Below are 57526 nucleotides of genomic sequence, written 5' to 3' on the forward strand. Positions count from 1 at the left end.
TTCTCGGCTTCGCCTGGGCGGGCATGGTGGTGATCGCCACCTGGCCGCTGCTGCTCAAACTGCAAAAACTGCTGTGGGGCCGCCGTTCGCTGGCGGTGTTGGTCATGACCCTGCTGCTGATCCTGCTGTTCATTCTGCCAATATCCCTGCTGATCAGCAGCGTGGTGGATAACAGCGCGCCGCTGATCGCCTGGGCCAGTTCACCGGGCAAGCTGCACATTCCCGACCTCGCCTGGCTGCAGTCCGTGCCGATGATCGGCGACAGGCTCTACACCAGCTACCACACGCTGGTTAACGCCGGCGGCGCCGCGCTGCTGGCGAAGGTGCAGCCGTACTTCGGCCAGACCGCCACCTGGTTCGTGGCGCAGGCGGCGCATATCGGCCGTCTGCTGCTGCACTGCGCGCTGATGTTGCTGTTCAGCGCATTGCTGTATGCACGCGGCGAGCAGGTGGCACTGGGTATCCGCCACTTTGCGGTGCGCCTCGGTTCTGCGCGCGGCGATGCGGCGGTGCTGTTAGGCGGCCAGGCGATCCGCGCTGTCGCGCTGGGCGTGGTGGTGACGGCGCTGGTACAGTCGGTGCTGGGCGGTATCGGTCTGGCGGTGAGCGGCATTCCGGCCGCCACCCTGTTGACGATGCTGATCTTTATCTGCTGCGTGGCGCAATTGGGGCCGCTGTTGGTGCTGGTGCCGGCCATCATCTGGCTGTACTGGCATGGCGATACCACCTGGGGCACCGTGCTGCTGGTCTGGAGCTGCGTGGTAGCCACGCTGGATAACGTGCTGCGCCCGGTGCTGATCCGCATGGGTGCCGATCTGCCGCTGCTGTTGATCCTGTCCGGCGTTATCGGCGGTTTGCTGGCCTTCGGCATGATTGGCCTGTTCATCGGCCCGGTGGTGTTGGCGGTGTCTTATCGCCTGCTGACCGCCTGGATGGATGAAGCGCCGGAGCCGACCACCACGCCGGAGCAAGTCATCGAAGATCTGGAAAAACGCTAATCCCACTTCCGCCCGCATCGTCGGGCGGAATATTTCGCCCCATCATTATTCCTACCTCATTCGAGTAATATCTTCGTCAAATATAATGCCGCCCTATATTGATTGGGGCTCGGCGAATGAAAGGTGCAATGTAAAGCCCTGTTTGTTGTAAGCGATAAAAAGAGATAACGCCCGCAAATAAAATGTGATGCCGCTATCGATTAGGATGATTCTTAATGACTAGTCGCGTTCAAAAATCTAGTATTATGGCCATCTATTGCTTCAAATCACTGATTTTAAAGCAACCTTTCTGAACAATGTAATGCCATACATGTGAATTGCTGTGTGTAGTCTTTGCCCATCTCCTACGGTGGGCTTTTTTTTATTCTTTTTTCGCCAAATTGATTATTTTACGCGCCGTTATTTACATTCAGAAATAAAAAGGCCGCAGCGTAAACTGCGGCCTGGCGTTAATGCCTTAGCGATGCCGAGACAGTATTTCTTTTTCGACAAATTGATCCAGGTCTGCACCACGGTGTCCGGATTGAGCGACAGGCTGTCGATGCCCTGCTCCATCAGCCACTCGGCGAAGTCTTCGTGGTCGGACGGGCCCTGGCCGCAGATGCCGACGTATTTGCCGTGGCGCTTGGCCGCCTGAATCGCCATCGACAGCAGCGCTTTCACCGCCTCGTTGCGTTCGTCGAACAGCTCCGACACCACGCCGGAATCGCGATCCAGCCCCAGCGCCAGCTGGGTCATGTCGTTGGAACCGATAGAGAAGCCGTCGAAGTGCTCGAGGAACTGATCCGCCAACAGCGCATTGGACGGGATCTCGCACATCATGATCACTTTCAGCCCGTTTTCGCCGCGCTTCAGCCCCTGACGCGCCAGCTCGGCCACCACCGCTTCCGCCTGCGCCACGGTGCGCACGAACGGCACCATGATTTCGACGTTGGTCAGCCCCATTTCGTTACGCACGCGTTTCACCGCCTCGCACTCCAGCGCGAAGCAATCGCGGAAGCTGTCGGCCACGTAACGGCCGGCGCCGCGGAAGCCCAGCATCGGGTTCTCTTCGTGCGGTTCATACTTGTCACCGCCCACCAGGTTGGCGTACTCGTTGGATTTGAAGTCGGACAGCCGCACGATCACGCGCTTCGGCCAGAAGGCGGCGCCCAGCGTCGCGATGCCCTCGGTCAGGCGGCCGACGTAGAACTCGACCGGATGATCGTAACCCTGCATCAGCGCGCGAATTTCGTTTTGCAGCGCCGGCGTCTGCTGGTCAAACTCCAGCAGCGCACGCGGGTGCACGCCGATCATGCGGTTGATGATAAATTCCAGCCGCGCCAGGCCCACGCCTTCATTCGGCAAACGCGCAAAGTCGAAGGCGCGATCCGGGTTGCCGACGTTCATCATGATCTTCAGCGGCAGATCCGGCAGCTCGGTCACTTCGGAACTCTGCACGCTAAAGTCCAGCATATCGCTGTAAACGAAGCCGGTGTCGCCTTCCGCGCAGGAGACGGTGACTTTCTGGCCGTCTTTCAGCACGTCGGTGGCGTGGCCACAGCCCACCACCGCCGGAATGCCCAGCTCACGGGCGATGATCGCCGCGTGGCAGGTGCGCCCGCCGCGGTTGGTGACGATCGCGGCGGCTTTCTTCATGATCGGTTCCCAATCCGGGTCGGTCATGTCGGTGACCAACACGTCGCCCGGCTGGATGCGATCCATTTCGCTGATGTCGTGGATCACTTTCACCGGGCCGGCGCCGATGCGGTGGCCGATGGCGCGGCCTTCCACCAGCACCGGGCTGGAGCCGTTCAGCTGGTAGCGCTCCATGGTCTGCTCGTTGGAGCGTACGGTCTCCGGGCGTGCCTGCACGATCAGCAGCTTGCCGGTATGGCCGTCTTTCGCCCACTCGATATCCATCGGGCGACCGTAATGTTTTTCGATCAGGATCGCCTGCTGCGCCAGCGCCTGCACTTCTTCATCCGTCAGCGAGAAACGGCTGCGCTGCGCTTCCGGCACGTCTTCGATGCGCACCTGCTTGCCGTGATCCTGCGACGGTGCGTACACCATGCGGATCTTTTTCGAGCCCAGGTTGCGGCGCACGATCGCCGGCTTGCCGTTTTGCAGCGTCGGTTTGTGCACGTAGAACTCATCCGGGTTCACCGCGCCCTGCACCACCATTTCGCCCAGGTCGAAGGCGGAGGTGATGAATACCACCTGATCAAAGCCGGACTCAGTGTCGATGGTGAACATCACGCCCGAGGAGGCCAGATCGGAGCGCACCATCCGCTGTACACCCGCCGACAGCGCCACGCCGCGGTGGTCATAGCCCTGATGCACGCGATACGAGATGGCGCGGTCGTTGAACAGCGACGCGAACACGTGCTTGATCGCCACCATCACGGCGTCGATGCCCTGCACGTTGAGGAAGGTTTCCTGCTGGCCGGCAAAGGACGCGTCCGGCATGTCTTCCGCCGTGGCGGAGGAGCGCACCGCAAAAGAGGCTTCCGGTTCGCCATCGGCGAGCTGTTGGTAAGCCTGATGAATTTCACGTTCGAACTCGGCGTGGAACGGCGTGTCGATCACCCATTGGCGGATCTGGGCGCCGGCCTTGGCCAGTTGTGCAACGTCGTCAACGTCGGTCTGATCCAGTAGCTGATAGATGCGCTGGTTAACACCGCTTTGTTCGAGGAAATCGTTAAACGCCTGTGCGGTGGTGGCAAAACCGTTTGGCACGGCCACGCCCAAATCGGAAAGATTGGTGATCATTTCACCGAGGGAGGCGTTTTTGCCGCCGACACGGTCAACGTCGTGCATGCCAAGCTGGTTGTACCAAAGCACATTACGCAAGTCTGGGCCATTGTTGGACATCGAGACAATCCTTATTGCTATCAGTAGGGTAAAGACGGATTTAATTCGCTTGCTTTACGGCGCCGCTAACACGGAGCCGAATCAGACTAGCACACTGATCTGGGGAAAATGGAAAGGTGAATCGATCAACCCACTGAAGAAAGTGGTTTTTAAGAGAATGTCCTAACCGGCTGATTTGCCTGGGAACCGTTCCCAATCGCACGAAAAGCTTAGTTCTCAACAAATTACGTTCTTTTTAAACTTCTGTTTTAATGACCACGCAAACGCTACCGTTTTTGGTGAAAATAGCGGCAAATTTGCGTTTCGGATCGAAAAGCGTCGCTGCGCCACGATTTTTACCGTCGTCAAAATGCACTTTTCTTCACGCGCCGCCGCAAGGCGGTTTACCGCCCCGCCGTCACAATTTTTTCCCTCGCCCCTTTACCGGCGAATCGTCTGCGGCTCATGATATTGGCAGTGATGACAGCAGGAACACCGTTCTCAGGTAAGGAGCCTCGGGTGGAAAGAAGCGTTTTTTATATTTCGGATGGTACGGCGATCACCGCCGAAGTGCTGGGGCACGCGGTGCTGTCGCAGTTCCCGGTCACAGCGACCACGTACACCTTGCCGTTTGTCGAAACCGAGGCCCGCGCACGCGCAGTTCGCCAACAAATCGATGATATCTATAATGAAACCGGCGTGCGGCCGCTGGTGTTTTACTCCATCATCTCGCCGGAAGTGCGAGATGTGATCGTCCAGAGCCAGGGCTTTTGCCAGGATATCGTGCAGGCGCTGGTCGGCCCGCTGCAGGGCGAGCTGGACGTAGAACCGACGCCGGTGCCGAACCGCACCCACGGCCTGACCGCCAGCAACCTCGGCAAGTATGATGCGCGCATCGCCGCCATCGACTATACCCTGGCGCACGATGACGGCATTTCGCTGCGCAACCTCGATCAGGCGCAGGTGATCCTGCTCGGCGTGTCGCGCTGCGGCAAAACCCCCACTAGCCTCTATCTGGCGATGCAGTTCGGCATCCGCGCCGCCAACTATCCGTTTATCGCCGACGATATGGACAATTTGCACCTGCCGGCTTCGCTGAAACCGTTTCAGCATAAATTATTCGGCCTGACCATCGATCCGGAGCGCCTGGCGGCGATCCGCGAAGAGCGGCGCGAAAACAGCCGCTACGCCTCATTGCGCCAGTGCCGCATGGAGATCGCCGAGGTCGAGGCGCTGTTCCGCAAAAACCAGATCCGCTATCTCAATACCACCAACTATTCGGTCGAAGAGATCTCCACCAAAATCCTCGATATCCTCGGCATGAGCCGCCGCATGTTCTGATCTTTTCCTCGCGGGGCCGTCGCGCCCCGCCGCCTGCCGTTTATTTCAGCAGCAGCTGATTTTTTTGTGCTTTTTTTCGCGGCTTTGATCAACAGAACGCAATCTCTACGGTTGAATTCAGCGCTTTTTGCGTTATTGTGATCGCCATCACTTCCCGGCACTCCTGCCGCAGAGAAGAACAGTTTCCAGGGAACAACATGTACAAAACAGATGAACTGCGGACCGCGCGCATCGACAGCCTCGTCACGCCGCAAGCGTTGGCAGACAAGCTGCCGATCTCGGCGGCCGTCGCTGATAACGTGACAGCGTCACGAAAACGCATTGAAAAAATCCTCACCGGTGAAGACCGCCGCCTGTTGGTGGTGATCGGCCCCTGCTCCATCCACGATCTCGACGCCGCCGTCGATTACGCCGGCCGGCTGAACGCCCTGCGCGAACGCTACCAGGATCGTCTGGAAATCGTGATGCGCACCTACTTCGAAAAACCGCGCACCGTCGTCGGCTGGAAAGGCCTGATCTCCGATCCGGCGCTGGACGGCACCTTCCAGGTCAACCGCGGCATCGAAATGGCGCGCCGCCTGCTGCTGGAAGTGAACCAGCTCGGCCTGCCGACCGCCACCGAATTCCTGGACATGGTGGTCGGCCAATACATCGCCGATCTCATCAGCTGGGGTGCCATCGGCGCACGCACCACCGAAAGCCAGATCCACCGTGAAATGGCCTCGGCGCTCTCCTGCCCGGTCGGCTTCAAAAACGGCACCGACGGCAACACCCGCATCGCCATCGACGCCATTCGTGCGGCGCGCGCCGGGCACATGTTCCTGTCGCCGGACAAACATGGCCAGATGACCATCTACCAGACCAGCGGCAACCCGTATGGCCACATCATCATGCGCGGTGGCAAAACGCCGAACTACCACGCCAGCGACATCGCTACCGCCTGCGACAGCCTGCGCGAGTTCGATCTGCCGGAGCACCTGGTGATCGACTTCAGCCACGGCAACTGCCAGAAGATGCACCGCCGCCAGCTGGAAGTGGCCGACAACGTCTGCCAACAGATCCGCGCCGGCTCCGCCGCCATCACCGGCGTGATGGCGGAAAGCTTCCTGGTGGAAGGCACGCAGAAAATCGTCGCCGGCCAGCCGCTGACCTATGGCCAGTCGATCACCGATCCTTGCCTGAGCTGGTCCGACAGCGAACAGCTGCTGGCGATGCTGGCGGATGCGGTCGATAGCCGTTTCTGACGCAACCTAGGCCGGGGCTTCGCCCCGGCTTTATCCCTCCCGCCCCGCTCATCTATACTGATTGCAACCTCTTTGCACCCGCCGAAACGCACCTGGAGCCCCGGCATGATTCACTCTCTGTTATCCATCCCCTGCGTCACGCTGCAGGGCGAGCAAAAAACGCTGGGCGATTTCCCGGCGCGCGCTTATCTGGTGGTCAACACCGCCAGCAAGTGCGGCTTCACCCCGCAATACCGCGGGCTGGAAAATTTGTGGCAATACTATCGCGAACGCGGCCTGGTGGTGCTCGGCTTCCCCTGCAACCAGTTTGGTTCTCAGGAGCCGGGCAGCCCGCTGGAGATCGCCAACTTTTGCAGCCTCAACTACGGCGTCAGTTTCCCGCTGTTCAGCAAGATAGACGTTAACGGCCCCGGCGCGCACCCGCTGTTCAATGAGCTGAAACGCCTGGCGCCCGGCATTTTGGGTAGCCACCGCATCAAGTGGAATTTCACCAAGTTTCTGCTTACCGCCGACGGCCAGCGCGTCACGCGCTTTGCGCCGATCACCAAGCCCGAACGTCTGTTTGACCGCATCGAAACCCTGCTGAAATAACGCCCCTTTTTTACGGGCCGAGTGCGCTCGGCCCGCCGCCAGATGTCCGTTCGACAAAAAGGTTCCATCGGTAAGAAAATTTTCCTTGATGTAACCTTTCCTTCACATGATAATGATTCTCAGTTTGATATTAATTACCATTTAATGGTCTGTTTTATAAGCACAATGATGATGGATACTGCCAACACGCCTACCCCCGCCGCCGCGGCCCCGACCGAGCACAGCGCAAACGCGCCGCCCAGCTACGACAGCGCACAGCTGCTCGGCACCGACGGCATCGCGTTCATTACCCATCAGGGCCAGCGCTATCAGCTACGGCAGACCAAAGCCGGGAAATTGATCCTGACCAAATAACCACAGAATCCTCAAACGCCAGCCACCCCGATCTTTTGATCCAGGCAGCCAGCAAATCTATTGATATGTTTTATTACATACGGAGAGTTGCACCATGCCTCTGACATTTTCCACCCGGCTGCGTTTTTCCGCTTTGAGTCTGGCGATTGCCTGCGCTCTGCCTACGGTGGCCTTGGCACAAAACACCAGCACAACATCCTCTTCCAACGCGGCGCCGGCTAAACAAGCCAAAGCCGCCGACGAGACCATGACCGTGGTCGCCACCGGTAACCAACGCAGCAGCTTTGAAGCGCCGATGATGGTCACGGTCATCGAAGGCAACTCGCCGGAAAGCCAGACCGCCACCTCGGCCGCCGATATGCTGCGCCGCGTGCCGGGCATTACCGTCACGGGTTCCGGGCGCAGCAATGGGCAAGATCTCATGATGCGCGGTTACGACCGACGCGGCGTGCTGACGTTGGTTGACGGCATCCGCCAGGGGACCGATACCGGCCATATTAACGGCACATTTTTGGATCCTGCGTTAGTGAAACGCATTGAAATCGTGCGCGGCCCCTCCGCGTTGCTGTACGGCAGCGGCGCGTTGGGCGGCGTAGTGTCTTATGAGACCGTCGATGCCGCCGATCTGCTGCTGCCGGGCCACGATACCGGGTTCCGCGTCTACGGCACCGCCGGCACCGGCGATCACAGCCTGGGCATGGGCGCCAGCGCCTACGGCAAGACCGATAACCTCGACGGCCTGCTGTCGTTCGGCACTCGCGACGTCGGCGATCTTCGTCAGGGCAACGGCTTCGATGCGCCTAACGACGAAACCATCAGCAATGTGCTGGCCAAAGGCACCTGGAAGATCGACGATAGCCAGTCGCTGAGCGGCAACTTGCGTTACTACAACAACAGCGCCCAGGAGCCGAAAAACCCGCAAACTCCAGCCAGCTCCAGTGGAAACTTAATGACCGATCGTTCGACGATTCAACGCGACGCGGCACTGAGTTACAAACTGAAACCGGCCGGCCAAGATTGGCTGGATGCAGAAGCGAAAGTGTATTATTCAGACGTAAAAATTAACGCTCACGCCAATGGCAGCGAAGATGAAGCACGCAAACAAACCACGAAAGGCGCCAAACTCGAAAACCGAACGCGCCTGTTTGCGGATACTTTCGCCTCTCACCTGCTGACCTACGGCACCGAGGCTTACAAACAGGAACAAACGCCGGGCGGCGCTACCGAAAGTTTCCCGCAAGCAAAAATCAATTTCGCTTCAGGCTGGCTGCAAGATGAAATCACGCTGCGCGATCTGCCTGTCACTCTGCTCGCCGGCACCCGCTATGACAATTACAAGGGCTCAAGCGACGGTTATGCCGATGTGGATGCGGACAAATGGTCCTCTCGCGGTGCGGTCAGCATTACGCCTACCGACTGGTTGATGCTGTTCGGCTCCTATTCTCAGGCGTTCCGCGCGCCGACGATGGGTGAGATGTACAACGACTCCAAACACTTCTCAATTCCAATGGGGCCAACCACCATCACCAACTATTGGGTGCCTAACCCGAGTTTGAAACCGGAACCCAACGAAACCCAAGAGTACGGGTTTGGTCTGCGTTTCGATGATTTGATGCTGGCCGATGATAGCCTGCAGTTCAAAGCCAGCTATTTCGATACCAAAGCCAAGGACTACATCACCACCGATGTCACGATGGAACTGGGACGCGGTCCGCGAGGTCCTTATTGCATCAGTTGCACCACATTCTCGACCAATATCGATCGCGCCAAAATCTGGGGATGGGATGCTACGCTCAGCTATAAAACACCGTGGTTCGGCTGGGATTTGGCTTATAACCGCACCCGTGGCAAAAATGAAGCGACCGGTGACTGGTTAAGCAGCATCAATCCAGACACTGTCACCAGCTCGCTGGACGTGCCGCTGGGCGAAACCGGTCTGTCCGCCGGCTGGGTCGCCACCTTCGCCGAACGCGCGACGCGCGTGGAGACCGGCACGGCCGAACAAGCCGGCTATGGCGTCAACGACTTCTATCTGAGCTACAAGGGTCGCGATCGGCTGCAGGGCATGACCACCACCGTGGTGCTGGGCAACGCTTTCGACAAAGAATATTACTCGCCGCAGGGCGTCCCGCAGGATGGCCGCAACGCCAAACTGCTGGTCAGCTACCAGTGGTAATCATTTGACTATCTGGCGGACAACCCGGTTGTCCGCCGTTCGCATTACAGCGCAGGAGAATCCCGCATGAGCAATACCCTATACGAACGCTACCAACAGGCTAAAATCGATCACCCCGGCAAATACGCCCGCGATCTGGCGGCGATCCTCGGCGTCAGCGAAGCGGAGCTAACGCACGCCCGCGTCGGCCACGACACTCGCCGCCTGCAGGCCGACGCGCGCACCCTGCTGACCGAGCTTGAGCAGGTCGGCGTCACCAAGTCCATCACCCGCAACAGCTATGCGGTGCATGAGCAGATGGGCCGCTACCGCAACCAGCACCTCAACGGCCACGCCGGGCTGATCCTCAACCCGCGCGAGCTGGATCTGCGCCTGTTCCTCAACCACTGGACCAGCGTTTTCGCCATGAGCGAAACCAACAAGCGCGGCGTGCGCCACAGCATCCAGTTCTTCGACCAACAGGGCGATGCGCTGCACAAGGTCTACACCACCGAAGAGACCGATCTGCCGGCCTGGATGGCACTGGTGGAACGCCACCTGAGCGAAGAAAATCCGGCGCTGGCGCTGCAGCCCGCCGAGGCGAGCACTGCGGATGAAACGACGCAAGATCATGCAAAAATCGACGGTGAATGGCGCGCGATGACCGACGTTCACCAGTTCTTCCAGCTGCTCAGCCGCAACAAACTGACGCGCCAGCAGGCGTTCCGCGCCGTCGGCGACGATCTGGCCTATCAGGTGGACAACAGCGCGCTGTCGCAGCTGCTGGAAGCAGCGCAGCAGCAGCAGAACGAGATCATGATCTTCGTCGGCAACCGCGGCTGCGTGCAGATCTTCACCGGCCAGATCGAACGTTTGATGCCGCAGGAAGGCTGGATCAACGTGTTCAACCGCCGCTTCACGCTGCACCTGATCGAAGACGCCATCGCCGAAAGCTGGATCACCCGCAAACCGACCAAAGACGGCATCGTCACCAGCCTGGAGCTGTTCGCCGCCGATGGCACGCAGATTGCGCAGCTGTATGGCCAGCGTACCGAAGGGCAGCCGGAACAAACCCAGTGGCGCGAGCAGGTTGCCGCGCTCGCCGCCAAGGACATCGCCGCATGAAATCTTCCTTGATCCGCCGCCTGGCGTTGATGATGTCGCTGGCGCTGCCGCTCACCGCTGCGGCGGCGCAGCGCATCGTCTCGATCGGCGGCGACGTGACGGAAATCGCCTTCGCGCTCGGCGCCGGCGACGAGGTGATCGCCCGCGACAGCACCAGTCTGCATCCGGAAGCGGTGAAAAAGCTGCCGGACGTCGGCTATATGCGCCAGCTGAACGCCGAAGGCATTTTGGCGCTGAAGCCGACGCTGGTACTGACGACCGAGCTGGCACAGCCGGCGCTGGTGCTCAAACAGCTGGCGGACAGCGGCGTCAACGTGGTCAGCGTGCCGGGTGACACCACCCTGCAGGCGGTGCCGCAGAAAATCGCTACGATTGCCGCTGCGCTGCAGCGCGTTGAGCAAGGCAAACAGCTGAGCGAGCGCTATCGACAACAGCTGGCGGCGGTCGATACCTCCCCGCTGCCGGTCAAGGTGCTGTTCGTGATGAGCCACGGCGGCATCACGCCGATGGCCGCCGGGCAACACACCGCCGCCGACGCGGTGATTGCCGCCGCCGGCCTGAAAAACGCCATGCAGGGCTTTGACCGCTACCGTCCGCTGTCGCAGGAAGGCGTCATCGCCAGCGCGCCGGATCTGTTGCTGGTCACTACCGACGGCGTGCGCACCCTCGGCGGCGAACAGCAGCTGTGGACGCTGCCGGGCCTGGCGTTGACACCGGCAGGCAAGCAACGCCGCGTGCTGATCGTCGATGACATGGCGCTGCTGGGCTTCGGTCTGGAAACGCCGGCGGCGCTGGCCAAACTGCGCCACGCGGCGGAGCAAAAGTAATGCGCTGTCGCACCTCGCCTCAGCTGGCCATCACCGGTCTGCTGGTGTTGCTGACGCTGCTGGCGCTGGTCGCCGCCAACCTGGGCGCGCTGACGCTGTCGTTTCGCACCCTGTGGCGCGAACCTTTCAGCGATGCCGCCTGGCACATCTGGTTGAACATCCGCCTGCCGCGCGTGCTGCTGGCGGTGGTGATCGGCTGCGCGCTGGCGGTATCCGGTGCGGTGATGCAGGGGCTGTTCCGCAACCCGCTGGCGGATCCGAGCCTGCTGGGCATCAGCAGCGGCGGCGCGCTGTTTGTCGCTCTGTTCATCGTGATGCCGCTGGCGTTGCCGGTGACGATCGCACTGTACGGCCATATGCTGGCGGCGTTCCTCGGCAGCCTGCTGGTATCGCTATTGATCTACGGCATCAGCCGCAGCGGGCACGGCAATCTGTCGCGGCTGCTGCTGGCGGGCATCGCCATCAACGCCCTGTGCATGGCGGCCATCGGCGTGCTCTCTTACGTCAGCAGCGATCAACAGCTGCGCCAGTTCTCGCTGTGGATGATGGGCAGCCTCAGCCAGTCACAGTGGCCGACGCTGGCGGTTTCCGCCTCGCTGATCCTGCCTACGGCGCTGCTGACGCTGCTGCAGGCGCGCCGGCTGAACCTGTTGCAGCTGGGGGACGAAGAGGCCCACTACCTCGGGGTGAACGTCCAGCGCGCCAAGCTGCAGCTGCTGTTGCTGAGCGCCTTGCTGATCGGCGCGGCGGTAGCGATGAGCGGCGTGATCGGCTTTGTCGGTTTGGTGGTGCCGCATCTGGTGCGCATGCGCCTCGGCGGCGATCACCGCTGGCTGCTGCCCTGCTCCGCGCTGGGCGGCGCCTGTCTGCTGCTGGTCAGCGATACGCTGGCGCGCACGCTGGTGGCGCCGGCCGAAATGCCGGTGGGGTTGATGACCAGCCTGATCGGCGGTCCTTACTTCTTGTGGCTGGTGATGCGCCAGCGGGAGCGAACCGGTGGATAACGCCGCCTGCCTGACGGCCCGAGAGCTGCGCTACAGCCTCGGTGCGCGCCGCTTGATCAACGACGTTTCGCTCAGCCTCGCCGGCGGCGAAATGGTGGCGATTATCGGCCCTAACGGCGCCGGCAAATCGACGCTGCTGCGCTTGCTGACCGGCTATTTGACGCCGGACTGCGGCGAATGTCGCCTGCTTGATCGCCCGCTGGAACAGTGGGCGCCGCAGCAGTTGGCCAAAGTCCGAGCCGTGATGCGCCAGTACAGCGATCTGGCGTTTCCGTTCAGCGTGGAGGAAGTGGTCAGCATGGGGCGGGCGCCGCACGGCAAACGCGACGAGCATCAGGCGATCCAACAGGTGATGGCGCAGACCGATTGTCTGGCGCTGGCGCAGCGCGACTACCGCCAGCTTTCCGGCGGCGAACAGCAGCGGGTACAGCTGGCGCGGGTGTTGGCGCAGCTGTGGCAACCGCAGCCGTCTCCCGCCTGGCTATTTCTCGACGAGCCGACCTCGGCGCTGGATCTGTACCACCAGCAGCACACCCTGCGCCTGCTGCGCTCGCTGACGCGCCAACAGCCGCTGGGCGTCTGCTGCGTGCTGCACGATCTTAATCTGGCCGCGCTGTACGCCGATAGGATCCTGCTGCTGCATCAGGGGCGTCTGGTGGCGAGCGGCACGCCGCAGGAGGTGTTGCAGACGGAGATCCTCACCCGCTGGTATCAGGCCGATCTCGGCGTGGTGCATCATCCCGAAGTGTCGCTGCCGCAGGTCTACCTGCGTCAATAACGTCAAGGGCGCCATTAAGCGCCCTTTTTTCATCTCAGCTGGAGCAGGAAATCTCCAGATGTTTGCCCCAGTCCGGCGGCAGCACGGCGAGATCGTCATATTCCGGCGCATCGTCGAACGGCCGCAGCAGGGCCTGATGCAACCGCTGCAAACGGCCCACGTCGTCTTGCTCCGCGTCTTCAATCGCCTGCTGCGCCAGATAGTTGCGCAGGATCAGGCGCGGGTTCACCGCCTTCATCGCTCGTTGCCGTTCCTCATCGCTCACCTGCTCCTGCTGCAAACGCTGACGATACTGCTGATACCAGGAATCGAACGCCGCGCGGTCGATAAACTCGTCGCGCAGCGGCGACTGCGCCTGTTGCTGTTCAGTGTCGCTCAACAGGCGGAACGTGCGGGTATAGTCCCGCCCTTCCTGCGCCATCAGGCTCAACAGCCCGGTGAGCACGTCATTGTCCTGCGCCGTCGGCGTGAAGAAGCCGAGTTTAGCGCGCATCTGTTCGCCGTAGGCGCGCATCAGCGCCGGTTCATACGCCGCCAGCGCCTGCTGCAGCTGTTCAGTGGTCATCAGCCCCGACAGGGTCTGCGCCAGGCGATGCAGGTTCCACAGCGCCACCGCCGGCTGATTGTCGAAGGCGTAACGCCCCTGATGGTCGGAGTGATTGCAGATATAACCGGGCTGATAGTCATCGAGGAAGCCGTAAGGGCCGTAGTCAATGGTGATGCCGAGAATCGACATGTTGTCGGTGTTCATCACGCCGTGAGCGAAACCGACGGTTTGCCAATGGGCGATCAGGCGCGCCGTCCGTTCCACCACGTCGGTAAACCACAGCAGGTAACGTTCAGCCTGATCCTGCAGCTGCGGCCAGTGACGGGCAATGACGAAATCCGCCAGCTGCCGCACCTGCTCCGGCTGTTTGCGGTAGTAAAAGTGCTCGAAGTGGCCGAAGCGCACGTGGCTTTCCGCCACCCGCATCAGCATGGCACCGCGTTCCGGCTGCTCGCGGAACACCGGCTGCCGGCTGGTCACGATGGTCAACGCCCGGGTGGTCGGGATCCCCAGATGATGCAACGCCTCGGAGGCCAGAAACTCGCGGATCACCGAACGCAGCACCGCGCGGCCGTCCCCCATACGTGAGTATGGCGTCAGCCCGGCGCCCTTCAGGTGCCAGTCACGGTGGCTGCCGTCCGCCAGGACCTGTTCGCCCAGTAAAATGCCGCGGCCATCCCCCAGCTGCCCGGCCCAGACGCCAAACTGGTGGCCACTGTACACCTGCGCCAACGGCTGCATGCCGGGCAGCAGCGTTTCTCCCGCCCAAATGGGGGTTTTATCCTGAGTAAACCAACTTTCATCCAGCCCCAGCTCGCGCGCCAGCGGCTCGCTGTGGTACAGCAGGCGCGCATCCTTGAGCGGCGTCGGGTTCAGGGCGGTGTAGAAACCGGGTAACTGTTGGTAGTAAGCGTTATCGAACTGCGGCATAGGCCCTCCGTTTCAGCGTAGTGTAGAGCCTGGACGGGCGGATTAACACCGAAGGAATGCAGGGAGAACGCATCCGCCTGTCGCCAGGACGGATGCGGGGTGTTTGGCGTTTCCACCTGGCGGAGGAAACGCGGTTTAACGCGGGCTGACAAAACGGTGTCATCAGCCAAAAAACGATGGCGAATAACGGCGACGGAATCACGGCAAACATCACCCCGTGCATTATTTACCTCATTGTGTGTAGTTTTTTATATCACTTCTTAATTATTGAACTCGCTGGGCTTCGCCAGCAAAGTTTGCAGATTATCCACACCAACGCTGGGCCATAAAAAACCTTGCAGGCCTAAAACACCGGCGTATCTGAGTTTATTAAAGTACTCTTTTTTCTCTATTCCTCCGACGATCACGCCTTTACACAACAGGTTGATATTCTTTAACAACGAGTCGATGACCACGTCATACCCCTGATGGGTAAACAGCTGCCAGTAAAAACGCTTGTCTATCTTTACATAGTCAAACAAACCATCATACAGCGCGGTCAAGGTGGCTTTACCGGAACCGAAATCATCGAGCCACAGCGTAAACATTTCGCTTAATCGCTGCACGTTCGGGTTGTTCTTCCCGGCCGAAAGATTCGGAAAACTCTCACTCATTTCGAATGCAATAAAAGGATATTGCCTGATCCATTGGCACAATGCCGGATCGGAAAGAATAAGTTCGACGATGGTTTCTTCGATATTGATGGTCAACTGCACGCTGTTACCGGTAAACCAGCCCGCGTGCCGCTCCGCAAGTTTCAATTGCTCATTAAATAACTCAATCCTTTGTTCAGGCGCCAATAAATTAATCCCAATTTCGGCCGGCATGGCTAAATCACCGTCGAGACTGTTGAAACGGCTCAACATTTCCACCGCCAACAGCCTGCCCTCCATTGAGTAAACAGGTTGAAAAACATAGCTACTAATAAAGTCAGCTTCGAGTTGGATGTTCATTTTAATGCCACAGGATGAATGGCTAGCGTATCATCGTATATCAATATATTTTATCGATCAATCCTTCTGGGATTAATCGGAAATATCAATGCAAATACCCATGAAATATCATTTAATTGATAGATTAAAGCTATACGACAATCGCGAAAGGCGCAAAAGAAAAGCAGCTGAATTTATGCCACCTTTCTCGCCTAACGCGTGATATGAAAAGGTATTTGGCTTAAGTGGATTGGATGACGGGCTAAATTTGACTTATCTCCGTTGTTTTATTTAAGAAAAATCTTAAATGAAGTAAAATAATCTTTCTGCCGTAACGCCGATTTTTCCTGTCGTTAACGATGACTGATTAAATTTAATAACACATCAATTCCGCCCGTTATTCTCAGCATTGAAAACGTAAAAAAATGCCCACCTTGATTTTCAGAAAATCTGCGCTACGCCCCTGCGAAACGTCGATTTCAGCGATAAAAAAAGGGATGAGCACGCTCATCCCCTTCACCATCCCATACCGGCTAACGGATCGTTTCGCTCAGCCATTGCCGCAGTTCGGTCAATTCCGCCGCCTGTTGCGGATAATCCGCCATCAGCCGATCGCAGCAAGCGGCAACGGGCTCGCTGCGATACGCGCAGCCCACCAGCGCTTCCGCCAGCCGTTGCAGCGGGGCGGGATTCAGGCTGTCGGTGAACACCTGCGCGCGAACAATCGTTCCCTTCTCCACGTCGAAGAACAGATCCACGCCGCCCCAGACGAAGCGCTCGTTAAGCAGATGGCTGAACGCCGGCGCCTTGCCGAAATTCCATTCCCAACTGCTCTGTTTGGCGAACTGCGCGGCAAAATCGGGCAAATCGGGGAATACGTCCGGCGAAATGATCTCCGGCTCGGCCGTCTCGCCATAGTGGGCAAAAAAGGCCTGCACGATGGCTTCGCACACCTGTTCATGGCTGATACCCGGCAAAAACTCCGCCAAATTGGCGACGCGCGAACGCACCGAGGTGATGCCCTTGGCCTGCAGCTTTTTGGGATCGGGATTGAGATAGTCTGCCAGCCGCTCCAGATCGGCGTTCAGCAGCAGCGTGCCGTGGTGGAAACCACGGTCCTGGGTTTCTCGATAGGCCGAGCCGGATATTTTGCGCGGCCCGTCGGCGGTTTCCATCACCAGATCGTTGCGCCCCGACGCGCCGGCCGTGACGCCCAGCTGCCGCAGCGCTTGCAGAATGATGTCGGTCGAGACGCTTTTGTCGTAACCCGGTTTGCCGGCCATAAAGGTGAAACAGGTGTTGCCCAGGTCGTGAAATACCGCCCCACCGCCGCTGCTGCGCCGCGCCAGCCGAATGCCGTCCTGCTCCATGCGCCGGGTGTTGCACTCCTTCCACGGGTTCTGCGACTGGCCAATCACCACCGTTTCGGCATTGCGCCACAGAAAGAGGATTTTTTGCGTGGTCATCTCGCGGAAGATGCACTCTTCCACCGCCAGGTTAAACCAGGGATCGTAGGAATCGGAGATCAGTAAACGCAGGCTGTTCATGGCAGGCACCGTTCAAAACACGTGATGCCGCCATGATACACCAAATCAATAGGTTAAGGCTAAATGCGTCGCGCCTGCCAGTATACCCGCTTCCAGTAGACGTTATCGAGCGAGGAGCGGATCACTCCGCGGCTGGTCGACGCGTGGATAAATTGGTCGTTGGTATCGTAAATGCCGACGTGCAGGCCGTTCTCACCGCCGCCGGTTTTGAAAAACACCAGGTCGCCCGGCATCAGCTCATCACGCGAAACCTTGGTGCCCAGCGAGGTTTGCTCTTCGGTCGAACGCGGCAGCTGCATGTCGAAACGATCGCGGAACGTGCGGTAAACAAAGCCGGAACAATCTACGCCGCCGCGATCCAGGCCGCCGTAACGGTATGGCGTGCCGTACCACTGACGCAGTTGCTCGTTGAGCTGGGCCACCACCACGATAGAGTCCGCCAGGCGGCCGCTCGGCGGCGGCGCATGGCTGCTGCAGCCGGCGAGGATCAAACTGGCTAATAAAAACCACACACGCATCCGCATAATATTCCTTCATTGAACACGCTGCCGCATTATGCCAATCGGCACACCACCACCGCCTGCGAGGCGAAGCCGGCACCACGTAAGGAGAGCGCTATTTGGCGTTAATTTATCTCCCGCACGGGGAAAAAGGCAAGCGCCATGAGGGAGATAATAGCAGGATCGCCGGTTTTGACCCTATTCCGGCGATTTTGTCTCGGATTTGCTGTTAATCAGCCAGACGCCGAACAGAATATACAGCGTGCCCAACGTTTTCAGCAGCGTAGCGGATTCGTTAAACCACGGCAGGATCACCGCCGCCAGATAGACCAGCGCGTAGCTGACGCTCAGCAGAGGATAAGCGCGGTTTAACGGCAGGTGGCGCAGCGCAAAGAACCAACACAGCATCGACAGCGCATAACCGAAGATGCCGCCGCCCACCGCCAGCAGCGGCAGCCAGTAGTCGCCGATCAACGCCAACGAGACGTCGGCGAACGACATCAGCGGGATTTGCACCATGCCCCACTTCATCAGCAACTGCGCCAGCGTCACCAGCAACACGCTGGCGGCGCCCCAAGCATAGCCCCTCATGAATGCACGCTCATCAGCAGGATCCCCAACATAATCGACGCTACGCCACACCAGTGGCGCACGGTCGTCGGCTCATGAAACAGCCAGCGCGCCGCCAGCGTCACCATCACGAAGTTCAGGCTGAGCATCGGGTAAGCCAGGCTGAGCGGCAGGCGTTGCAGCACATTGAGCCACACCGCCATGCCCAGCCCCAGCAGCAGCACCGCCAGCGCCAGCCAACGCAGCGTCTGCTTCAGCCGCGCTTCGTCCGCCCGCTCCCAACAGTGCGCCGCCTGCTTCTGGCACAGCTGCCCACCGCAGGTGAGCAGGCTGACCACAATCACCAACAGAAAACCCATCATGGTTGCTGTTTATACCACATCAGCACCAGGCGGTTCATACGATCCACCTTGTCTGCGGCAGGCAGTTCCTGCGGCAGCGCTTCGCCACGGGACAGCTGCAGCACCAGCGACACGTTCCCCTGTTTGCGCGCCTGCGCCAGCCACTGCGGGAAGTCGGCGTCGCTGATCAGGTGGCCTTTGGCGTCCGGATACTCCAGACCATAAGCTACCTCGCCTTTCTGGCTGTACATCAGCACGTCGCTACGCTTCAGTTCCCAGGCCAAACCGGCCGCTACCCCGACGCTGTCGGTCAGCACGTAACGGCTGTCGCCCAGCTCGGCCATCGTGGCACGCGCGAAGTTCTGCGGCAGCTTGGAATCGGTCACCTGTTGCGGGATGGCGTAGCCGATCACCAGGCACAGCAATACCGGGCAGGCCGCCGCCCAGCGCCATTGACGGCCGTTATCGCGTGCGGAAACCAGCGCGAACAGGAGCCAGCCGCCGAAGGCGATCAGGCCGAGCACCACCTTCGGCCACTCTTGCGCGGTAAACAGATGGGCTTTCGGCAGCAGGCCGGCGCTCAACACCACCAGCGCCACGATGCCGATCAGCCCGAACAGGCCGTTCAGCCAGGCATTGGCCTTGAACAGTCTGGCGCGCAGGGTGGCGGCGTAGTCTTCCGCATAGGCGGTCATCAGCAGCGCCAGCGGCGCCATGCACGGCAGAATGTAGGTCGGCAGCTTGCCTTTGGCGATGCTGAAGAAGATCAGCGGCATCATCGCCCAGCTCAGCAGGAAGAACAGCTCCGGGCGCTGTACGCGTTCGCGCCAGCCCTTGAGCAGCGCACCGGGCAGCAGCGCCAGCCACGGCAGCACCGCCGCCAGCAGGACCGGCAGGTAATACCAGAACGGCGCCTTGTGCTGGGCATTATCTTCGGCGAAACGCTGAATATGCTCGACCCAGAAGAAGTAATTCCAGAAGTCGGGTTCACGTTGCGCGATCGCCAGCGCCCACGGCAGGCTGAGCAGCGTAGCGGTCACGATCGCCAACGGGCCATAGCACAGCAGATCCTTGATGCGACGTTGCTGGATGACGATCGGGATCACCGCGATCACCGGCACCGCCAGCGCCAGGAAGCCCTTGGTCATAAAGCCCATGCCGCAGGCCAAGCCCAGCAGCGCGTAGGCGCCCAGCTTGCCTTTGACCGAAGTGGCTTTCAGCGTCAGGTAGTAGCTGACCATCGCCGCGGCCAGCCACAGCGAGATCATCGGATCCAGCACGCTGTAGGTGCCGATGCTGAACACCAGCACCATCGACAGGAAAATCAGCGCCGCCAGGCTGGCGCGGCGCGCATTGCGCCACATCAGCATCGCCAGCGCGAACACCAGCAGTGCGGTCATGCCGGTGCTGAACACCGAGCCGAAGCGCACCGCAAAGTTGTTTTCGCCGAACAGCCACTGGCTGATGTTATTGAACCAGTAACCCGCCACCGGCTTTTCGAAGTAGCGCAGCCCCAGCAGGTGCGGCACAACCCAATCGCCGCGCTGCAGCATTTCACGGCTGATCTCGGCATAACGCGTCTCGTCCGGCTGCCACAGCAGGCGGCCGTTAAGCGGGATCAGGTAAACCAGAGCAAAAAAAACGGCCAGCAGAATGGCCCAGGATCCTTTTAGCGCCTTCATGTAACGTCCTTCACATCGGTTTGACAGCCCAGCCAACCTTCGCGGCCGGGGAAAGGAGCACGCTTGATGCGGCCCAACGGCAGTGACGCCAAATCTTGTGGTAACAGCGCGCCAAGCGGACAGAATTCGATGCCCTGCTGCCGTGCGCGTTGCAATAACTGTTCGAACATCGCCGCTTGCGACATGCCTTCCACTTCGGTGTGAATGGTGTACACCGGCACGCCGCGATCGTTCTCGATGGCGCGCAGAATGTAGTCGTTGAAGTCGGCCATGCTGACTTCGCTGCCGATCACTTCGTCGAAGGTCGGCAACGTCACCGGGATCTGCACCGTGCCGTGACGCCCGTCGCTCAGCACCGGACGGAATGGATGGGTGCCGCGGCAATCGCTGTTGTAATGGAAGCCGAAGCGTTGCTTGACCTCCAGCACGCGCGTATCGGCACGCCAGCCCGCCACGGCGGAGCATTTCACCGGTTGGCCGGTGCTGGCGCTCAGGGCATCGACGCCCAGCTGCACCTGTTCGGTCAGCTGCGCCTCGCTCCACTTGGCGACCTTGGCCTGCCACCCCTGGTGATCCCAGGCGTGCAGCCCGACTTCATGGCCGGCTTCGGCGGTGCGCTTCATCAGCGGCCCCAACGCGCGTGAAATGTTGCGCCCCGGCCAGGCGGTGCCGGCCAGCAGAATGTCCAGGCCGTACAGCGAGGCGGCGTTCGAACGCAGCATTTTCCACAGAAATTTCGGACGCAAAAGGCGCCAAAGATGGCGCCCCATGTTGTCCGGTCCCACGCTGAAGAAGAAGCTGGCCTGAATGTCGTACTTGTCGAACAGGTCCAGCAACTGCGGCACCCCTTCACGGGTGCCGCTGAAGGTATCTACATCAACCCGCAGACCGACTTTCTTCATGCATCGTTCCCTTCCTGAACGGTAGTGCGCAGGAAGTAGTCCAGCGTATCGGCGACGGTTTGCTTCATCTCGATGGTCGGCTGCCAGCCCAGCAGGCGGTGAGCGTTCTTGATGCTCGGCGTGCGGTGCTCGACGTCCTGGTAACCTTTACCGTAGTAGCTGCTGCTCTCAACGTCCTTGAAGCCGGCAAACGGCGGGAAGCGGTCGCGCAGCGGGTGGCTGTTGAAGCTTTCCAGCAGCATTTCCGCCAGCTCGCGGATGCTCGCTTCGTTGGTCGGGTTGCCGATGTTGACGATCTGGCCGTCGCACAGGCCGTCGCGGTTCTCGATGATGCGGAACAGCGCTTCGATGCCGTCGTTGATGTCGGTGAAGCAACGTTTCTGCGCGCCGCCGTCCATCAGTTTGATCGGCGAACCTTCCACCAGGTTGAGGATCAGCTGGGTGATGGCACGGGAAGAGCCGATACGCGCAGCGTCCAGGTTATCCAGGCGCGGCCCCATCCAGTTGAATGGACGGAACAGCGTGAACTTCAGGCCTTCTTTAGCGCCGTAAGCCCAGATCACCCGATCCAGCAGCTGTTTGGAGACCGAGTAGATCCAGCGCTGTTTGTTGATTGGCCCGACGATCAGGCGCGAATGGTCTTCGTCGAACTCTTTGTCGTCGCACATGCCGTACACTTCTGAGGTGGACGGGAAGATGATGCGCTTGTTGTATTTCACGCAGTCGCGAACGATCTTCAGGTTCTCTTCGAAATCCAGCTCGAACACGCGCAGCGGGTTACGGGTGTATTCGATCGGCGTCGCGATCGCCACCAGCGGCAGCACCACGTCGCATTTCTTGATGTGATACTCGATCCACTCGGAGTGGATGCTGATGTCGCCTTCCACGAAGTGGAAACGCGGGTTGTCGAGGAAACGGCTGATGGCGTCAGAACCGATATCCAGGCCGTAGATGTCGTAGCGATCGTCACGCAGCAGGCGCTCGGTCAGGTGGTTACCGATGAAGCCGTTGACCCCGAGGATCAGCACGCGAGTGCGGCGTTTCATTACGGCGTTCGGCTTGGCGGCCAGGCGCACGTCGGTGACGATGCCCATTTCCTGCGCCAGGCGGCTGCCCTGCACGTACAGGCCGCTGTCGTTCTGACCGGCAACGATCTCCAGCGCGCCTTCGCCACAGGCGATGACCAGCGGCGAGGTGCTCAGTACGGTGCCCGGCTGCTTGTCGTGTTGGGTATCCAGCACGCGAGAGCGCCAGACGATCAGCTTGCGCTGGCCGAGGTAGCTGAAGGCACCCGGGTACGGTTCCGTGACGGCACGTACCAGGTTGTTGATCTCTTTGGCGGACTTGTGCCACAGGATCTCGCCGTCCGCCGCGGTGCGACGGCCGAAGTAGCTGGCCTGAGACTCATCCTGCTTGGTGAAGGTGGCGGTGCCGTTCTTCAGCTTCGGCAACTGCTCTTTCAATACGGCCTGCGCGGCTTCCAGCACTTTTTTGTGCAGCGTCAGCGCAGTGTCGCTGTCGGCGATGGTCACTTTCTGCTGACCGACGATGTCGCCGGCGTCCGGGCGTTTCACCATCTTGTGCAGCGTGGCGCCGGTTTCGGTTTCGCCGTTCACCAGCGCCCAGTTCACCGGGGCGCGGCCACGGTAATGCGGCAGCAGCGAACCGTGCAGGTTGAAGCCGCCCTGCGGTGCCAGCGAGAGGATCTCGTCGCTCAGCATATGGCGGTAGTAGAACGAAAAGATCACGTCCGGCTGCAGGTCGCGAATGCGGTCAACCCACAGCGGGTGGTTCACGTCTTCCGGCGCATAGACCGGCAGATCCAATTCGGCGCCCAAACGGGCCACGGAGGAGAAGAAGTTGTTCTCACCAGGGTCGTCGGTGTGCGTGAATACGGCCTGCACGTCATAACCCGCCTCAGTCAGCGCTTTCAGACCTGCGCAGCCAATATCATGGTAAGCAAATACAATAGCTTTCATCATTCTTCTTCCTGAGTATTGTGGTCCTGCTGTACGCCGACCACTTTCTGAACAAAATAGCGAGGACGTGCGCGCACGTCGGTATAGATGCGGCCGATGTATTCACCCAGTAGCCCCATGCCAACAAACTGGGCGCCGATAAAGGTGAACAGCACGGCGAAGAGGGTGAACACGCCGCCGGCGGCCCATTCAGGGCCGAGCAGCAGACGCAGCGCAATCAGCACCAGCGCCAACACAAACCCGGACAGCGCCACGATGCTGCCGACCACGCTGAGCAAACGCAGCGGGGTGGTGGTCAGGCAGGTGATCAGGTCGTACATCAGGTTGATCAGCTTCATCAGGCTGTACTTGGAATCGCCAAACTCGCGCTCGGCGTGACGCACGTCGATCTCGGTCGTGCGACGGGCGAAGGTGTTCGCCAGAATCGGGATAAAGGTGCTGCGCTCGTGGCAGTGCAGCATCGCCTCAACGATGTGACGACGGTAGGCGCGCAGCATGCAGCCGTAGTCCCCCATCGACTTGCCGGTGGCGCGTTGAATCATCATGTTGATCACGCGCGAAGCGCTTTTGCGGAACCAGGAGTCTTGGCGGTTGGCGCGCACGGTGCCCACCACGTCATAGCCCTCTTCCGCCACGCTGACCAGACGAGGGATCTCCTCCGGCGGGTTCTGCAGATCGGCGTCCAGCGTAATCACCAGATCGCCGGTCACCTGGTTGAAACCGGCCATGATCGCCGAGTGCTGGCCATAGTTGCGGTTCAGCAAAACGGCGATGACGTGGCTGTCCGGCTTTTCCGCCGCCGCGGTCAGCATGTCCGCGGAGTTGTCGCTGCTGCCATCGTCGACGAGGATGATTTCATAAGGTTGAGATAACTGCTTGCAAGCGGCGGTAGTACGCTCCAGCAACGCCGGCAGACTTTCCTGCTCGTTGTATACCGGGATGACTATCGACACTTTTTTAATCGGTTCAACGCGAGACACGTAAAGACTCCACAACAGAAGACAAGGCATTGACCACGCGATCCACGTCGGCGTCGGTCATATCAGGGAATAGCGGTAAAGTGCATAGCCGCGCCGAGTTCCATTCGGTATTCGGCAAGGAAAGCTGCGGATAACGCTCACGGTAGAATTTCTGGGTATGCGCGGCGCGGAAATGCAGCCCGGTGCCGACGCCAACCTCTTTCAGACGCTCCATCAACCGATCGCGATCGATGCCGCAACGCTCAGGGTCGACGCGCACCATAAACAGATGCCAGGCGTGGTCATGCGGGTAATCCGGCACGCCCAACGGTTGGAACGGCGAGCCTTCGAGCGCGCTCAGGTAGCGCTGTGCCAGCGCCTTGCGGCGCGCGTTCAGCTCAGCGAAGCGCGACAGCTGCACCACGGCGATCGCCGCGTGAATGTCGGACAGGTTGTATTTGTAACCCGGCTCCACCACTTCGGCCTGCGGTTTGCGGCCAAGCTGCTGACGATCGAAGGCATCGACGGCCAGACCGTGGAACTTCAGGCAACGCAGGCGATCCGCCAGCGCATCGTCGTCGGTGGCGATCAGGCCGCCCTCGGCGCAGGTCACGTTTTTAATGGCGTGGAACGAGAAAATCGCCGTGCCGCGCGCACCGACCCATTCGCCGTTGTAGCGCGTACCGACCGCATGGGCGGCGTCTTCGATCAAAGGCAGACCGTGGCGTTCGGCCACGGCGCGCAGCGCGTCCATCTGCAGAGGAGCGCCGGCGTAGTGCACCGGAACAATCGCTTTGGTTTTCGGGGTGATGGCAGCCTCGACATCGGCGGCGCTGACCATCAATGTATCACGGTCAACGTCGATCATGACCGGCGTGGCGCCCAGCAGCTCGATCATGTTGAGGGTGGAAACCCAGGTTTGCGAAGGGGTGATGACTTCGTCGCCGGGGCCGATGCCCAGCGCCATCAGCGTGATGTGCATGCCCGCCGTGGCGGAACTGACGGCGATCGCATGCTTACAGCCGAAGGTGGAACAGAAGTCGCTTTCCAGCTGCTGGTTTTGCGGCCCGGTGGTGATCCAACCGGAACGCAACACTTTCTCTACCGCGGCGATTTCTTCATCGCCGATGGCCGGACGAGAGAAAGGCAAAAATTGATCCATAGTTAACCCCAAACGTATCGAACTGCTTTTGATGACACTGTAAATCCCTTTCGTTTAACGGATATTAAACGCCAGAGAAGAATCGTTTCCGTGGATTAACTGCCAATGTAAGGCCGCAAGCTTAACTAAACCTTAAGACGAGACTTGTCATCAGTGGGTCAACTGATTGGTGGGTGTCGCCATCATCTATTTAAAATCATTATTAAAATCAATTTCTTATATTTATTAATAATTATTTACGTATTTTATTTTTGCCGAATCAAGCGTAGCACGTCATCGACGTTTTTCAAGAAAATCGATAAGAAAATGAGAGGCAGCCCAATATTAACCGATGATTACCCGGCTATTTATATTCACTACGTTTAGTTTTCGTTTACGTTGCGCCCCGCCGTCGTCGCGACTCAAGCCGTGCGGGTCATGATCCAACGCTGGTCCCCCACCCATTGCAGGTGGAAGTCCACTTCATAGATCTGCGACAGCAGCGCGGGTGCCATCACCTCACGCGTGGCCCCCTGTGCCACCAGCCGCCCGGCGTGCAGCAACCAAACCCGATCGGCCTGCTGTAAGGTATGATTCAGATCGTGCGCGCACACCAGCGCGCTGCGCCCGCTCTGGCAAAATTCCCGCAGCAGGCGATCCAGCGCGACTTTCTGCGCCACGTCCAGGCTGTTGGTCGGCTCATCCAGCAACAACAGCCGACTGTGCGGATTGACGCTGGGCCACACCTGCAGCAACACCGCCGCCAGCCGCACCCGCTGCCATTCGCCACCGGAGAGCTGCGTCAGCATGCGTGACAGCTTATCCACCAGCTTCAGCCGCTGGCACAAATAGAGAATGGCGTGTTCCACATCGGTTTGCGCCGCTGCCGCTGGCCGGTGCAAGGCCAAATACTGGAACACCGGCATCAGCGACACCGGCGGCTGTTGCTGGCTGAGATAGCCACGCCGGCATGCCAGCGCGTTACCCGGATAATCGGCCAGCGCGCGCCCGTCCAGGCGAACCTCGCCCAGCCCCGGCAGCATGCCGGCCACCCGCGCCAGCAAGGTGCTCTTCCCGGCGCCGTTTGGGCCGATCAGATGAACCTGCAACCCGCCTTCAATCTGTGCCGAAAAAGGCGCCAGGCGCCCCGCCACCCCAACCTCGACGAGTTGCAGCATCCGTCTTATCCTGCCAGCGCTTGTTTTACCGCCGCCACCAGCACCGGATCTTCCGGCGTGGTGTCAGGCGAGAAGCGTTGGGTCACCGTGCCGTCGCGCGCGACGAGGAATTTCTCGAAGTTCCACAGAATATCGCCGGCGTGCTTCGGCGCCCGCCCTTTGCTGGTCATCCGCGCCAGGAACTCGCTGCCCTGCGGTGCGACAGCATCCGGCTGCGCGGCAATCAGCGCCTGGTACAGCGGATGCCGATGTTCGCCGTTCACCTCAATCTTGGCGAACATCGGGAATTGCACGCCGAAGGTGCCGCGGCAAAACGCCAGGATCTCTTCGTTGCTGCCCGGCTCCTGGCCCAGGAATTCATTGGACGGGAACCCCAAAACTTCCAGCCCCCGATCGCGATAGGTTTCGTACAGCGCTTCCAGCCCTTCATATTGCTTGGTCAGGCCGCACTCCGAGGCCACGTTGACCACCAGCAGCACCTTACCCTGATAGGCGCCCAGCGTGGTCGCCTGGTTTTCGATGGTGTGTAACGGCAGGTTGTAGATTGGCTTGCTCATCGGTTGTCATCCTTTGGTTTTTTAATGGCAGGTGAATGAAGAAAACTACCTTACGCCCTTTGTTCGGGTCAGTAACCAGATAAATAGCGGCGCCCCCAGCGTGGCGGTCACCACGCCGATCGGCAGCTCGGCCGCCAGCAGCGCAACGCGGGCGATCACATCGGCCACCAGCAACACCCCGGCTCCCGCCAGCGCGCAGGCCGGCAGCAGATAGCGCTGGTCGGTCAGGCCGGTGAGCCGCAAAATATGCGGGATCACCAACCCAACAAAGCCAATCACTCCGGCGAGCGCCACGCTGACGCCGACCAGCCAGCCGATCGCCAGCACCAGCAAATTACGCCACAGATGCAGCGACAGCCCAAGTTGCCGCGCCTGCACCTCGCCCAGCGCCATCAGGTTGAGCGCTCTGCCCTGGCCGCACAGCCACAGCAGCACCGGCAGCAGCGCCAGCACCAGCCACTTTTGCCGCCAGTCCACGCCGCCGAAACCGCCCATCATCCAGTACATCAGCTGCCGCAGATCGAGGCTGGTGCTGAAATAGACCGCCCAGGTCATCAGCGCGCTGCACACGATGCCCAGCGCCACGCCAACCAGCAACAGCCGAGCATTGGTCAGGCGACGGCGCCGAGCGAAGCCCAGCAGCAAAAAGGTCATCGCCAGCGCACCGGCTATCGCGGCGGCGCTCATCAGCGCCACCGGCAACAAACCGTGCCCCAACAGCACCGTCAACACCAGCGCGACGCCGGCGCCGTTAGCCACCCCCAGCAGACCGGGCTCCGCCAGCGGGTTTTCAAACAGCGCCTGCATCACCGCGCCTGCCACCGCCAGGGCGGCGCCGACCAGCATCACCGCCAGCGCGCGCGGTAAACGCAGTTGCCAAACGAACAACTGCGCCCGATCGCTGAACCACGCTGACGGCCATATCCATTGGTCACCGGCGCAGAGGCTGAACAGCAACGCCACCGCCACGCCCAGCGCCAGCAGAGTGATCTGGCGCTTATCGCGGTAGCGCTGATGTTGCAACAGTAAGGTGAAAGTACGGCTGGTTGGCATGGCGCGGCGTTTCCCTGCCGGCCGCTGTCGTGGCCGGATAATTGACGTCTGAGTCGAATATTAGGGGGTTAACGCCGCAAGGGGAAGCCTTGCGTAGGCGATGGCGCAGGAAAGCAGCGGCTGGCCCTGCCCGTCATCACCATGATGATGGCAAAACCAGCCGCCGAAAAACTCAGGGATTAACGATGCGGGCCGGCGTTGCCCGGTGGATAAGGCTGACCGCGGCCGTCATCGCGCCGGTCATGGTCACCCCGATCGTCATGACGGCGGTCGCGATTATCGCGATCGCCATGGAACGGATTGCCGCTGCGCTCCGGCTCACGATGCTCATAACCACGCGGCGGCGAAGGTTGCCAGCGTCCGCCGTCCCAGTACAAACCGCGCGCATTGCGCTCACCCAGACCGCGGCCCTGGTGCGCATGCCACCACTGCGGTGGACGCCAGTCGTAGCCATCCCAGTAGTAGCCGCGACGGTCCTGATCCCCCAGATGCAGGGAAACGCCCGGCACGTTGATATCGACGGACACATCGGCCTGCGCGGCCAGCGGCAGCAACAGCGGGAAACACACCAGCAACAGGATCTTTTTCATTTTACCTTCTCACTCTATTTTTCTTGCTGCAGTGGTTATATCAGCGTGCTTATTTAACGACTATCTCATCGATGCCTATTTTCAGATCGTTTTCGACGGCCTTACACAATCCCTACACTGTTTGCCGCCGCCTTTAATTATCATAACCACTGACAAGGTTTAACGAATAACTGACGTCCCTCAAGCCGCAAGACAATTATAATTAAATGGATTCCCACCGGAGGATAATAAGATGATTAAACGTATCGGTATGTTGCTGGCCGTTGTGGCCCTGGCCTCAAGCCTCAGCGCCTGCTGCTGGGGCCCGCACTGGGGTGGAGGCCACCGCGGCGACGGCCCAGGCCATTATTATGGCCGTTATTGAAATGACAAATAAGGCCACCCATCAAATAAAATAAGACATAAGAATATTCCGCAAATAAGATTAAATAAATTTTCGCCGTAGTGCTTTAATGAATAAATTTAATTCTTACATTGCCCATTAGGAATAAACTGAATTTTCCCAAAAAAAAGAAAAAGGCCGCGCAAGCGGCCTTTTTTGATGTCACGTCACTCACCCTTTCGGGCTGGCGTTTTCTACCCGGCTTTTCAGCTTCTGCCCCGGACGGAAGGTCACCACGCGGCGCGCCGTAATCGGAATGTCTTCGCCGGTCTTCGGGTTACGCCCCGGACGTTGGTTCTTGTCACGCAGATCAAAGTTGCCAAAACCCGACAGTTTTACCTGTTCGCCATTCTCAAGGGCCCGACGGACCTCTTCAAAGAACAGTTCCACCAGGTCTTTGGCGTCCCGTTTGCTAAGCCCAAGCTTCTCAAACAGGTGTTCTGACATTTCAGCTTTAGTAAGCGCCATAGGTTCAATCCCTCAAGGATGCTTGGAATCGCTGTTTTAGAGCCTCTACGCATTTTGCAACGGTAGCGGCTATCTCCTCTTCTTCCAGTGTACGAGCGGTATCCTGCAATACCAGACTGATAGCCAGGCTCTTGTCACCTTCTGCCACGCCCTTGCCACGGTACACGTCAAACAAGTTTACGCCAACTACCTGATTTGCGCCAACTTTCTTACACTCGGCCAAAATATCTTCTGCGGGGACGTTTTCAGCCACCACAACGGCGATATCACGGCGGTTTGCCGGGAAGCGCGAAATCTCCCGCGCCTGAGGCACGGCGCGGCTCGCAAGCTTGTTCCACTCCAGTTCAAACACCACGGTGCGGCCGTTAAGATCCAGTTTACGTTCAAGTTCCGGGTGAACCACACCGATGAAACCTACGCGTTCGCCGTGCAAATAAATCGCCGCACTTTGCCCTGGATGCAGGGCCGGATTGGCTTCCGCCCGGAACTGAATTTCGGATAATTTACCGGTCAGCTCGAGGACAGACTCCAGATCCCCTTTTAAATCATAGAAGTCGACGGGCTTGCGCGCCAGATCCCAATGCTCATCGTGCGTATGGCCAGCGATCACGCCTGCCAGCATGACATCCTGACGGATACCCAGATCTGCCGCACTATCAGGCACAAAGCGCAGGCCGCTTTCGAACAGGCGCAGGCGCGTCTGCTGGCGGTTCTGGTTATACACCACCGCAGACAGCAGGCCGGTCCACAGCGACAGACGCATCGCCGACATCTCGACCGAAATCGGGCTCGGCAGGATCAGCGCTTCTTCATTCGGATGCAGCAATGCCTGCACTTTCGGATCGACGAAGCTGTAGGTGATCGCTTCCTGGTAGCCGTGATCGACCAGCATGGTCTTCACGCGCTTGAGCGTCAGATCGGCTTCGCGATGCTGGGTCATCACCAGATCGGCACGAACCGGCACATCCGGGATGTTGTCGTAGCCGTAAACGCGCGCCACTTCTTCCACCAGGTCCTCTTCGATCTCCATATCGAAACGCCAGCTCGGCGCGACCGCTTGCCAGCTGTCGCCCTGTTCGGTTACCTGGCAACCCAGGCGACGCAGAATGTCGCTAACCTGCTGGCTCGGCACCACGTGGCCGATCAGGCGATCCAGCTTCTCGCGGCGCAGCGTGATGGTAGCGCGCTTCGGCAGTTCGTTTTCATCGGTCACGTCGATAACCGGGCCGGCCTGGCCGCCGCAGATGTCGAGCAGCAGGCGCGTAGCGCGCTCCATCGCTTTGTACTGCAGCGCCGGATCGACGCCGCGCTCATAGCGGTGAGAAGCATCGGTGTGCAGGCCGTGACGGCGTGCGCGACCGGTGATCGACAGCGGGCTGAAGAAGGCGCACTCCAGCAGCACGTCCTGAGTTTCCCCGTTGACGCCGGAATGCTCGCCGCCGAAGATGCCGCCCATCGCCAGTGCTTTTTGATGATCGGCGATCACTAAGGTGTCGGCGTTCAGTTTGGCTTCGTTGCCGTCCAGCAGCGTCAAGGTTTCCCCTTCTTCCGCCATGCGCACCACGATGCCGCCGTCGATGCGGCTCAGATCGAAGGCGTGCATCGGCTGCCCAAGCTCCAGCAGCACATAGTTGGTGACGTCAACCACGGCATCGATAGAACGGATACCGCAGCGACGCAGTTTTTCACGCATCCACAGCGGGGTTGGCGCCTTAACGTCGATGCCTTTCACTACGCGGCCCAGATAGCGTGGGCACGCCTGCGGCGCGTCAACGCGGATCGGCAGCGTGGCGTCGATGGTGGCGGCTACCGGGCTCATGTCCGGCTCGGTCAGCGCAACCTGGTTCAGTACGCCCACGTCGCGCGCAACGCCGATGATGCCCAGGCAGTCGGCGCGGTTCGGGGTAACGCTGATCTCGATGGTGTTGTCGTTCAGTTTCAGATAGTCGCAGATGTCGGTGCCGATCGGCGCATCCAGCGGCAGCTCAATGATACCGTCATGATCGTCGGAAATACCCAGCTCGGAGAACGAGCACAGCATGCCTTCCGAAGGTTCGCCGCGCAGCTTGGCGGCCTTGATTTTGAAATCGCCCGGCAGCACCGCGCCCACGGTGGCGACCGCCACTTTCAGGCCGGTACGGCAGTTCGGCGCGCCGCAGACGATGTCGAGCAGGCGATCGCCGCCTACGTTAACCTTGGTAACGCGCAGTTTGTCGGCGTTCGGATGCTGGCCACACTCGACCACCTCGCCCACGACGACGCCGTTAAACGCGCCGGCAACCGGATCCACGCCGTCCACTTCCAGGCCGGCCATGGTGATTTGATCGGATAATGCTTCGCTGCTGATGGCCGGGTTTACCCACTCGCGCAACCAGAGTTCACTGAATTTCATGTGATATTCCCGCCTTACTTAAACTGTTTGAGGAAACGCAGATCGTTTTCGAAGAATGCGCGCAGGTCGGTGACGCCGTAACGCAGCATCGTCAGGCGCTCCATGCCCATGCCGAAGGCGAAGCCGGAGTAAACTTCCGGATCGATGCCCACGTTGCGCAGCACGTTCGGATGCACCATGCCGCAGCCCAGCACTTCCAGCCACTTGCCGTTCTTGCCCATCACGTCCACTTCAGCGGACGGCTCGGTGAACGGGAAGTAGGACGGACGGAAACGAACCTGCAGATCTTCTTCAAAGAAGTTGTTCAGGAAATCGTGCAGCGTGCCCTTCAGGTTGGTGAAGCTGATGTCTTTATCGACGATCAGCCCTTCCATCTGGTGGAACATCGGGGTGTGCGTCTGATCGTAGTCGTTACGATAAACGCGGCCCGGCGCAATGATGCGGATCGGCGGCTGCTGGTTCTTCATGGTGCGGATCTGCACGCCTGAAGTCTGGGTGCGCAGCAGGCGCGTGGCGTCGAACCAGAAGGTGTCGTGGTCGGCGCGCGCCGGGTGATGCCCTGGAATGTTCAGCGCGTCGAAGTTATGGTAATCGTCTTCAATCTCCGGGCCGGTGGCAACGGAGAAGCCCAGCTCGCCGAAGAAGGTTTCGATACGGTCGATGGTGCGGGTCACCGGATGCAGGCCGCCGTTCTCCATGCGACGGCCCGGCAGGGACACGTCGATGGTTTCAGCCGCCAGGCGCGCGTTCAGCGCGGCGCTTTCCAGCGCGTTCTTACGCGCGTTCAGCGCGTCTTGCACCTCTTGCTTGGCCTGGTTGATCACCGCGCCGGCCGCCGGACGGTCTTCCGCCGGTACGTCGCGCAGAGACTGCATCTGCAAGGTGAAATGACCTTTCTTGCCAAAATATTCGACGCGTACCAAATCTAACGCGGCAACATCCTGGGCATCTTCTACGGCTGCCTTGGCATTGGCAACCAGCTCTGCGAGATGTGGCATTGCTTTCCTCTTCCTCTGGCCGGGATGGCCCTAAGTAATTGTTATCTATTATTCGAACACGCCTTTGAGCAATCTTCAAAGACTTTTCAATACGTTGCCGGCCAGGCGACTCACCAGCGAGGCACAAGGCTCGCTCAACGCCTGCCGCTCTCACCGCAACGCTTTGCAAGGCGGGACGATGGCCAAAAACAAAAAAGCCTCCACGAGGGAGGCTTAGGCGCTACTTTTCGTTTCTTTTCTTACGCGCAAAGCCTCCTGAAATCAGGCGCTAAAGTAAAAAAAGAAACGAAAAATAGCTGCGTGCATGATTGCGGTACCTTGTCGATGATTGCCCACCAGTGATATAGCGGCGGTCAATAAAAGTCAATATTTGTCGCTGAAAACAAAGATTAAAAGAGGGAGCAAGCTCCCTCTTCTACTGACTTACGCCAGAGCTGCTTTCGCTTTCTCAACCAGTGCGCCGAAGGCCACTTTGTCGAAGACTGCGATGTCAGCCAGGATCTTACGGTCAATTTCGATCGACGCTTTTTTCAAGCCGTTGATGAACTTGCTGTAAGACAGACCGTTCTGACGAGCAGCTGCGTTGATACGTGCAATCCACAGCTGACGGAACTGACGCTTACGTTGACGACGGTCACGGTAAGCATACTGGCCTGCTTTGATTACTGCCTGGAAGGCAACACGATATACGCGCGAACGGGCACCGTAGTAACCTTTCGCCTGCTTCATAATTTTCTTGTGACGTGCGCGTGCAATTACACCACGTTTTACGCGAGCCATATGCTCTCTCCTAAAGTCTTATTCTAAATTCAAAAAAAATGGCTTATGCGTACGGCAGGCACGCGGTAACCAGGACCAGATCGTTTTTAGACACCATGCCTTTCGGACGCAGGTGACGTTTACGCTTGGTTGCTTTTTTGGTCAGAATATGACGCAGGTTGGCATGTTTACGCTTAAAACCACCGCTGCCGGTTTTTTTGAAGCGCTTGGCTGCACCACGTACAGTTTTAATCTTTGGCATTTTAATTAAATCCACTTCGCATTGTTAAACAACGAATCAGTTGGGCGAATAAAACCCACACAGCGCAAGCGCCGCGCGGGTTCCATTACTTGTAAGCCTTACTGTTTCTTCTTAGGAGCGAGCACCATAATCATCTGGCGGCCTTCGATCTTCGTAGGGAAGGATTCGACCACTGCCAGATCCATATCTTCACACAGGTCTTTACGGACGCGGTTAAGCACTTCCTTACCGATCTGCTGGTGCGCCATCTCACGCCCACGGAAACGCAGGGTGATTTTGGCTTTATCGCCATCTTCCAGAAAGCGAATCAGGTTGCGTAGTTTGACCTGATAGTCGCCATCATCGGTGCCAGGACGGAATTTGATTTCCTTAACCTGGATAACTTTTTGCTTCTTCTTCTGTTCTTTCGTCGACTTGCTCTTCTCGTAGAGGAATTTGCCGTAATCCATGATTCGGCAAACTGGCGGTTCGGCATTTGGGCTGATTTCTACTAAATCAACGCCCGCTTCCTCAGCTTTTTCAAGAGCTTCATTCAGACTGACAATACCAATCTGCTCGCCATCGACGCCGGTTAGGCGAACTTCTTGCGCGCGAATTTCTCTGTTAATGCGATTAGGACGCGCCGGTTGAACTCGTTTTCCGCCTTTAATACTTTATTCCTCCAGTTGATGAAGACTACGGCTGCGAATCTCTTTCAGCAGCTTGTCTACGACTTCGTTTACGTCCAGGCTTCCCAAGTCTTTGCCACGGCGGGTACGAACGGCAACTTTGCCTGCTTCGACCTCTTTGTCGCCGCACACCAACATGTAAGGGACTCGACGTAAAGTATGTTCGCGAATTTTAAAGCCAATCTTCTCATTTCTCAAGTCCGCTTTCACGCGAATACCTGCATCCTGCAGTTTTTTGGTCAATTGCTGGACGTAATCAGACTGGCTGTCGGTGATATTCATCACCACCACCTGCACCGGAGCGATCCAGGTCGGGTAGAACCCGGCGTATTCTTCGGTCAGGATACCGATGAAGCGTTCCATGGAGCCCAAAATGGCGCGGTGAATCATTACCGGCACGACGCGATCGTTGTTTTCGCCAACGTACGAGGCGCCCAAACGGCCCGGCAAGAAGAAATCGAGCTGCACGGTACCACATTGCCATGCGCGATCCAAACAATCATGCAGGGTAAATTCAATTTTCGGTCCGTAGAAGGCACCCTCACCCGGCTGATATTCAAACGGAATGCCGTTCTCGGTCAGCGCGGCGGCCAGGTCTTCTTCCGCACGGGTCCACATGTCGTCGGTGCCGATGCGTTTTTCCGGACGCGTAGACAGCTTGACGGCGATCTTGTCGAAGCCGAAAGTGCCGTACACGTCATAGACCATGCGAATGCATTCGTTCACTTCGGCACGCACCTGCTCTTCGGTACAGAAGATGTGTGCGTCATCCTGAGTGAAGCCACGCACGCGCATCAGGCCGTGCAGGGAGCCCGATGGCTCGTTGCGGTGGCAGCTTCCGAACTCGCCCATGCGCAGCGGCAAATCGCGGTACGACTTCAGGCCCTGGTTGAAGATCTGCACGTGACCCGGGCAGTTCATCGGCTTGATGCAGTATTCGCGGTTTTCCGACGCGGTGGTGAACATGGCGTCTTTGTAGTTTTCCCAGTGGCCGGTTTTTTCCCACAGCACGCGGTCCATCATGAACGGACCTTTCACTTCCTGGTACTGGTACTCTTTGAGCTTCATGCGCACGAAGGCTTCCAGCTCGCGGAAGATAGTCCAACCGTCGTTGTGCCAGAACACCATGCCCGGCGCTTCTTCCTGCATGTGATACAGGTCGAGCTGTTTGCCGATCTTGCGGTGATCGCGCTTGGCCGCTTCTTCCAGACGCTGCAGGTAGGCGTTCAGCTGCTTCTTGTCTGCCCAGGCGGTGCCGTAGATACGCTGCAGCATTTTGTTTTTGCTGTCGCCGCGCCAGTAAGCGCCGGAGGTTTTCTGCAGCTTGAAATGGTGGCAGAAACGCATGTTCGGCACGTGCGGGCCACGGCACATGTCGACGTATTCTTCGTGGTGATACAGGCCAGGACGATCGTCATGGCTGATGTTCTCATCCAGGATCGCCACTTTGTAGATTTCGCCGCGCTCAGCGAAGGTGTCGCGGGCTTCTTGCCAGCTGACCTTCTTCTTGATGACGTCGTAATCCTTATCGGCCAACTCGTGCATCCGCTTTTCCAGCAGATCCAGGTCTTCCTGCGTCAGGGTGCGGTCGATATCCACGTCATAATAGAAACCGTTGTCGATCACCGGACCGATCGCCATTTTGGTATCCGGCCACAGCTGCTTGATCGCATGACCCAGCAGGTGCGCGCAGGAGTGGCGCATGATTTCCAGACCGTCTTCATCTTTGATGGTGATGATGGCCAGCTGCGCATCTGATTCGATCAGATCGCTGGCATCAACCAGCTCGCCGTTGACGCGGCCGGCGATACAGGCTTTCGCCAGGCCAGGGCCGATATCGCGCGCGACATCCATCGGGGAAACGGGGTGGTCGAAATGACGCTGACTACCGTCAGGAAGAGTAATAACAGGCATTAATAATTCCTTATCTACAGTGGTGACCCACACGACAGATCACATGCAGTACGAAAATTGGGTTTTGGGTTTGGTCAGCCAGGTTTCAGATCTCGCCCACAATTGCCAGATTGAAACCTCACTGGGTATACAGAATGGAACGCATACCTTCTCAGCCGCATTCGGCTAAGCGAATAGTATCACTAAAATTGTTCCGGATAAATAAAGCGCCGCCCTCACGCTTTCGCGTCATCCGGCGCAAAAACGGTTTTCATGTAGCTCAGGGTGGCCAGCAGGCACAGGCCGTAGCCCATCAGTTCACAGCCCTCTTCCACCATGTTTTTCACTACCCGGTTATAGCCGTCCAACATCAGCGTTTGCCACAGCGCGCTCATGCCGAACAGGCGTGAAAACACCAGAATGCACAGCAGGCCCGCGCACATCATGCCGTAGCCGGGATGCGTCACGAAATCAGCCAGGCCGCGCACCGTCGCCGCGATGTGCCTGCCGGCATGCCACAGGCAAACCAAGGCGACCGCCAGCGCGAACCACACCCACGCTCCGTGCCACAGCGCATCGAAGGCGAAGTCCATCTCGCGGATCAGCATGCAGAGAAAGAAGCCGCCGACCAGCATCCAGGCGGAGCGGCGTTCAGCCTGTCGCCAGGCCGCGGCGAAAAAACCACCGGCGATAGCAAGCAGCAACAGTTCCTGCGCCACTTCGGTCAGCGAGGTTTCATGCACGAAGTTGTGCAGCCAGTGTACGTCGATAAACACCAGGCCGACCAAGGCCGCCAAAAAAGCGCCGTAGAATAGAAAGGCAACGGCCTTCCCCAGCAAAATATTCAGCTCTTGTTTCATAATCACACTCATTATTATTTACAGCGCATCTATGTTATCCACCTGTTCTCAGGGATCGTGGCAATTGATGCCTAATACCGTACACAGCGATAAAGGTGGTCATTAATCACGCCGCAAACAATAAAAACCCCGGCACATGGCCGGGGGAAACGCCAGTCTTTCCTGGCTGTCATTTCATCACCGTCAGTATTTCAGGCTCTCATCCCTCTATCATCGAGACGCGCAAACGAGCCTGGAAATTACGCCTGCGGAGATGATACGGTGACACGCCGGGCGTTGGTGTTAACGCCCCACAAGCCTGCCAATGCACTGACCACTGCGCCAATCAACAATGCAAAGAATGACCACAGGGCAGCCCGAGACAATTCGTCCGCAGCCGCGGCAGCCTGTTCGCGCGCTTTCTGTTTCAGCTCAGCATACTCCTGTTTTGCCTGATTGATTTTTGCTTCGGCTTCATCCAAACGCTGATTAACCAGCTGCGCAGTTTTATTTTTGGCGTCGACCAAATTCTTCACAGTCTGGTCTACTTCCTGCGGCGTCATATTGGTATTTTCAACCAGCGCTTTTTTCAGTGTGTCTTGATCCACATCTTGCGAGATGGCCTCACCATGTTTTTTAAGCTTGTCGACCAGTTGCTTAATAATCGCATCGCTATTGTCGGGCTGAAGTGCCAGGGCTTTTACTGCGTCTGCCAAATCAGTCTTGGCCGCATTCAACTGTTGCTGCATGAATTCAGGCTGCAATGACGGAATACCACTTTTTTTAAGCGCCGTAACCACATCACCATGCAGCTGTTCAGGTTCCAACGTGGTGTCTATACCCAACTTGTCAAACACCTTGCCACCCACGTCCGCTAACCCGGCTGCCCCTTTGCCAATCGCTGAACCGGCACCGGAGAGCAAGCTGCCAGAGGTCGAAGCGATAGCACCCAGCGCATTGCCGGTGGCCTTCACTGCAGACCCGACCAGCATCCCGCCCAGCACCGCCGCCACAATCAGTGACGTAGCCCATACCAGGAAGCCATGAATAAGGCCGTCATTAGCAGCCAAACGTCCGGCAATAAAAGCGCCGGCAGCCAAGCTAATAATGATTGAAACAGCGGACCAAATCACTACGGTGGTACCGGCTCCATTGATTGGATCGTCTGACGTCGGATCCACGATGGAAAATCCAAGGCTGGTACCCAACGTCGACAGCAACAGTGAAACAGCCAATACGGTGATAACACCACCAATGACGCTGCCCCAGGAGATATTTTTCGCCGCTACCCATTCTTTTGCCACTTCCATAGTAAAACTCCTTTTAAGCTTTTCGATTATAAAGAGATGCCACAAAGCCTTACCAGTATAGAAGTGTTTAATCTCTTAAGCGCTTAAATGGTAAAAACAGTTAAAAATAATTAATAATAATTACAGCACGGACGTGCCTACTCTCGGCGACAACACGCTGACAGAGCGTCTTGGCATCACTATCCTTACGTTATTCACTGGTGAACAGGTCTTGAGCTCATAATATGAACCGGTTACTCGCAGTCCTCGTCGTGCTATGCGCGGTATTAGCGACGCTGTATGGGCTGGTGCATTTTGGCGCGCGTTCAGTGCCGCGAGCGATTGCGGTCAATGAAGCGCCGCTGGGGTGTGAGGATGAACCGGAGCTCGCCGGCGAGTGCAATGGTGAAGAGGAAACGCCGGCCGACGGTTAATTAACCTTCCGAGCTATCCCCATTGCCGCCAGAGACACGGCAGGCTAGGCTGTTCAGCTCATGGGCCGCCGCCTGGCGGCTTGAACGTTGCACAGGGAGTTTTTTATGACGGGTATTTTGCAGTTATTCCAGGCCATCGGACTGGGTTTGGTGCTGCTGTTGCCGCTGGCCAACCCGCTGACCACGGTGGCGTTGCTGCTCGGGTTGTCCGGCAATATGACGCGCGAAGAGCGTAACCAGCAGTCGCTGATGGCCTCGGTTTATGTGTTCTGCATCATGACGGTGGCGTTTTACGCCGGGCAGGTGGTGATGAACACCTTCGGCATTTCGATCCCCGGCCTGCGCATCGCCGGCGGGCTGATCGTCGCCTTCATCGGTTTTCGCATGTTGTTCCCCCAGCAGAGCCCTGAAGAGGCACCGGAGGTAGAGAGCAAGTCGCACGAGCTGCGCCACAAGACGTCGGCCAACATCGCCTTCGTGCCGTTGGCCATGCCGAGCACCGCCGGGCCGGGTACCATCGCGATGATCATCAGCTCGGCGTCGAGCGTCAAAGCGAACACGCTGGGTTTTGAACCCTGGGTACTGGCCGTGGCGCCGGTCGCCATCTTCCTGACGGTCGCGGTGATCCTGTGGGGCTGCCTGCTCAGTTCCGGCGCCATCATGCGCTTGGTGGGGAAAAGCGGCATCGAGGCGATCTCCCGCCTGATGGGCTTCCTGCTGGTGTGCATGGGCGTGCAGTTCATCATCAACGGCGTACTGGAGATTATCTCCACCTATACGCCGGCCGCCTGACGATAAAAAAACGGGCGCGATGATCGTCGCGCCCGTTGCCGTTATTTCCCCGCCGGCGCCTGCGCGCCCAAAATGCCCTTGCCTTCCGGCACTTCGGTAAAGCGGCTGAGGATCTCGCTGTAGGTCTTGGCCGGGTCCAGATCCGGGAACTGCGCCGGATAGATAAACTTCGCCAGATACTCCAGCCCGACGATGTTATACGGGTGGTTGTAGAAGTTATGGTAGATGCCGTAGAACCGCCCTTCCTTCACCGCCGACACCTGAGCGAACCCCGGGCGCTGCTTCATGCGGTTGAAAGCCTCATCCACCTGCTGCTGCGTCACGCCGTAGCCAAACGGCACCGCGGCGTTGGTCTTGCTGGCCCACTGTGAACCGGAAACGATGTAGGCGTCCGGCTTCATGCTGATCACTTTTTCCAGCGCCACGTCGCCGGTGGCGCCCGGCAGCAGCGCAGAGCCGATATTGCGCGCGCCGACCGCTTCCACCAACGCGCCCCAGCCGACATGGGCGTGGGTATAGCAGCAGGACTCCAGCCCGTTCAGGCCGGCCTTGGCTTCAAAGAACACCAGCGGCTTGGGTTCCACCGCCTGCGTCTTGGCCAGAATGGCCTGATAGTGCTGCTGATAATAATCGGTATATTGCTTGGCTTCGCTTTCGCGGTTGAGGGTTTCCCCCAGCAGCGTCACGCTTTTCGGCGTGTTTTCCACCGGCTTGAGCATGGTGTCGATAAACAGCACCGGCACGTTCAACGCCTTCAGCTTATCCAGCACGCCGGTTTGGCTCAGCGAAGGTTTGGAACGCAGCTGGGCGATCATCAGATCGGGGCGTTTGGCGATCACGCTTTCCAGATTGACTTCGCCCTTGTCGCTGAACCCCATATCGATGATGTTTTTCGCCGCCGGCCATTTGCTTTGCAAGATGTCCCAGGTCGCCGCATCGCTTTTCTTCAGCAGGTTGTTCCAGGCCACCAGCCGATCGAACGGGTTGGCGCGATCGAGCAGCGCCAGCGTGAGAATATCGCGCCCGTCCTGCACCACGATGCGTTTTGGCTCTTGCTGGAGGGTGAGCGTCTGGCCGGAAGTGTCGGTCAGGGTCAGCGGATAGGTAGTGGCCATCGCCGGGGCGGAAAGCACGGCGGCGCAAACCAGCGCCGACAGAGTAATTCGACGGTGCACGAAAAGCTCCTTGGTAAACAATTCAACCAGGGAATAGTAATGAGAATGGCTAGCATTATCAAAGGTCACGCCGCGTTGCCCGGCGATTAATTGCAAAGGGATGTGTAATGCGGGATGAAGAGGCGCGCCGGAAGCGGCGCGCCCTGAGGATCACACCAGGCCGTAGATCAGCGCCGACAGCGCAATCAGGCCCATCACCAGCACGAAGACGTTGCTCGCCGCGCGGTATTTACGCATTGCCGGCACCGCGCGCACCGCGTACATCGGCAGAATGAACAGGATGGCGGCAATCAGCGGGCCGCTGATGGTTTCAATGATGTGCAGCGCGCTGGGGTTCCACACCGTCGCCGCCCAGGTGAGCAGGAACAGCGACACCGCCGAGATGCGGTGCGTCATACGCGAACTGAGCGGTTTGCCGACCGCGCGCGTGACGCCGTCGATCAGGCTGGTCGCCCCTTCCGTCACCCCCAGCGAGGTGCCGAGATAGGATTTGGCCATTGCCAACATCGCCATTACCGGGCCGAGATAGGCGATCAGCGGGTTGGAGAATTTGTTGGCCAGCGTGGTCAGCACCGTGATGTTCTGGTCTTTCGCCTGCTGCATGTCTTCATGGGACAGGCTCAGCACGCAGCTGAACACGAAAAACAGCACGGTGACGCAGATCAGCACATAGCTGTAGCGCATGATGCGCGCGCAGCGGCGTTCCGCCTTATCGCCATACAGGCTCTTCTGCGTCGAGGCGAAGGAAGAGATGATCGGCGCATGGCTGAAGGAGAACACCATCACCGGCACCGCCAGCCACAGCGAATGCCACAGCCCCGGCGTGTCGAAGCGGGTGGCGGCCAGGCCATTAACGAAGTTGGCGGTATTCCAGCTCGGCATCAGGTACAGCGAAATGCCCATCAGGAACACCAACAGCGGGAACACCAGCATGCCCATCGCCGCCACGATGCTGTCCTTGCCGCGCAGCAGCACCAGATTGAGCACCACCACCACCGCCAGACTCAGCCAGATGCGCGGCAGCGGCGCCACGTGGAACTGATGGATCAGGAAGCTGTCCAGCGCGTTGGTGATCGAAATGCTGTACACCAGCACGATCGGGAAGAACGCCATCAGATACAGCATCATGATGATTTTGCCGGCCAGCACGCCGAAGTGTTCCACCACCACATCGTGAATATTGCCGTCGCGGCTGGAGCCGGACAGCACGAAGCGGCTGAGCGCGCGGTGCGGCAAATAGGTCAGCGGGAAAGCGAACAGCGCCATCAACAGCAGCACCAGCGGGCCGTTCAAACCGGCGTTGATCGGCAAGAACAGCGTGCCGGCACCCACCGCGGTGGCATAAAGGCCGAACATCCAGACGGTGTCGGTTTTGTTCCATTTGGCTGGCTGAGCGGCCGTCAGCGTGCCTGAATCGGGAGAAATCGTACTCATGAGACAGTCTACCTTAATCTGCGGCGCCAACGATTGCGCCTAACGGGATATCCTTCTCCGCGAACTTTTTAATAGTAATCAGTGAATTAAAGCGATATTTCATACTTACGCCTGATGAAAGGACGGCAAAGGATAATGAAAAATCCGCTGCGGGTCTATGTTTTATCGGCCGAGCGGGCAATTTGCGAACAGAAAATGCTGAAAAAAACGGCGCAGACAGAAAAAACTAAGGGCCCCTTGCGGAGCCCTTAAGCGGTTTACTTCTTCGCGTCCGGATGGTCCGGCACCTCGGCGCTGCCCATCTCCTTCTCGTCGCGGATCATCGAGCGGTCTTTACGCACGTCGGCCACGTCGGAGGCGCTCACCGGTTTGGCGCTGTTGCCCCAACTGGTGCGGATGAAGTTCACCACGTCCGCCACCTGCTGATCGTTCAGACGCCAGCCGAACGGCGGCATGGTGATATTGGACACCGCCCCCTGCACCGCCGGCGTAGTGTTGCCGGTCAGCACGATGTGGATCAGCGAGGTCGCGTCCTCGGTCTGCACCACCGGGTTGCCCTTCAGCGACGGGAAGGCGCGCTTGTAGCCCACGCCGTCGGTGCGGTGGCAGGCCGCGCAGTTATCGACATACAGCGCCGCGCCGGGCTTGCTGTCGTCGCCGCGCCACAGATCCTTGGCCACGCTGTCTTCGACCGGCGCCGCCTGCTGTTTGCCGTCTTTCGGCGGCAGCGATTTCAGGTAGCGTGCGATGGCGGTCAGATCGTCGTCGCTCAGGTATTGCAGGCTGTGCTCCACCACGTCGCTCATGCCGCCAAACACGATCGCCTTGTCGTTACGGCCGGTTTTCAGGAACTCGGTCAGCTCGGCTTCGCTCCAGCTGCCCAGGCCATCCTTACGGTCGCTGCGCAAGCTGGAAGCCACCCAGCCGTCGATCGGCGCGTTGCTGCCGGACAGATAGTCGTCGCTTTCGCTGTTGCTCAACGCTTTTTCCTGCATGGTGATGCTGCGCGGGGTATGGCAAGCGCCGCAGTGGCCCAGGCCTTCCACCAGATAACGACCGCGTTCAATCACCGGATCGGCTTTGGCGTCAGCCACGAAGTCCGCCGGCGACGGCGCAAACATGCCGCGCCAGATGCTCAGCGGCCAGCGCATCGACAGCGGCCACGGGATGTCGGAATCCTTGTTGGCCTGCTCCACCGGCTGCACGCCGTGCATGAAATAGGCATACATGGCGCGCATGTCTTCCTCTTTCACCAGCGCGAACGACGGGTACGGCATCGCTGGGTACAGGGTGCTGCCGTTTTTGGCTACGCCCTTACGCACCGCGTTGTCGAAATCCTCGAAGCTGTAATCGCCGATGCCGGTTTTCTTGTCCGGCGTGATGTTGGTGGAGTAGATGGTGCCGATCGGCGTCTCCATCGCCAGACCGCCGGCGAAGATTTTGCCGCTCTTGCCGTCGGTGTGGCAGGCCACGCAGTCGCCGGCGCGCGCCAGGTATTCACCGCGCTTGATAAGCTCGCTGCTGACGGTGGCGTCCTGCGCCCAAACGGAAAAACTCACTGCACTGAGAACCAGTGCCGGTACAAATGCTTTCATCGTTCGCCGTCCTTATGCCTGCACCAATGGGCCTGGGTTTTTCAGATACTGCTCGCGAATAGCGCGGGCAGACCAGTAAGCCAGCGCCGCCACGGTGCCGGTCGGGTTGTAGCCCAGCCCCTGCGGGAAGGCCGAGGCGCCGATCGAGAACACGTTGTGCACGTCCCAGCTCTGCAGATAGCGGTTGACCGCGCTGGTCTTCGGATCTTCCCCCATTACCGCGCCGCCGTTCATGTGGGTGGTCTGGTAGCTGGTGGTATCGAAGTGGCTGTTGGCGTTTTTCGGGCTGCCGGCGATCAGTTTCGGGTTCATCGCCTTGGCAATCGGCGCCATCTTGTCGTACATGAACTGCGCCATCTTGATATCGTTTTCCTGCCAGTCGAACGTCATGCGCAGCAGCGGCTGGCCAAAGACGTTCTTGTAGTTGGGATCGAGATCCAGATAGTTGTTGCGGTACGACTGGTGCGCGCCGTGGGCGTCCATCGAAACGTGGTGGGTGTAGGCATCCGCCACCGCCGCTTTCCACTTGCTGCCCCAGGCTGGGGTGCCCGGCGGGGTCGGCAGGCCGGAGATCGGCTTGGTGCCCGCCTGGTTGACCCAGAACGGCGAACCGCCGACGAAGCCTTCTTTAGCGTGGTCGAAGTTATCGGCGTTGAAGTCGTCCACGCCCACGCCGTTGCCGCCGGCGCCGATGAACGGGTTGGTAAACACGTCTTTATCGAAGAACGCCTTGATGGTGGTCATGTTCTGGTAGGCGAAGTTGCGCCCGACCACGCCTTCGCCGGTCACCGGATCGTAAGGCTTGCCGATGCCGGACAGCAGCATCAGGTGCACGTTGTGGAACTGGAACGCGCCCAGGATCACCAGATCGGCCGGCTGTTCAATCTCGCGGCCCTGCGCATCGACGTAGTTCACGCCGGTGGCGCGGGACTTGTCGTCGGTCAGGTTGACCTTCAGCACGTTGACGTTGGTGCGCAGCTCGAAGCGTTTTTCCATGCGCAGCGCCGGCAGAATGTTGACGTTCGGCGAAGCTTTGGAATACATGTAGCAGGCGTAGCCGCTGCAGAAACCACAGAAGTTGCACGGGCCCATCTGCGCGCCGTACGGGTTGGTGTAAGAGTCCGAGGTGTTGGCGGACGGCAGGTTGTAAGGATGGTAACCCACCTCCAGCGCCGCTTTCTCGAACAGCTGGGCGGAGTAGGTATTTTTCTGCGCCGGCAGCGGGAAGTCGCTGGAGCGATCTGCCGCAAAGCGGTTGCCGCCCTTCTGCGCCACTTTCTGCCCTTTGATGGTCCAGGCGGTGCCGGAGGTGCCGAACACTTTCTCCGCTTTGTCGAAGAACGGTTCCAGCTCGTCGTAGGTCACGCCGAAGTCCTGGATGGTCATGTCCTTCGGAATGAAGTTTTTGCCGTAGCGCTCTTCATAGTGGCTGCGCATGCGCAGTTCGATCGGATCGACGCGGAAATGCACGCCCGACCAGTGCAGGCCGGCGCCGCCGACGCCAGTGCCCGGCAGGAACGCCGCCAACTGGCGGTAAGGCACCGCGGTCTGGCTGCTGTTGTGACGAATGGTGACGGTGCTTTTCGACAGATCCTGGAACAGCTTGCGGCGGATGTTATAGGTCAGCTCATCGATCACCTGCGGATAAGACCCGTCCGGATAGGTGTCGCGCATCGGGCCGCGCTCCAGCGCCACCACGTTGAGGCCGGCCTCGGTCAGCTCTTTGGCCATGATCGCGCCCACCCAGCCGAAGCCGACGATCACCGCATCTACTTTTTTCATTACCGTTGCCATGATTAGCCCCTCTCCCCACGAATCGAGACCGGCGGGAAGGGATAACGCTCCCCTCGCTCAACCCAGTCCATAAAATCGGCGCGCGCGCCCGGAAAATTAATCAGCTTCCAACCCACCATGTCTTTGTTGCCGCCATGGATAGGATCGCTGAAGAAACCTTCGCGGGTGTTTTGCAGCAGATAGGAGAAGAACAGTTTCGACGGCAGCTGCTGGAACTCCGCCTCGCCGGACTCGAACTTTTGCAGCATGGCGTCTTGCTGCGCGCCATCCAGTTCGGCGAAATGCTTGCCGGCGGTTTTCTTGCTGTAGGCGTCGGCGTCACTGATGCCGAGGTTGTAGATTTGCTTGGGCACCAGCGGCAGCTGATAGCCCATCTCCTTCGGCACATCGGGGTTGAACGGCCCCTGCATGTACCAGATGGAGCCGGTGGCGTACGGGGTATTCATCTGGCGATCGATAAACTCCGGCACGCCGGCTTCCAGTGCGCCAGGGCCGCGTTCGTCGGCCGGGATCAGGCGCGCAACGGCGGCCTTGATGAAGGCCCACTCTTCCGGGGTGAAAAAGGTCGGTTGGTAATCGTTCTGCGTTGTGGTGTTCGAGGCCGCGACCGCCGGTGTCGGTGCCGTCAGCGCGCCAACGCCGCTGCCACCAATTACCGCCGCAGGAATTAAGGTCATCGATTTCAACAAGAAATCGCGCCGCGAATTGTTGGTTTTATGGTTCGACATGTCACATTCCATCCAAAGATAGTCACAACTATTTAACCGCAACCTTGCGATCGATACGGGTTTTTACAATAATTTGTTACTTATTTGTATATTTATTGAAGGTCACAATGCGCGCAAAAGCAAAAATGTTACCGGTAACTTATTGAATGAACGTAAAGATTTATCTGCTAACGTAAATTTAACTTTTTGTGCGGTTTTTCCGATAAGCAGCGAGGAAATAACGAAAAATGAGAAGTAGGTTGCGCACTTGAACGGCGCCGGAAACAAAATCGGCCGCGTTCAGCGGCCGATTTGAAGAAGGATGGCAGGCTACGGCGACATCGCCTGATAAGCGGTGGTCACCTTCCACAAATAGCGCGGCGCCTGCGGTGCCGGGTGCTTTTTCTGGATGTGCTGATAAAACTCATCCGGGCTCATCTGATTGATGCGATTGACCGCCACGCGCTTGTCCGAGGAGAAGGTGCGCAACATGGCGCCCGCCCCGTTCACGTACGAAACGATGGTGGCATAACGCAAAGTCTGTGGGTTGTTGATCCCGGCTAGCTGCTGGCTTTGAAGAATATTGATATAGGCCGTTCCCAGATCAATATTGACCGCCGGATCCTTCAGCTCTCGCGAGCTGGGTTGCCCGCTTCGTCCTTTCATGCGATAGGCGTCGCGGCCGGCGGTAGAAGCCTTAAGCTGCATCAATCCCACTGCGTTCGAGGTGCTGACCACGTTCGGGTTAAACCCGGACTCCACCTGAATAATCGCTTTAATCAGCGTTTCGTCGACGCCATAGTTGCTGGCGGCCTGACGAATGTAATCGTTATAAACAACCGGCGTGCCTGTGCGATTTACCGGTGCCTGCGGAGGGGGTTTTAACCAACCGCCGCGCGTTGTGCCACTGCCTGAAATATTGCTTGCCGTTTGCGGGTCTTTGGCACACCCCGACAAAAGTAAAATTGCCGTAAGGCAACCTATTTTTGTTTTCACAGAATCCCTCACTCCTTTCAATGAGTTGCGTAGCATATACAACTTGTAAGGACACCTGCAGTAATTTTTTGGACTAATCTCAAGCTATCCATATACCAAGAGGTGATTTATGAGTCAATCTGCAACAAGCTGCTTTGTGGTGACTTTTCGCTATCAGGAAGAAGGATTGACCGACCTGGCGAAGCTGACCGGGCAATTGACGCGGGAGGGTTTTGTCACGTCGGTGACAGACGAGAATGGCGTTCACCACGAACTCGGCAGCAACAGTTTTGCGTTTATAACCGTGCTGGATCAAGAGGATGTACAGCGGCTGGCGCAGGGGTTCGGGCAGTTGGCCTTGGGAAAACAGCCTGAGGTGACTATATGCAGCTGTAAGGACTACCTTCAGCGGTTACATACTGATACATAAAATGCTATAACTCCCCGGACGGTATTATTTTTTCAGTTGGCGAAATACCCCGCCGGCGGTGGGCAAGTGACGCTTGACTTCGCTTCAATTGATATTGATAATCATTTTCATTTGAACCAGGAGACGTCATCATGCCATTGATAAGTTGCGCTTTTCGTCGCAGTCGCCCTTCCCGCGCTGCCGTACTGTTACGCCCTTTCACGCTCGCCTGCCTGCTGCTCGGCGCCGCCTTGGTCAGTCAACACGCGCTGGCGGAAAAGAAGCTGCGCGTGGTGACCACCTTTACCATCATTCAGGACATCGCCCAGAACGTGGCAGGTGACGCCGCCGTGGTGGAATCCATCACCAAGCCGGGCGCCGAGATCCACGACTATCAACCTACCCCGCGCGACATCGTCAAGGCGCAGCACGCCGATCTGATCCTGTGGAACGGCATGAACCTGGAACGCTGGTTCCAGCGCTTCTTCGAGAACATCAAGCAGGTGCCGGCGGCGGTCGTGACCGAAGGCATCACCCCACTGCCGATCCGCGAAGGGCCGTATAACGGCAACCCGAACCCGCATGCCTGGATGTCGCCGAGCAACGCGCTGGTGTACATCGAGAACATCCGTAAGGCGCTGGTAGAGCACGATCCGGCCCATGCAGAAACCTACAACCGCAACGCCAAGGCCTACGCAGAGAAGATCGGCGCGCTGGACGCCCCGCTGCGCGAACGCCTGGCGCGCATTCCTGCCGCACAGCGTTGGCTGGTGACCAGCGAAGGCGCCTTCAGCTATCTGGCGCAGGACTACCAGCTGAAAGAAGTTTATCTTTGGCCGATCAACGCCGATGAGCAAGGCTCGCCGCAGCAGGTGCGCCGGGTGATCGACGCGGTGCGCGCCCACCATATTCCGGTGGTGTTCAGCGAGAGCACCATTTCCGACAAGCCGGCCAAGCAGGTGGCGAAAGAGACCGGCGCCAAATACGGCGGCGTGCTGTACGTGGATTCGCTGTCCACCCGCGATGGCCCGGTGCCGACCTATATCGACCTGCTCAACACCACCGTGCAAACCATCGCCAAAGGATTCGATCAATGACCCATGAACCGTTTGTCCGCCCTGAATTGAACGTGGACGACGTCACCGTAACCTACAACAACGGGCACACCGCCATTCACAACGCCAGCTTTACCCTGAGCGGCGGTTCGATCTGCGCGCTGGTCGGCGTCAACGGCAGCGGCAAATCGACGCTGTTCAAAAGCATCATGGGCCTGGTCAGGCCCACTGCCGGCCAGGTGTCGCTGAGCGACAAACCGGTGGCGGACGCGCTGAAAAAGAACCTGATCGCCTACGTGCCGCAGACCGAAGACGTCGACTGGAACTTCCCGGTGCTGGTGGAAGACGTGGTGATGATGGGCCGTTACGGCAAGATGAACTTCCTGCGCATCCCGTCGCGCGAAGACCGGCTGCGGGTCGACAAGGCGCTGGAGCGCGTCGGCCTGAGCGAGCTGCGCAGCCGGCAGATCGGCGAGCTGTCCGGCGGCCAGAAAAAACGCGTGTTTCTGGCGCGCGCGCTGGCGCAACAGGGCACGGTACTGCTGCTGGACGAGCCGTTCACCGGCGTGGATGTAAAAACCGAGAACGCCATTATCGAGCTGCTGCGCGCGCTGCGCGACGAGGGGCACCTGATCCTGGTCTCCACCCATAACCTCGGCAGCGTGCCGGAGTTTTGCGATCGGGTGATCCTCATCAACCGCACGGTGCTGGCCGCCGGCCCGACCGAGACCACCTTCACCCAGAGCAACCTGGAACAGGCGTTCGGCGGCGTGCTGCGCCATATCAACCTCTCCGGCCCGGATCTGCACGACGACAACGATCCGCGCACCGTTACGGTGTTGACCGACGATGAACGCCCCGCGGTGTTCTACGGCCACACCAAGAGCGATCCGCCGGCCAACAGCCAGGCCAGGGAGAAACAATCCTGATGCTGGACCTTCTGCTGCAACCTTTCAGTTATAACTACATGGTGAAAGCCATCTGGGTCAGCGCCATCGTCGGTGCCGCCTGCGCGTTCCTCTCCGCCTACCTGATGTTGAAAGGGTGGTCGCTGATGGGCGACGCGCTGTCGCACTCGGTGGTGCCCGGCGTAGCCGGCGCCTACGCCCTCGGCCTGCCCTACGCCGCCGGCGCCTTTTTCACCGGCATGCTGGCGGCGCTGGCGATGACGCTGGTGCGCCACATCACCCGGCTGCGCGAAGACGCCATCATCGGCTTTATCTTCTCCACCTTCTTCGCCGTCGGCCTGCTGATCGTGTCGCTCAACCCCACCTCGGTCAACGTACAGTCGATCATCTTCGGCAATATCCTCGGCATCGCCGACGAAGACGTGCTGCAGGTGGAAATCATCATCGGCGTTTCGCTGCTGATCCTGTGCCTGGTGTGGAAAGACCTGCTGGCGGTGTTCTTCGACGAAAGCCACGCGGTGTCGATCGGCCTGTCGCCGCTAAAGCTGAAGATCCTGTTCTTCACCCTGCTTAGCGCCTGCACCGTCGCCGCGCTGCAAACCGTCGGCGCCATTTTGGTGATCGCCATGGTGATCACGCCGGGCGCCACCGCCTACCTGCTGACCGATCGCTTCAGCCGGCTGGTGATCATCGCCATCATCATCGGTTCGCTGACCAGCGGCGTCGGCGCCTACCTGAGTTTCTTCCTCGACGGAGCCACCGGGGGCGTGATTGTCACCCTGCAAACGCTGGTGTTCCTGGCGGCGTTCTTCTTCGCGCCGAAACACGGCCTGCTGGCGTCCCGGCGCCGCGTGGCGCATTCGCAAACCGGAGGCCGCTGATGGACACCCTGTATCAACTGCTCAGCGAACCCTTCGCCTACCCGTTCATGCAGCGGGCGATCGTCGCCGCCATCGTCACCGGCGTAGTGTGCGCCGTGCTCTCCTGCTATCTGGTGCTCAAAGGCTGGTCGCTGATGGGCGACGCCATCTCGCACGCGGTGCTGCCCGGCATCGTGGTAGCGTTCGTGGTCGGCATCCCGCTGGCGATCGGCGCGTTCCTCTCCGGCATCTTTTGCGCGGTAGCCACCGGCTACCTGAAAGAGAACAGCCGGGTGAAAGAAGACACGGTGATGGGCATTGTCTTTTCCGGCATGTTCGCCTTCGGCCTGGTGCTGTTCTCGCGCATCGATACTGACCAGCACCTGAGCCACATTCTGTTCGGCAACATGCTGGGCATTACCGACGGCGAGCTGAAGCAAACCCTGCTGATCGCCGGCATCACCCTGGCGGTGGTGCTGCTCAAGCGTAAAGACTTCATGCTGTACTGCTTCGATCCTCATCATGCGCGGGTGATTGGCCTGCCGGTCAAGCTGCTGCACTACGGGCTGCTGTGCCTGCTGGCGATGACCATCGTCGCCTCGCTGCAGGCCGTGGGGGTGATCCTGGTGATCGCCATGCTGATCGCCCCTGGCATCATCGCCTTTATGCTGTGCCGCCGCTTCGACCGCATGCTGATGGTGGCGACGATAGTATCGGTGTTCTCCTGCGTGCTCGGCACCCTGATCAGCTTCCACATCGACGGCGCCACCGGGCCCTGCATCGTCATCGTGCAGGCCGTGCTGTTCGTTATCGCCTTGTTGTACAGCAAGCTGCGTCCGTTACAGCGTAACCAAAGCGCCCTCACCGGCGGTTAACTTACCGATGCGGCGATGCCCTCTGCTCGCCGCATCACCTTCCCCCACTCATCGCGTCGTTGTCATCAAGTTGCAACCGGTATTGCGCTTAAATTAATCAATAGGGTATATACTTTGAGCTGGCGAGGCGCTGAAAAAATCGCCGCCTTTGACGCCGGCTGTGCGCCGCGTCGTGTTTTCACCACGGGAAAGACGCTAACCTAATGAATTATCAGGCAGCACAGAGGGGGAAATACCATGTGGCAAGCCGTTAGCCGTCTGTTAAGTGAACATCTTGGCAGCGCAGAGATACGCGAAAGGATTGAACTGCCCGGGGGCGACATTCACCCGGCGTGGCGCGTGAGTTACGGTGACAACGAGGTGTTCGTGAAATGCGACGCCCGTGAACAACTGCCGATATTCACCGCCGAGGCCGATCAGCTGGCGTTGCTGGCGCGCAGCAAAAGCGTGCGGGTGCCGGAAGTGTACGGCGTCGGCAGCGATCGCGACTACAGCTTCCTGCTGCTGGAGTATCAGCAGCTGAAACCCCTCGACGCCCACGGCGCCTACTGCCTGGGCCAGCAGCTGGCGCACCTGCACCAGTGGAGCGAGCAACCGCAGTTCGGCCTCGACTTCGACAGCGATCTGACCACCACCCCGCAACCCAACGCCTGGCAGCGCCGCTGGTCGGAATTCTTCGCCGAACAGCGCATCGGCTGGCAGCTGCAGCTGGCGGCCGAGAAAGGCATGACCTTCGGTGACATCGACGACATCGTCGATCGGGTGTATCTGCGCTTGCAGCACCACCAGCCGCAGCCTTCGCTGCTGCACGGCAACCTGTGGCCAGGCAACTGCGCGATGACCGCCCACGGGCCGATTCTGTTCGATCCGGCCAGCTACTGGGGCGACCGGGAGTGCGATTTGGCGATGCTGCCGCTGTACCCCGAGCTGCCGCCGCAGATCTACGACGGCTATCAGAGCGTATGGCCGCTGGGGGCCGGATTTATCGAGCGTCAGCCGCTGTATCAGCTGTACTACCTGCTCAACCGCAGCAACCTGTTCGGCGGCCAGCATCTGGTGGCTGCGCAACGCGCGGTGGAGGCGCTGCTGCAGCCCGAGGCGTCATAACGTTCCGGGGCGCCGCTCGGCGCCCCGTTCATGGTTCAGGCCGCGCCGGCCAACTGCCCCAACAGGCGGATCACGAACCAGGCGATCACCGCAATCACGATCGGCAGGATATATAGCGGGAAGTACTGCAGGAAGATGGTGTGGTGCGGCAGCGTGATGCGCGCCTCCAGCTGCTGGCGCGTGTGCCCTTCGCTGCCCTTGGCCTGCTCCAGGATCATCTGGTCTTCCAACCCTTCGCGGATGAACTTGACCTGGCGCGACATGCGTGCGCCGGAAGCCTGCAGCGCCAGCCCGACGAAGATCAGGATATAGATGATGATGAACATCAGATTGGCGCCGCTGAACAGGCTTTTATCCACGTCAGGCACCGGCGAGTTGTACCAGAAAAGGTTCAGGAACGGTGTATTGAAACGCACCATGTCCACCATCACGTGAACAAAATCCAGCATCACCGCGTTGATGCCCTTGGTTTTTTCACTGTGCTGATAGATGAAGCCCAGCACGGAAATCAGCGTCGACAGCAACGCCGGGATAAAAACCACCCATCCGAGAATGCGTTTCAAAATGGCGATACGCCCGGCCTGTTGATACGTCATGTGTTCCCCTTGTTAGCGACGTAACCGAATCGGCTAAGTCTACCTGCAGTTGGCGAAACTCGCCCACCGTTTTCTTCATTCCCGCTGTGCTACAAGCTTAGCCGAATTCGCCGAAATCAACTGCTTAACGACGTTCGCGCACTATCATTGAAGAGATAACGTTACCCGTTTAACCAGAGGCCGTCATGATTCGACTGATTATCTTATTGCTGGGCGCGCAGGCGCTGCACGGCCAGCGCCGCCTGCTGGTGCTGTTCGGTTGGCTGTGGGTAGCCGCAGGGGCGCTGATGCTGTTCGACATCCTGCAGGATGGCCGGTCCGTGCTGGCGCTGGATGCGCTGGCGGTCATCCTGGCGCTGGAGGGGCTGGTGGCGATATCCGCCGCGCTGGTGATCGGCTCTTCGGCCAGCCGGCCGGTGCTGCTTAAGGGGCTGGGCTTCGTGTTTATGGCCTTTTTAATGTTGGACGTGCCCGCAGACGATACCATCGTCGCCACCGTGGTGTTTGGCAGCGCGCTGCTGCTTGACGGCGCTGTGCGCATCGCCTCCTCCACGGTGATTCAACACAGCCGATGGAAAGCCGTGGCGCTGGCGGGCGGCGGCGAAATCCTGCTTTCGTTGATGATTTTTGTCGGCTGGCCGGCGCCGCATCGGATGACGGTGCCCTTTTGCCTCGGCGTGATGATGGTGCTTTCCGGCTGGGCTTTATTGCGCATCGCCCGGAGACTGACAAGCTTTTCTCTGAATCAGCACCCAACCCGGCAGCCACCGCCCCCGGCGGATGAGACTGCGCCGCTCACGGTGTATGTCTGGACACCGATTGGTGCGGCTAAAGATCCGCGCCGACGTTACATCGTCGACCGATACATCGCGGCGGTCGACAACGGCGGCAATATCTCCACCGGTCATGCCGCCCTGGCGCTCGCGCCGGATGTGTATATCAGTCACTACCCGCTCAACGACATCAGCCATTCCGTTCAGGATTTCCGCCAGTTGTTGCATGCCGGCGAACAGAACAACGTCGACGGACGTTTCCTGCCCGACCTGTCGGGCGAGATCGCCGCCTGGTGCCCCCCGGACAAGAAAATTCAGTTCTATCGCTATAACCCGGCGGCGCTGCGCGCATTCTGGTTACGCTACCGACAGGATGCGACTTACAACCTGACCCGGCGTAACTGCTCCACCACGGTCATCGGCGCGCTCGACAGTGCGCTGGAGGGCGTGCTGGGCGATAAACATCTGTGGCGCCGTTTTCTGTTATTGGTGCTGGATCCCAATCTGTGGATGCTGGCGGTACTGCGCAGCCGTGGCGAAAGCATGACCTGGACGCCGGGGTTGGTGCTGGACTATGCGCGCATGTTGCAACAGGTTACCGAGCGCCAACACCAACGCTGGTGGCTAAAGTTGCGCGAGATGTGGAATATCCTTCGCTTTGGCAAAAGCCAAACGCGCAGGCAAAGATTTTAGTCTCGCCGTCGGCGATGATAGAGTGTCGGGCACATTCACCCGCGCCGGCAGGAGTTAACCGTTAATGGCTTATTCGCAACGCATTGAAACCGCAATTTTTGATATGGACGGCTTGTTGATCGATTCGGAACCGCTGTGGCTGCAGGCCGAGCTGGATATCTTCGGCGCGCTGGGTCTGGATCTGTCCGATCGCCACAAACTGCCGGACACCCTGGGGCTGCGCATCGATCTGGTGGTGAAAATGTGGTACCAGGCGATGCCGTGGCAAGGGGTTTCGCTCGATGAGGTGTCGGCAAGGATTATCGAACGCGCCATCGAGCTGGTGCACGAGACGCGCCCGCTGCTGCCGGGCGTCCGGCAGGCGCTGGAACTGTGCCGCGAGCAGGGGCTGAACATCGGTCTCGCCTCCGCCTCGCCGCTGCACATGCAACAGCAGGTGCTGAAGATGTTCGATCTTGAGGGCTACTTCGATCAGCTGGTTTCCGCCGAATACTTGCCGTACAGCAAACCGCACCCGGAGGTCTACCTGATCGCCGCCGAACGGCTGGGCAGCGATCCGCTGCGCTGCATCACGCTGGAAGACTCCTTTAACGGCATGATCGCCACCAAGGCCGCGCGCATGCGCTCCATCGTGATCCCGGCCGCCGAATACCGCCACGATCCGCGCTGGGCGCTGGCAGACCACCAGCTGGAGACCCTGGAACAGCTCACCCCCGCCCACTTTGCCTGACCTGCGGCGCCGGCCACCGGCGCCCTGGCTTTCCGCTCAGCGCCATAAAAGGGATCCGTGCCGCAAAACAAACGAAACAGCGTTTCATTATTATTGAATCGGCATGCTGTTGTTATTATGCTGGGCGGCAGGGAAAGCGACGGTCCGCGAAACGTTGTCACTGCCACGCAGCGCTCTTCGCGGCCGCCGCTTCCTCCCGCCGCTGCGTACTGAAAACCGCCCTTGTTTCTCTCCGTTCCGCACCGCCCATTGCCCGCTTTTTGTTCACGTCCGTCAAAAGCGATGATTTGTTACGCATTGCCGTAACAAGCCGTTGTAAAACCGGGAAAAATACACAATTGGTTACAGGGTAACTGCTTCCACTACTGGGAATTTTCCCATATACTGGATAAATTAACAGTTTACCAGCCGGAATCGCAACAGCATGACCGCGGAAGGACACCTTATATTCTCTGTCGCTTGCGCGATCTTCGCCAAGAAGGCGGAAGTGACGCCAGAGCTGGCTACCGGCGACTGGTGGCACATCATACCCGCCGCGCTGCTGACCTCGCTGCTGCCGGACATCGATCACCCCAAGTCGGTACTGGGCCAGCGTCTGCGCTGGATTGCCCTGCCCATCGCCCGCGCCTTCGGCCACCGCGGCTTCACCCACAGCCTGCTGGCGATCGCCGGCGGCATGGCGCTGTTCCAGCTGGACGTGCCGCGCAGCTGGCCGATCCCGGCCGACGCGCTGCACGCCATGATCATCGGTTACTTCAGTCATCTGCTGGCCGATATGCTCACTCCCGCCGGCGTTCCGCTGCTGTGGCCATGCCGCTGGCGTTTTCGCCTGCCGCTGCTCAACTCGCAAAAAGGCAATCAGCTCGAGCGCGTGCTGTGTCTGTGCCTGGTGGCGTTTGCCATCTGTTGGCAAGGTGATTTCACCCTGCCGGTGCAATCCTATGTCGAGCAAATCAGAAATATCAGACTCTGATCACAAAAATCCGCTCAACCCATCACCTTCATGTATATAAAACGAACAAAAACACACAAAAAGCTATATCAAATTCCATTTGGATATAAGTAGGCCACTCGGCAAACTGTTACGATATTTACATCGCGACATACGTGATGCGTAGTCGTTTTTATAAGAAAGATTATTGGAGACATTGGGGATGAATCTTCCGCTCGTGATTAACGTGCTGGTGTTTGTCGCGCTCCTGTTGCTGTTGGCGCAAACCCGCCACAAGCAATGGAGCCTGGCGAAAAAAGTGCTGGTCGGCCTGGTGGTCGGCGTGGTGTTCGGCCTGGGCCTGCAGCTGGTGTACGGCTCCGACAACCCGGTGCTGAAAGAATCCATCAGCTGGTTCAACATCGTCGGCAACGGCTATGTGCAGCTGCTGCAAATGTTCGTCATGCCGCTGGTGTTCGCCTCGATCCTGAGCGCGGTGGCCAAGCTGCACAACGCCTCTTCTCTGGGCAAAATCAGCGTCCTGACTATCGGCACGCTGCTGTTCACCACGCTGATCTCGGCGCTGGTGGGCGTGCTGGTCACCAACCTGTTCGGCCTGACCGCCGAAGGCCTGGTGCAGGGCGCGCAGGAAAGCGCGCGCCTGACGGCGATCCAGACCAACTACGTGGGTAAACTGGCCGACCTGACCGTGCCGCAGATGGTGCTGTCGTTCATCCCGAAAAACCCGTTCGCCGATCTGACCGGGGCCAGCCCGACGTCGATCATTAGCGTGGTGATTTTCGCCACCTTCCTCGGCGTGGCATCGCTGCAGCTGCTGAAAGACGACAAGCCGAAAGGCGAGCGCGTACTGGTGGCTATCGACACCCTGCAGGCCTGGGTGATGAAGCTGGTGCGTCTGGTCATGAAGCTGACGCCGTACGGCGTGCTGGCGCTGATGACCAAAGTGGTCGCCGGTTCCAACATTCACGACATCGTCAAGCTCGGCAGCTTTGTGGTGGCCTCGTATATCGGCCTGG

54 protein-coding genes, 1 other RNA gene, 1 pseudogene and 1 other annotated feature (2 of these 57 running past the window's edge) are annotated in these 57526 nt (G+C 59.1%); of the genes and pseudogenes, 23 read left to right on the top strand and 33 right to left on the bottom strand.

Annotated features, from left to right (window positions below; translation table 11 throughout):
- Positions 1-998 carry the 3' portion of an AI-2E family transporter YdiK gene (gene ydiK / locus AC4PR2_RS09160; RefSeq protein ID WP_049200275.1) on the top strand. It extends 103 nt beyond the left edge of the window, so only the last 998 of its 1101 coding nucleotides appear in the window; its start codon lies beyond the left edge, outside the window; its stop codon occupies positions 996-998.
- A gap of 255 nt (positions 999-1253) precedes the next feature.
- An RNA gene (gene rprA / locus AC4PR2_RS09165) (antisense sRNA RprA) lies at positions 1254-1363 on the top strand.
- A 118-nt stretch (positions 1364-1481) separates the two neighbouring features.
- On the opposite strand, the pseudogene ppsA reads toward rprA, so the two are convergent.
- Positions 1482-3851: pseudogene (ppsA, locus tag AC4PR2_RS09170) on the bottom strand (phosphoenolpyruvate synthase); the annotation flags it as partial.
- Between the two features lie 459 nt (positions 3852-4310).
- Between ppsA and ppsR the strand changes: the two are divergent.
- From ppsR to AC4PR2_RS09215, 9 genes are all read left to right on the top strand, one after another.
- Positions 4311-5171: a posphoenolpyruvate synthetase regulatory kinase/phosphorylase PpsR gene (ppsR, locus tag AC4PR2_RS09175; RefSeq protein WP_162215433.1), complete on the top strand. Its 861-nt coding sequence runs from the start codon at positions 4311-4313 to the stop codon at positions 5169-5171.
- A gap of 197 nt (positions 5172-5368) precedes the next feature.
- Entirely contained in the window at positions 5369-6415 is a 1047-nt protein-coding gene (locus tag AC4PR2_RS09180) for a 3-deoxy-7-phosphoheptulonate synthase (RefSeq protein ID WP_038871025.1), read from the top strand.
- A gap of 105 nt (positions 6416-6520) precedes the next feature.
- Positions 6521-7006 (top strand): glutathione peroxidase, encoded by a 486-nt coding sequence (locus AC4PR2_RS09185; RefSeq protein WP_197804187.1) that lies wholly within the window; start codon positions 6521-6523, stop codon positions 7004-7006.
- A gap of 171 nt (positions 7007-7177) precedes the next feature.
- Positions 7178-7360 carry a hemin uptake protein HemP gene (gene hemP, locus AC4PR2_RS09190; protein ID WP_043141213.1) on the top strand — a complete coding sequence of 61 codons (183 nt, stop codon included), beginning with the start codon at positions 7178-7180 and terminating at the stop codon, positions 7358-7360.
- A gap of 94 nt (positions 7361-7454) precedes the next feature.
- A complete protein-coding gene (locus AC4PR2_RS09195; protein ID WP_492175050.1) occupies positions 7455-9536 on the top strand; it encodes a TonB-dependent hemoglobin/transferrin/lactoferrin family receptor in 2082 nt (693 codons plus the stop codon).
- Positions 9537-9602: 66 nt separating this feature from the next.
- Positions 9603-10640 carry a hemin-degrading factor gene (locus AC4PR2_RS09200; RefSeq protein WP_049271968.1) on the top strand — a complete coding sequence of 346 codons (1038 nt, stop codon included), beginning with the start codon at positions 9603-9605 and terminating at the stop codon, positions 10638-10640.
- Positions 10637-11467, top strand: coding sequence for a heme/hemin ABC transporter substrate-binding protein (locus tag AC4PR2_RS09205; protein ID WP_033638352.1), 831 nt, complete (start codon positions 10637-10639; stop codon positions 11465-11467). Before AC4PR2_RS09200 ends, AC4PR2_RS09205 begins: the two co-directional genes overlap by 4 nt.
- Positions 11467-12471, top strand: a complete 1005-nt coding sequence (locus AC4PR2_RS09210) for a FecCD family ABC transporter permease (RefSeq protein WP_492175051.1) — start codon at positions 11467-11469, stop codon at positions 12469-12471. The genes AC4PR2_RS09205 and AC4PR2_RS09210 overlap by 1 nt, the downstream gene beginning before the upstream one ends.
- Complete coding sequence (locus AC4PR2_RS09215) at positions 12464-13249, top strand: heme ABC transporter ATP-binding protein (RefSeq protein WP_049198604.1); 786 nt, start codon at positions 12464-12466, stop codon at positions 13247-13249. The genes AC4PR2_RS09210 and AC4PR2_RS09215 overlap by 8 nt, the downstream gene beginning before the upstream one ends.
- A 34-nt stretch (positions 13250-13283) precedes the next feature.
- Here AC4PR2_RS09215 and AC4PR2_RS09220 read toward each other — a convergent pair whose 3' ends face one another.
- The 25 genes from AC4PR2_RS09220 to AC4PR2_RS09340 all read right to left on the bottom strand — a co-directional run bounded on the left by AC4PR2_RS09220 (position 13284) and on the right by AC4PR2_RS09340 (position 38667).
- Entirely contained in the window at positions 13284-14726 is a 1443-nt protein-coding gene (locus AC4PR2_RS09220) for a protein adenylyltransferase SelO (RefSeq protein ID WP_060440068.1), read from the bottom strand.
- A 260-nt stretch (positions 14727-14986) separates the two neighbouring features.
- The gene (locus AC4PR2_RS09225; protein ID WP_087763499.1) at positions 14987-15718 is read right to left on the bottom strand and encodes an EAL domain-containing protein; all 732 of its coding nucleotides are present in this window, start codon (positions 15716-15718) and stop codon (positions 14987-14989) included.
- A gap of 512 nt (positions 15719-16230) precedes the next feature.
- Positions 16231-17244 carry a lipoate--protein ligase gene (lplA, locus tag AC4PR2_RS09230; RefSeq protein WP_060419209.1) on the bottom strand — a complete coding sequence of 338 codons (1014 nt, stop codon included), beginning with the start codon at positions 17242-17244 and terminating at the stop codon, positions 16231-16233.
- A 59-nt stretch (positions 17245-17303) separates the two neighbouring features.
- A complete protein-coding gene (locus tag AC4PR2_RS09235; protein ID WP_016927954.1) occupies positions 17304-17768 on the bottom strand; it encodes an NlpC/P60 family protein in 465 nt (154 codons plus the stop codon).
- Positions 17769-17942: 174 nt separating this feature from the next.
- The gene (gene arnF / locus AC4PR2_RS09240) at positions 17943-18335 is read right to left on the bottom strand and encodes a 4-amino-4-deoxy-L-arabinose-phosphoundecaprenol flippase subunit ArnF (RefSeq protein WP_492175052.1); all 393 of its coding nucleotides are present in this window, start codon (positions 18333-18335) and stop codon (positions 17943-17945) included.
- Positions 18332-18676, bottom strand: a complete 345-nt coding sequence (gene arnE / locus AC4PR2_RS09245; RefSeq protein ID WP_060419210.1) for a 4-amino-4-deoxy-L-arabinose-phosphoundecaprenol flippase subunit ArnE — start codon at positions 18674-18676, stop codon at positions 18332-18334. Before arnE ends, arnF begins: the two co-directional genes overlap by 4 nt.
- On the bottom strand, positions 18673-20337 hold the full coding sequence (arnT, locus tag AC4PR2_RS09250) for a lipid IV(A) 4-amino-4-deoxy-L-arabinosyltransferase (RefSeq protein ID WP_089185899.1): 1665 nt from the start codon (positions 20335-20337) through the stop codon (positions 18673-18675). The genes arnE and arnT overlap by 4 nt, the downstream gene beginning before the upstream one ends.
- Positions 20334-21239 carry a 4-deoxy-4-formamido-L-arabinose-phosphoundecaprenol deformylase gene (gene arnD, locus AC4PR2_RS09255; protein WP_197804194.1) on the bottom strand — a complete coding sequence of 302 codons (906 nt, stop codon included), beginning with the start codon at positions 21237-21239 and terminating at the stop codon, positions 20334-20336. The genes arnT and arnD overlap by 4 nt, the downstream gene beginning before the upstream one ends.
- Positions 21236-23218 (bottom strand): bifunctional UDP-4-amino-4-deoxy-L-arabinose formyltransferase/UDP-glucuronic acid oxidase ArnA, encoded by a 1983-nt coding sequence (gene arnA, locus AC4PR2_RS09260; protein WP_337046760.1) that lies wholly within the window; start codon positions 23216-23218, stop codon positions 21236-21238. The genes arnD and arnA overlap by 4 nt, the downstream gene beginning before the upstream one ends.
- Positions 23218-24198: an undecaprenyl-phosphate 4-deoxy-4-formamido-L-arabinose transferase gene (gene arnC / locus AC4PR2_RS09265; protein ID WP_033642884.1), complete on the bottom strand. Its 981-nt coding sequence runs from the start codon at positions 24196-24198 to the stop codon at positions 23218-23220. The genes arnA and arnC overlap by 1 nt, the downstream gene beginning before the upstream one ends.
- Positions 24185-25339: a UDP-4-amino-4-deoxy-L-arabinose aminotransferase gene (arnB, locus tag AC4PR2_RS09270; protein WP_089185898.1), complete on the bottom strand. Its 1155-nt coding sequence runs from the start codon at positions 25337-25339 to the stop codon at positions 24185-24187. The genes arnC and arnB overlap by 14 nt, the downstream gene beginning before the upstream one ends.
- Before the next feature lie 401 nt (positions 25340-25740).
- Positions 25741-26496, bottom strand: a complete 756-nt coding sequence (gene btuD, locus AC4PR2_RS09275; protein ID WP_049198618.1) for a vitamin B12 ABC transporter ATP-binding protein BtuD — start codon at positions 26494-26496, stop codon at positions 25741-25743.
- A gap of 5 nt (positions 26497-26501) precedes the next feature.
- Positions 26502-27053, bottom strand: a complete 552-nt coding sequence (locus AC4PR2_RS09280) for a glutathione peroxidase (RefSeq protein WP_337046733.1) — start codon at positions 27051-27053, stop codon at positions 26502-26504.
- Positions 27054-27098: 45 nt separating this feature from the next.
- On the bottom strand, positions 27099-28106 hold the full coding sequence (gene btuC / locus AC4PR2_RS09285; RefSeq protein WP_060440072.1) for a vitamin B12 ABC transporter permease BtuC: 1008 nt from the start codon (positions 28104-28106) through the stop codon (positions 27099-27101).
- Between the two features lie 179 nt (positions 28107-28285).
- Complete coding sequence (locus AC4PR2_RS09290) at positions 28286-28696, bottom strand: DUF2502 domain-containing protein (RefSeq protein WP_038871079.1); 411 nt, start codon at positions 28694-28696, stop codon at positions 28286-28288.
- 553 nt (positions 28697-29249) lie between these two features.
- Positions 29250-29546 (bottom strand): integration host factor subunit alpha, encoded by a 297-nt coding sequence (gene ihfA, locus AC4PR2_RS09295; RefSeq protein WP_004931414.1) that lies wholly within the window; start codon positions 29544-29546, stop codon positions 29250-29252.
- Positions 29547-29550: 4 nt separating this feature from the next.
- The gene (pheT, locus tag AC4PR2_RS09300) at positions 29551-31938 is read right to left on the bottom strand and encodes a phenylalanine--tRNA ligase subunit beta (RefSeq protein ID WP_492175054.1); all 2388 of its coding nucleotides are present in this window, start codon (positions 31936-31938) and stop codon (positions 29551-29553) included.
- 14 nt (positions 31939-31952) lie between these two features.
- Entirely contained in the window at positions 31953-32936 is a 984-nt protein-coding gene (pheS, locus tag AC4PR2_RS09305) for a phenylalanine--tRNA ligase subunit alpha (RefSeq protein WP_004931416.1), read from the bottom strand.
- Positions 32937-33123: 187 nt separating this feature from the next.
- Positions 33124-33246 (bottom strand) — a sequence feature (Phe leader region).
- The gene (gene pheM, locus AC4PR2_RS09310; RefSeq protein ID WP_121626058.1) at positions 33198-33242 is read right to left on the bottom strand and encodes a pheST operon leader peptide PheM; all 45 of its coding nucleotides are present in this window, start codon (positions 33240-33242) and stop codon (positions 33198-33200) included. Its footprint overlaps the feature before it by 45 nt.
- 113 nt (positions 33247-33359) lie before the next feature.
- Complete coding sequence (rplT, locus tag AC4PR2_RS09315) at positions 33360-33716, bottom strand: 50S ribosomal protein L20 (RefSeq protein WP_004931417.1); 357 nt, start codon at positions 33714-33716, stop codon at positions 33360-33362.
- 43 nt (positions 33717-33759) lie between these two features.
- Positions 33760-33957, bottom strand: a complete 198-nt coding sequence (gene rpmI / locus AC4PR2_RS09320; RefSeq protein WP_004931418.1) for a 50S ribosomal protein L35 — start codon at positions 33955-33957, stop codon at positions 33760-33762.
- 98 nt (positions 33958-34055) lie between these two features.
- Positions 34056-34607, bottom strand: a complete 552-nt coding sequence (gene infC, locus AC4PR2_RS09325; RefSeq protein WP_492175068.1) for a translation initiation factor IF-3 — start codon at positions 34605-34607, stop codon at positions 34056-34058.
- A 3-nt stretch (positions 34608-34610) separates the two neighbouring features.
- Positions 34611-36539 (bottom strand): threonine--tRNA ligase, encoded by a 1929-nt coding sequence (gene thrS, locus AC4PR2_RS09330; RefSeq protein ID WP_492175055.1) that lies wholly within the window; start codon positions 36537-36539, stop codon positions 34611-34613.
- Between the two features lie 215 nt (positions 36540-36754).
- On the bottom strand, positions 36755-37378 hold the full coding sequence (locus AC4PR2_RS09335; RefSeq protein WP_492175056.1) for a hypothetical protein: 624 nt from the start codon (positions 37376-37378) through the stop codon (positions 36755-36757).
- A gap of 239 nt (positions 37379-37617) precedes the next feature.
- Positions 37618-38667, bottom strand: a complete 1050-nt coding sequence (locus AC4PR2_RS09340) for a CAP-Gly protein (RefSeq protein WP_492175057.1) — start codon at positions 38665-38667, stop codon at positions 37618-37620.
- A gap of 224 nt (positions 38668-38891) precedes the next feature.
- Between AC4PR2_RS09340 and AC4PR2_RS09345 the strand changes: the two genes are divergently transcribed.
- Both AC4PR2_RS09345 and AC4PR2_RS09350 read left to right on the top strand, forming a co-directional pair.
- A complete protein-coding gene (locus AC4PR2_RS09345) occupies positions 38892-39080 on the top strand; it encodes a hypothetical protein (protein WP_047727675.1) in 189 nt (62 codons plus the stop codon).
- Between the two features lie 105 nt (positions 39081-39185).
- The gene (locus tag AC4PR2_RS09350; protein ID WP_038877591.1) at positions 39186-39872 is read left to right on the top strand and encodes a MarC family NAAT transporter; all 687 of its coding nucleotides are present in this window, start codon (positions 39186-39188) and stop codon (positions 39870-39872) included.
- A 41-nt stretch (positions 39873-39913) separates the two neighbouring features.
- On the opposite strand, the gene AC4PR2_RS09355 is transcribed toward AC4PR2_RS09350, so the two are convergent.
- From AC4PR2_RS09355 to AC4PR2_RS09380, 6 genes are all read right to left on the bottom strand, one after another.
- Positions 39914-41047: an ABC transporter substrate-binding protein gene (locus tag AC4PR2_RS09355; RefSeq protein ID WP_084826330.1), complete on the bottom strand. Its 1134-nt coding sequence runs from the start codon at positions 41045-41047 to the stop codon at positions 39914-39916.
- Between the two features lie 150 nt (positions 41048-41197).
- Positions 41198-42481 (bottom strand): SLC5/6 family protein, encoded by a 1284-nt coding sequence (locus AC4PR2_RS09360; RefSeq protein ID WP_049274104.1) that lies wholly within the window; start codon positions 42479-42481, stop codon positions 41198-41200.
- Positions 42482-42738: 257 nt separating this feature from the next.
- Positions 42739-44076 carry a c-type cytochrome gene (locus AC4PR2_RS09365; RefSeq protein ID WP_492175059.1) on the bottom strand — a complete coding sequence of 446 codons (1338 nt, stop codon included), beginning with the start codon at positions 44074-44076 and terminating at the stop codon, positions 42739-42741.
- Between the two features lie 12 nt (positions 44077-44088).
- Complete coding sequence (locus AC4PR2_RS09370; protein ID WP_492175060.1) at positions 44089-45870, bottom strand: GMC family oxidoreductase; 1782 nt, start codon at positions 45868-45870, stop codon at positions 44089-44091.
- 2 nt (positions 45871-45872) lie between these two features.
- Positions 45873-46598 (bottom strand): gluconate 2-dehydrogenase subunit 3 family protein, encoded by a 726-nt coding sequence (locus AC4PR2_RS09375; RefSeq protein ID WP_492175061.1) that lies wholly within the window; start codon positions 46596-46598, stop codon positions 45873-45875.
- Between the two features lie 309 nt (positions 46599-46907).
- Positions 46908-47573, bottom strand: coding sequence for a transglycosylase SLT domain-containing protein (locus AC4PR2_RS09380; protein WP_049295470.1), 666 nt, complete (start codon positions 47571-47573; stop codon positions 46908-46910).
- Positions 47574-47682: 109 nt separating this feature from the next.
- Between AC4PR2_RS09380 and ghoS the strand changes: the two genes are divergently transcribed.
- The 6 genes from ghoS (at position 47683) to AC4PR2_RS09410 (ending at position 52766) form a co-directional block, all read left to right on the top strand.
- Positions 47683-47982, top strand: a complete 300-nt coding sequence (gene ghoS, locus AC4PR2_RS09385) for a type V toxin-antitoxin system endoribonuclease antitoxin GhoS (RefSeq protein ID WP_060419232.1) — start codon at positions 47683-47685, stop codon at positions 47980-47982.
- 131 nt (positions 47983-48113) lie between these two features.
- On the top strand, positions 48114-49058 hold the full coding sequence (locus tag AC4PR2_RS09390; RefSeq protein WP_492175062.1) for a metal ABC transporter substrate-binding protein: 945 nt from the start codon (positions 48114-48116) through the stop codon (positions 49056-49058).
- Positions 49055-49945, top strand: coding sequence for a manganese/iron ABC transporter ATP-binding protein (locus tag AC4PR2_RS09395; protein WP_047727680.1), 891 nt, complete (start codon positions 49055-49057; stop codon positions 49943-49945). Before AC4PR2_RS09390 ends, AC4PR2_RS09395 begins: the two co-directional genes overlap by 4 nt.
- Positions 49945-50805, top strand: a complete 861-nt coding sequence (gene yfeC / locus AC4PR2_RS09400; protein WP_049198580.1) for an iron/manganese ABC transporter permease subunit YfeC — start codon at positions 49945-49947, stop codon at positions 50803-50805. Before AC4PR2_RS09395 ends, yfeC begins: the two co-directional genes overlap by 1 nt.
- A complete protein-coding gene (locus AC4PR2_RS09405; RefSeq protein ID WP_038877608.1) occupies positions 50805-51659 on the top strand; it encodes a metal ABC transporter permease in 855 nt (284 codons plus the stop codon). Before yfeC ends, AC4PR2_RS09405 begins: the two co-directional genes overlap by 1 nt.
- A 237-nt stretch (positions 51660-51896) precedes the next feature.
- Positions 51897-52766: a fructosamine kinase family protein gene (locus tag AC4PR2_RS09410; protein WP_004931452.1), complete on the top strand. Its 870-nt coding sequence runs from the start codon at positions 51897-51899 to the stop codon at positions 52764-52766.
- 35 nt (positions 52767-52801) lie between these two features.
- On the opposite strand, the gene AC4PR2_RS09415 is transcribed toward AC4PR2_RS09410, so the two are convergent.
- Entirely contained in the window at positions 52802-53362 is a 561-nt protein-coding gene (locus AC4PR2_RS09415) for a YniB family protein (protein ID WP_038877612.1), read from the bottom strand.
- A gap of 185 nt (positions 53363-53547) precedes the next feature.
- On the opposite strand from AC4PR2_RS09415, the gene AC4PR2_RS09420 reads away from it, so the two are divergent.
- The 4 genes from AC4PR2_RS09420 to AC4PR2_RS09435 form a co-directional block, all read left to right on the top strand.
- The gene (locus tag AC4PR2_RS09420) at positions 53548-54828 is read left to right on the top strand and encodes an HdeD family acid-resistance protein (RefSeq protein WP_492175063.1); all 1281 of its coding nucleotides are present in this window, start codon (positions 53548-53550) and stop codon (positions 54826-54828) included.
- Between the two features lie 64 nt (positions 54829-54892).
- The gene (hxpB, locus tag AC4PR2_RS09425; RefSeq protein ID WP_049198577.1) at positions 54893-55558 is read left to right on the top strand and encodes a hexitol phosphatase HxpB; all 666 of its coding nucleotides are present in this window, start codon (positions 54893-54895) and stop codon (positions 55556-55558) included.
- Positions 55559-55982: 424 nt separating this feature from the next.
- On the top strand, positions 55983-56531 hold the full coding sequence (locus AC4PR2_RS09430) for a metal-dependent hydrolase (RefSeq protein WP_004931456.1): 549 nt from the start codon (positions 55983-55985) through the stop codon (positions 56529-56531).
- Positions 56532-56712: 181 nt separating this feature from the next.
- Positions 56713-57526, top strand: partial view of an L-cystine transporter gene (locus tag AC4PR2_RS09435; RefSeq protein ID WP_492175064.1) — the 5' portion only. The gene runs 578 nt beyond the window's last position; the window shows 814 of its 1392 coding nt (coding positions 1-814); the start codon lies at positions 56713-56715; the stop codon falls past the right edge of the window.

The organism is Serratia sp. A07, from assembly GCF_058725505.1.

Excerpts from the sequence above, each read along its gene's own strand:
- ppsR (WP_162215433.1), top strand. The coding sequence starts at position 4,311 with ATGACAGCAGGAACACCGTTCTCAGGTAAGGAGCCTCGGGTGGAAAGA.
- AC4PR2_RS09180 (WP_038871025.1), top strand. The coding sequence starts at position 5,369 with ATGTACAAAACAGATGAACTGCGGACCGCGCGCATCGACAGCCTCGTC.
- AC4PR2_RS09185 (WP_197804187.1), top strand. The coding sequence starts at position 6,521 with ATGATTCACTCTCTGTTATCCATCCCCTGCGTCACGCTGCAGGGCGAG.
- hemP (WP_043141213.1), top strand. The coding sequence starts at position 7,178 with ATGGATACTGCCAACACGCCTACCCCCGCCGCCGCGGCCCCGACCGAG.
- AC4PR2_RS09195 (WP_492175050.1), top strand. The coding sequence starts at position 7,455 with ATGCCTCTGACATTTTCCACCCGGCTGCGTTTTTCCGCTTTGAGTCTG.
- AC4PR2_RS09200 (WP_049271968.1), top strand. The coding sequence starts at position 9,603 with ATGAGCAATACCCTATACGAACGCTACCAACAGGCTAAAATCGATCAC.
- AC4PR2_RS09205 (WP_033638352.1), top strand. The coding sequence starts at position 10,637 with ATGAAATCTTCCTTGATCCGCCGCCTGGCGTTGATGATGTCGCTGGCG.
- AC4PR2_RS09210 (WP_492175051.1), top strand. The coding sequence starts at position 11,467 with ATGCGCTGTCGCACCTCGCCTCAGCTGGCCATCACCGGTCTGCTGGTG.
- AC4PR2_RS09220 (WP_060440068.1), bottom strand. The coding sequence starts at position 14,726 with ATGCCGCAGTTCGATAACGCTTACTACCAACAGTTACCCGGTTTCTAC.
- AC4PR2_RS09225 (WP_087763499.1), bottom strand. The coding sequence starts at position 15,718 with ATGAACATCCAACTCGAAGCTGACTTTATTAGTAGCTATGTTTTTCAA.
- lplA (WP_060419209.1), bottom strand. The coding sequence starts at position 17,244 with ATGAACAGCCTGCGTTTACTGATCTCCGATTCCTACGATCCCTGGTTT.
- AC4PR2_RS09235 (WP_016927954.1), bottom strand. The coding sequence starts at position 17,768 with ATGCGGATGCGTGTGTGGTTTTTATTAGCCAGTTTGATCCTCGCCGGC.
- arnF (WP_492175052.1), bottom strand. The coding sequence starts at position 18,335 with ATGAGGGGCTATGCTTGGGGCGCCGCCAGCGTGTTGCTGGTGACGCTG.
- arnE (WP_060419210.1), bottom strand. The coding sequence starts at position 18,676 with ATGATGGGTTTTCTGTTGGTGATTGTGGTCAGCCTGCTCACCTGCGGT.
- arnT (WP_089185899.1), bottom strand. The coding sequence starts at position 20,337 with ATGAAGGCGCTAAAAGGATCCTGGGCCATTCTGCTGGCCGTTTTTTTT.
- arnD (WP_197804194.1), bottom strand. The coding sequence starts at position 21,239 with ATGAAGAAAGTCGGTCTGCGGGTTGATGTAGATACCTTCAGCGGCACC.
- arnA (WP_337046760.1), bottom strand. The coding sequence starts at position 23,218 with ATGAAAGCTATTGTATTTGCTTACCATGATATTGGCTGCGCAGGTCTG.
- arnB (WP_089185898.1), bottom strand. The coding sequence starts at position 25,339 with ATGGATCAATTTTTGCCTTTCTCTCGTCCGGCCATCGGCGATGAAGAA.
- btuD (WP_049198618.1), bottom strand. The coding sequence starts at position 26,496 with ATGCTGCAACTCGTCGAGGTTGGGGTGGCGGGGCGCCTGGCGCCTTTT.
- AC4PR2_RS09280 (WP_337046733.1), bottom strand. The coding sequence starts at position 27,053 with ATGAGCAAGCCAATCTACAACCTGCCGTTACACACCATCGAAAACCAG.
- btuC (WP_060440072.1), bottom strand. The coding sequence starts at position 28,106 with ATGCCAACCAGCCGTACTTTCACCTTACTGTTGCAACATCAGCGCTAC.
- AC4PR2_RS09290 (WP_038871079.1), bottom strand. The coding sequence starts at position 28,696 with ATGAAAAAGATCCTGTTGCTGGTGTGTTTCCCGCTGTTGCTGCCGCTG.
- ihfA (WP_004931414.1), bottom strand. The coding sequence starts at position 29,546 with ATGGCGCTTACTAAAGCTGAAATGTCAGAACACCTGTTTGAGAAGCTT.
- pheT (WP_492175054.1), bottom strand. The coding sequence starts at position 31,938 with ATGAAATTCAGTGAACTCTGGTTGCGCGAGTGGGTAAACCCGGCCATC.
- pheS (WP_004931416.1), bottom strand. The coding sequence starts at position 32,936 with ATGCCACATCTCGCAGAGCTGGTTGCCAATGCCAAGGCAGCCGTAGAA.
- rplT (WP_004931417.1), bottom strand. The coding sequence starts at position 33,716 with ATGGCTCGCGTAAAACGTGGTGTAATTGCACGCGCACGTCACAAGAAA.
- rpmI (WP_004931418.1), bottom strand. The coding sequence starts at position 33,957 with ATGCCAAAGATTAAAACTGTACGTGGTGCAGCCAAGCGCTTCAAAAAA.
- thrS (WP_492175055.1), bottom strand. The coding sequence starts at position 36,539 with ATGCCTGTTATTACTCTTCCTGACGGTAGTCAGCGTCATTTCGACCAC.
- AC4PR2_RS09335 (WP_492175056.1), bottom strand. The coding sequence starts at position 37,378 with ATGAAACAAGAGCTGAATATTTTGCTGGGGAAGGCCGTTGCCTTTCTA.
- AC4PR2_RS09340 (WP_492175057.1), bottom strand. The coding sequence starts at position 38,667 with ATGGAAGTGGCAAAAGAATGGGTAGCGGCGAAAAATATCTCCTGGGGC.
- AC4PR2_RS09345 (WP_047727675.1), top strand. The coding sequence starts at position 38,892 with ATGAACCGGTTACTCGCAGTCCTCGTCGTGCTATGCGCGGTATTAGCG.
- AC4PR2_RS09350 (WP_038877591.1), top strand. The coding sequence starts at position 39,186 with ATGACGGGTATTTTGCAGTTATTCCAGGCCATCGGACTGGGTTTGGTG.
- AC4PR2_RS09360 (WP_049274104.1), bottom strand. The coding sequence starts at position 42,481 with ATGAGTACGATTTCTCCCGATTCAGGCACGCTGACGGCCGCTCAGCCA.
- AC4PR2_RS09365 (WP_492175059.1), bottom strand. The coding sequence starts at position 44,076 with ATGAAAGCATTTGTACCGGCACTGGTTCTCAGTGCAGTGAGTTTTTCC.
- AC4PR2_RS09370 (WP_492175060.1), bottom strand. The coding sequence starts at position 45,870 with ATGGCAACGGTAATGAAAAAAGTAGATGCGGTGATCGTCGGCTTCGGC.
- AC4PR2_RS09375 (WP_492175061.1), bottom strand. The coding sequence starts at position 46,598 with ATGTCGAACCATAAAACCAACAATTCGCGGCGCGATTTCTTGTTGAAA.
- ghoS (WP_060419232.1), top strand. The coding sequence starts at position 47,683 with ATGAGTCAATCTGCAACAAGCTGCTTTGTGGTGACTTTTCGCTATCAG.
- AC4PR2_RS09390 (WP_492175062.1), top strand. The coding sequence starts at position 48,114 with ATGCCATTGATAAGTTGCGCTTTTCGTCGCAGTCGCCCTTCCCGCGCT.
- AC4PR2_RS09395 (WP_047727680.1), top strand. The coding sequence starts at position 49,055 with ATGACCCATGAACCGTTTGTCCGCCCTGAATTGAACGTGGACGACGTC.
- yfeC (WP_049198580.1), top strand. The coding sequence starts at position 49,945 with ATGCTGGACCTTCTGCTGCAACCTTTCAGTTATAACTACATGGTGAAA.
- AC4PR2_RS09405 (WP_038877608.1), top strand. The coding sequence starts at position 50,805 with ATGGACACCCTGTATCAACTGCTCAGCGAACCCTTCGCCTACCCGTTC.
- AC4PR2_RS09410 (WP_004931452.1), top strand. The coding sequence starts at position 51,897 with ATGTGGCAAGCCGTTAGCCGTCTGTTAAGTGAACATCTTGGCAGCGCA.
- AC4PR2_RS09415 (WP_038877612.1), bottom strand. The coding sequence starts at position 53,362 with ATGACGTATCAACAGGCCGGGCGTATCGCCATTTTGAAACGCATTCTC.
- AC4PR2_RS09420 (WP_492175063.1), top strand. The coding sequence starts at position 53,548 with ATGATTCGACTGATTATCTTATTGCTGGGCGCGCAGGCGCTGCACGGC.
- hxpB (WP_049198577.1), top strand. The coding sequence starts at position 54,893 with ATGGCTTATTCGCAACGCATTGAAACCGCAATTTTTGATATGGACGGC.
- AC4PR2_RS09430 (WP_004931456.1), top strand. The coding sequence starts at position 55,983 with ATGACCGCGGAAGGACACCTTATATTCTCTGTCGCTTGCGCGATCTTC.